63 protein-coding genes and 1 tRNA gene (2 of these 64 only partly in view) are annotated in these 56,772 nt (G+C 33.4%); 30 read left to right on the plus strand and 34 right to left on the minus strand.

Annotated elements, in window-relative coordinates:
* From ABJD27_RS20785 to fbp, 5 genes are all read right to left on the minus strand, one after another.
* On the minus strand, positions 1-943 hold the 5' portion of the coding sequence (locus ABJD27_RS20785; RefSeq protein WP_348164027.1) for an ATP-binding protein. It extends 635 nt beyond the left edge of the window; the window shows 943 of its 1,578 coding nt (coding positions 1-943); the start codon lies at positions 941-943; the stop codon falls past the left edge of the window.
* Positions 936-1,430 carry a Rab family GTPase gene (locus ABJD27_RS20790; RefSeq protein WP_348164030.1) on the minus strand — a complete coding sequence of 165 codons (495 nt, stop codon included), beginning with the start codon at positions 1,428-1,430 and terminating at the stop codon, positions 936-938. The genes ABJD27_RS20785 and ABJD27_RS20790 overlap by 8 nt, the downstream gene beginning before the upstream one ends.
* Positions 1,417-2,214: a cell envelope biogenesis protein OmpA gene (locus tag ABJD27_RS20795; protein ID WP_348164033.1), complete on the minus strand. Its 798-nt coding sequence runs from the start codon at positions 2,212-2,214 to the stop codon at positions 1,417-1,419. The genes ABJD27_RS20790 and ABJD27_RS20795 overlap by 14 nt, the downstream gene beginning before the upstream one ends.
* Before the next feature lie 21 nt (positions 2,215-2,235).
* The gene (locus ABJD27_RS20800) at positions 2,236-2,586 is read right to left on the minus strand and encodes a fructose 1,6-bisphosphatase (protein ID WP_348164036.1); all 351 of its coding nucleotides are present in this window, start codon (positions 2,584-2,586) and stop codon (positions 2,236-2,238) included.
* An 80-nt stretch (positions 2,587-2,666) separates the two neighbouring features.
* Entirely contained in the window at positions 2,667-3,671 is a 1,005-nt protein-coding gene (gene fbp, locus ABJD27_RS20805) for a class 1 fructose-bisphosphatase (protein ID WP_348164039.1), read from the minus strand.
* 119 nt (positions 3,672-3,790) lie between these two features.
* Between fbp and ABJD27_RS20810 the strand changes: the two genes are divergently transcribed.
* Genes ABJD27_RS20810 through ABJD27_RS20820 form a run of 3 tightly spaced genes read left to right on the plus strand, consistent with a single transcriptional unit; the run spans position 3,791 to position 7,408 of the window.
* Positions 3,791-4,273, plus strand: a complete 483-nt coding sequence (locus ABJD27_RS20810) for a GNAT family N-acetyltransferase (protein WP_348164042.1) — start codon at positions 3,791-3,793, stop codon at positions 4,271-4,273.
* A 16-nt stretch (positions 4,274-4,289) separates the two neighbouring features.
* Entirely contained in the window at positions 4,290-5,540 is a 1,251-nt protein-coding gene (locus tag ABJD27_RS20815; protein WP_348164045.1) for an aspartate kinase, read from the plus strand.
* Positions 5,541-5,593: 53 nt separating this feature from the next.
* On the plus strand, positions 5,594-7,408 hold the full coding sequence (locus ABJD27_RS20820; protein WP_348164047.1) for a GNAT family N-acyltransferase: 1,815 nt from the start codon (positions 5,594-5,596) through the stop codon (positions 7,406-7,408).
* Between the two features lie 72 nt (positions 7,409-7,480).
* On the opposite strand, the gene ABJD27_RS20825 is transcribed toward ABJD27_RS20820, so the two are convergent.
* Complete coding sequence (locus tag ABJD27_RS20825) at positions 7,481-8,950, minus strand: M28 family peptidase (protein WP_348164050.1); 1,470 nt, start codon at positions 8,948-8,950, stop codon at positions 7,481-7,483.
* 145 nt (positions 8,951-9,095) lie between these two features.
* On the opposite strand from ABJD27_RS20825, the gene ABJD27_RS20830 reads away from it, so the two are divergent.
* A complete protein-coding gene (locus ABJD27_RS20830; protein WP_348164053.1) occupies positions 9,096-9,848 on the plus strand; it encodes a DUF5995 family protein in 753 nt (250 codons plus the stop codon).
* A 4-nt stretch (positions 9,849-9,852) separates the two neighbouring features.
* Here ABJD27_RS20830 and ABJD27_RS20835 read toward each other — a convergent pair whose 3' ends face one another.
* From ABJD27_RS20835 to ABJD27_RS20885, 11 genes are all read right to left on the minus strand, one after another.
* A complete protein-coding gene (locus ABJD27_RS20835; RefSeq protein WP_348164056.1) occupies positions 9,853-10,275 on the minus strand; it encodes an arsenate reductase ArsC in 423 nt (140 codons plus the stop codon).
* Positions 10,276-10,310: 35 nt separating this feature from the next.
* Positions 10,311-10,814 carry an N-acetyltransferase family protein gene (locus ABJD27_RS20840; RefSeq protein WP_348164059.1) on the minus strand — a complete coding sequence of 168 codons (504 nt, stop codon included), beginning with the start codon at positions 10,812-10,814 and terminating at the stop codon, positions 10,311-10,313.
* 9 nt (positions 10,815-10,823) lie between these two features.
* Positions 10,824-11,315, minus strand: a complete 492-nt coding sequence (locus tag ABJD27_RS20845; protein WP_348164062.1) for a DUF6428 family protein — start codon at positions 11,313-11,315, stop codon at positions 10,824-10,826.
* A 65-nt stretch (positions 11,316-11,380) separates the two neighbouring features.
* The gene (locus tag ABJD27_RS20850) at positions 11,381-12,832 is read right to left on the minus strand and encodes an aminotransferase class V-fold PLP-dependent enzyme (RefSeq protein ID WP_348164064.1); all 1,452 of its coding nucleotides are present in this window, start codon (positions 12,830-12,832) and stop codon (positions 11,381-11,383) included.
* A 3-nt stretch (positions 12,833-12,835) separates the two neighbouring features.
* Positions 12,836-13,159, minus strand: coding sequence for a metalloregulator ArsR/SmtB family transcription factor (locus ABJD27_RS20855; protein ID WP_348164066.1), 324 nt, complete (start codon positions 13,157-13,159; stop codon positions 12,836-12,838).
* Between the two features lie 113 nt (positions 13,160-13,272).
* On the minus strand, positions 13,273-13,695 hold the full coding sequence (locus ABJD27_RS20860) for a TM2 domain-containing protein (protein WP_348164069.1): 423 nt from the start codon (positions 13,693-13,695) through the stop codon (positions 13,273-13,275).
* A gap of 131 nt (positions 13,696-13,826) precedes the next feature.
* On the minus strand, positions 13,827-14,210 hold the full coding sequence (locus ABJD27_RS20865) for a VOC family protein (RefSeq protein ID WP_348164072.1): 384 nt from the start codon (positions 14,208-14,210) through the stop codon (positions 13,827-13,829).
* Positions 14,211-14,240: 30 nt separating this feature from the next.
* Positions 14,241-14,735: a DUF4199 domain-containing protein gene (locus ABJD27_RS20870; protein WP_348164075.1), complete on the minus strand. Its 495-nt coding sequence runs from the start codon at positions 14,733-14,735 to the stop codon at positions 14,241-14,243.
* A gap of 98 nt (positions 14,736-14,833) precedes the next feature.
* Positions 14,834-15,247 (minus strand): response regulator transcription factor, encoded by a 414-nt coding sequence (locus tag ABJD27_RS20875; protein ID WP_348164078.1) that lies wholly within the window; start codon positions 15,245-15,247, stop codon positions 14,834-14,836.
* Between the two features lie 14 nt (positions 15,248-15,261).
* Entirely contained in the window at positions 15,262-16,200 is a 939-nt protein-coding gene (locus ABJD27_RS20880) for a 2-hydroxyacid dehydrogenase (protein WP_348164081.1), read from the minus strand.
* An 85-nt stretch (positions 16,201-16,285) separates the two neighbouring features.
* Positions 16,286-18,034, minus strand: coding sequence for an FG-GAP-like repeat-containing protein (locus ABJD27_RS20885; protein WP_348164084.1), 1,749 nt, complete (start codon positions 18,032-18,034; stop codon positions 16,286-16,288).
* 236 nt (positions 18,035-18,270) lie between these two features.
* Here ABJD27_RS20885 and ABJD27_RS20890 point away from each other — a divergent pair, with 236 nt between their 5' ends.
* The 4 genes from ABJD27_RS20890 to ABJD27_RS20905 all read left to right on the plus strand — a co-directional run bounded on the left by ABJD27_RS20890 (position 18,271) and on the right by ABJD27_RS20905 (position 21,947).
* Positions 18,271-19,068 (plus strand): LytTR family DNA-binding domain-containing protein, encoded by a 798-nt coding sequence (locus ABJD27_RS20890; RefSeq protein WP_348164087.1) that lies wholly within the window; start codon positions 18,271-18,273, stop codon positions 19,066-19,068.
* Positions 19,065-20,153: a histidine kinase gene (locus tag ABJD27_RS20895; protein ID WP_348164090.1), complete on the plus strand. Its 1,089-nt coding sequence runs from the start codon at positions 19,065-19,067 to the stop codon at positions 20,151-20,153. The genes ABJD27_RS20890 and ABJD27_RS20895 overlap by 4 nt, the downstream gene beginning before the upstream one ends.
* 185 nt (positions 20,154-20,338) lie before the next feature.
* The gene (locus ABJD27_RS20900; RefSeq protein ID WP_348164093.1) at positions 20,339-20,917 is read left to right on the plus strand and encodes a hypothetical protein; all 579 of its coding nucleotides are present in this window, start codon (positions 20,339-20,341) and stop codon (positions 20,915-20,917) included.
* A 19-nt stretch (positions 20,918-20,936) separates the two neighbouring features.
* A complete protein-coding gene (locus ABJD27_RS20905; protein WP_348164096.1) occupies positions 20,937-21,947 on the plus strand; it encodes a LuxR C-terminal-related transcriptional regulator in 1,011 nt (336 codons plus the stop codon).
* Positions 21,948-21,959: 12 nt separating this feature from the next.
* Here ABJD27_RS20905 and ABJD27_RS20910 read toward each other — a convergent pair whose 3' ends face one another.
* The gene (locus tag ABJD27_RS20910) at positions 21,960-22,346 is read right to left on the minus strand and encodes a cupin domain-containing protein (RefSeq protein ID WP_348164099.1); all 387 of its coding nucleotides are present in this window, start codon (positions 22,344-22,346) and stop codon (positions 21,960-21,962) included.
* Between the two features lie 127 nt (positions 22,347-22,473).
* On the opposite strand from ABJD27_RS20910, the gene ABJD27_RS20915 reads away from it, so the two are divergent.
* Positions 22,474-23,856, plus strand: a complete 1,383-nt coding sequence (locus tag ABJD27_RS20915; protein WP_348164101.1) for a TlpA disulfide reductase family protein — start codon at positions 22,474-22,476, stop codon at positions 23,854-23,856.
* Positions 23,857-23,866: 10 nt separating this feature from the next.
* Here the strand turns inward: ABJD27_RS20915 and ABJD27_RS20920 are convergent, their stop codons facing one another.
* The 6 genes from ABJD27_RS20920 to serS form a co-directional block, all read right to left on the minus strand.
* Complete coding sequence (locus ABJD27_RS20920) at positions 23,867-24,289, minus strand: thioesterase family protein (protein WP_348164104.1); 423 nt, start codon at positions 24,287-24,289, stop codon at positions 23,867-23,869.
* Entirely contained in the window at positions 24,289-25,638 is a 1,350-nt protein-coding gene (mgtE, locus tag ABJD27_RS20925) for a magnesium transporter (protein ID WP_348164107.1), read from the minus strand. Before mgtE ends, ABJD27_RS20920 begins: the two co-directional genes overlap by 1 nt.
* Before the next feature lie 52 nt (positions 25,639-25,690).
* On the minus strand, positions 25,691-26,572 hold the full coding sequence (gene rsmA, locus ABJD27_RS20930) for a 16S rRNA (adenine(1518)-N(6)/adenine(1519)-N(6))-dimethyltransferase RsmA (protein ID WP_348164110.1): 882 nt from the start codon (positions 26,570-26,572) through the stop codon (positions 25,691-25,693).
* Positions 26,572-26,880 (minus strand): DUF4286 family protein, encoded by a 309-nt coding sequence (locus tag ABJD27_RS20935; protein WP_348164113.1) that lies wholly within the window; start codon positions 26,878-26,880, stop codon positions 26,572-26,574. The genes rsmA and ABJD27_RS20935 overlap by 1 nt, the downstream gene beginning before the upstream one ends.
* A gap of 24 nt (positions 26,881-26,904) precedes the next feature.
* On the minus strand, positions 26,905-28,677 hold the full coding sequence (locus tag ABJD27_RS20940) for a hypothetical protein (protein ID WP_348164116.1): 1,773 nt from the start codon (positions 28,675-28,677) through the stop codon (positions 26,905-26,907).
* Between the two features lie 106 nt (positions 28,678-28,783).
* Complete coding sequence (gene serS, locus ABJD27_RS20945; protein ID WP_348164119.1) at positions 28,784-30,058, minus strand: serine--tRNA ligase; 1,275 nt, start codon at positions 30,056-30,058, stop codon at positions 28,784-28,786.
* A gap of 215 nt (positions 30,059-30,273) precedes the next feature.
* Between serS and traF the strand changes: the two genes are divergently transcribed.
* A complete protein-coding gene (traF, locus tag ABJD27_RS20950; protein ID WP_348164122.1) occupies positions 30,274-30,888 on the plus strand; it encodes a conjugal transfer protein TraF in 615 nt (204 codons plus the stop codon).
* Between the two features lie 7 nt (positions 30,889-30,895).
* Here traF and ABJD27_RS20955 read toward each other — a convergent pair whose 3' ends face one another.
* The 5 genes from ABJD27_RS20955 to ABJD27_RS20975 form a co-directional block, all read right to left on the minus strand.
* The gene (locus ABJD27_RS20955) at positions 30,896-32,347 is read right to left on the minus strand and encodes an HTTM domain-containing protein (protein ID WP_348164125.1); all 1,452 of its coding nucleotides are present in this window, start codon (positions 32,345-32,347) and stop codon (positions 30,896-30,898) included.
* Positions 32,348-32,360: 13 nt separating this feature from the next.
* On the minus strand, positions 32,361-33,296 hold the full coding sequence (locus tag ABJD27_RS20960; protein WP_348164128.1) for a bifunctional riboflavin kinase/FAD synthetase: 936 nt from the start codon (positions 33,294-33,296) through the stop codon (positions 32,361-32,363).
* Between the two features lie 2 nt (positions 33,297-33,298).
* Entirely contained in the window at positions 33,299-33,928 is a 630-nt protein-coding gene (gene pth, locus ABJD27_RS20965) for an aminoacyl-tRNA hydrolase (protein WP_348164131.1), read from the minus strand.
* A gap of 284 nt (positions 33,929-34,212) precedes the next feature.
* A complete protein-coding gene (locus tag ABJD27_RS20970) occupies positions 34,213-34,830 on the minus strand; it encodes a 50S ribosomal protein L25/general stress protein Ctc (protein ID WP_348164134.1) in 618 nt (205 codons plus the stop codon).
* 25 nt (positions 34,831-34,855) lie between these two features.
* Positions 34,856-35,797, minus strand: a complete 942-nt coding sequence (locus tag ABJD27_RS20975) for a ribose-phosphate pyrophosphokinase (protein WP_348164137.1) — start codon at positions 35,795-35,797, stop codon at positions 34,856-34,858.
* A gap of 309 nt (positions 35,798-36,106) precedes the next feature.
* On the opposite strand from ABJD27_RS20975, the gene ABJD27_RS20980 reads away from it, so the two are divergent.
* The 5 genes from ABJD27_RS20980 to ABJD27_RS21000 all read left to right on the plus strand — a co-directional run bounded on the left by ABJD27_RS20980 (position 36,107) and on the right by ABJD27_RS21000 (position 38,327).
* A complete protein-coding gene (locus ABJD27_RS20980; RefSeq protein WP_348164140.1) occupies positions 36,107-36,304 on the plus strand; it encodes a GIY-YIG nuclease family protein in 198 nt (65 codons plus the stop codon).
* Positions 36,304-36,384: transfer RNA gene (locus ABJD27_RS20985), tRNA-Leu, on the plus strand. The genes ABJD27_RS20980 and ABJD27_RS20985 overlap by 1 nt, the downstream gene beginning before the upstream one ends.
* 207 nt (positions 36,385-36,591) lie before the next feature.
* Positions 36,592-37,182, plus strand: coding sequence for a hypothetical protein (locus ABJD27_RS20990; RefSeq protein ID WP_348164143.1), 591 nt, complete (start codon positions 36,592-36,594; stop codon positions 37,180-37,182).
* A 204-nt stretch (positions 37,183-37,386) separates the two neighbouring features.
* Positions 37,387-37,599 (plus strand): hypothetical protein, encoded by a 213-nt coding sequence (locus ABJD27_RS20995; protein ID WP_348164146.1) that lies wholly within the window; start codon positions 37,387-37,389, stop codon positions 37,597-37,599.
* Between the two features lie 584 nt (positions 37,600-38,183).
* A complete protein-coding gene (locus ABJD27_RS21000; RefSeq protein WP_348164149.1) occupies positions 38,184-38,327 on the plus strand; it encodes a hypothetical protein in 144 nt (47 codons plus the stop codon).
* A gap of 698 nt (positions 38,328-39,025) precedes the next feature.
* On the opposite strand, the gene ABJD27_RS21005 is transcribed toward ABJD27_RS21000, so the two are convergent.
* Positions 39,026-39,214: a hypothetical protein gene (locus ABJD27_RS21005; protein ID WP_348164152.1), complete on the minus strand. Its 189-nt coding sequence runs from the start codon at positions 39,212-39,214 to the stop codon at positions 39,026-39,028.
* 104 nt (positions 39,215-39,318) lie between these two features.
* Between ABJD27_RS21005 and ABJD27_RS21010 the strand changes: the two genes are divergently transcribed.
* The 4 genes from ABJD27_RS21010 (at position 39,319) to ABJD27_RS21025 (ending at position 42,085) form a co-directional block, all read left to right on the plus strand.
* Positions 39,319-39,477, plus strand: a complete 159-nt coding sequence (locus ABJD27_RS21010; protein WP_348164155.1) for a hypothetical protein — start codon at positions 39,319-39,321, stop codon at positions 39,475-39,477.
* A gap of 1,387 nt (positions 39,478-40,864) precedes the next feature.
* A complete protein-coding gene (locus tag ABJD27_RS21015) occupies positions 40,865-41,065 on the plus strand; it encodes a hypothetical protein (RefSeq protein WP_348164158.1) in 201 nt (66 codons plus the stop codon).
* A 59-nt stretch (positions 41,066-41,124) separates the two neighbouring features.
* Entirely contained in the window at positions 41,125-41,319 is a 195-nt protein-coding gene (locus tag ABJD27_RS21020) for a hypothetical protein (RefSeq protein WP_348164161.1), read from the plus strand.
* A gap of 298 nt (positions 41,320-41,617) precedes the next feature.
* Positions 41,618-42,085, plus strand: a complete 468-nt coding sequence (locus ABJD27_RS21025; RefSeq protein WP_348164164.1) for a hypothetical protein — start codon at positions 41,618-41,620, stop codon at positions 42,083-42,085.
* A gap of 72 nt (positions 42,086-42,157) precedes the next feature.
* Here ABJD27_RS21025 and ABJD27_RS21030 read toward each other — a convergent pair whose 3' ends face one another.
* Positions 42,158-42,349, minus strand: coding sequence for a SymE family type I addiction module toxin (locus tag ABJD27_RS21030; RefSeq protein WP_348164167.1), 192 nt, complete (start codon positions 42,347-42,349; stop codon positions 42,158-42,160).
* Positions 42,350-42,446: 97 nt separating this feature from the next.
* Here ABJD27_RS21030 and ABJD27_RS21035 point away from each other — a divergent pair, with 97 nt between their 5' ends.
* The gene (locus tag ABJD27_RS21035) at positions 42,447-42,662 is read left to right on the plus strand and encodes a helix-turn-helix transcriptional regulator (protein WP_348164170.1); all 216 of its coding nucleotides are present in this window, start codon (positions 42,447-42,449) and stop codon (positions 42,660-42,662) included.
* Between the two features lie 62 nt (positions 42,663-42,724).
* Here the strand turns inward: ABJD27_RS21035 and ABJD27_RS21040 are convergent, their stop codons facing one another.
* Entirely contained in the window at positions 42,725-44,926 is a 2,202-nt protein-coding gene (locus tag ABJD27_RS21040) for a tetratricopeptide repeat protein (protein ID WP_348164173.1), read from the minus strand.
* A 397-nt stretch (positions 44,927-45,323) separates the two neighbouring features.
* Between ABJD27_RS21040 and ABJD27_RS21045 the strand changes: the two genes are divergently transcribed.
* Complete coding sequence (locus ABJD27_RS21045) at positions 45,324-45,536, plus strand: hypothetical protein (protein WP_348164176.1); 213 nt, start codon at positions 45,324-45,326, stop codon at positions 45,534-45,536.
* Positions 45,537-45,801: 265 nt separating this feature from the next.
* Positions 45,802-45,945, plus strand: coding sequence for a hypothetical protein (locus tag ABJD27_RS21050; RefSeq protein WP_348164179.1), 144 nt, complete (start codon positions 45,802-45,804; stop codon positions 45,943-45,945).
* Between the two features lie 391 nt (positions 45,946-46,336).
* On the opposite strand, the gene ABJD27_RS21055 is transcribed toward ABJD27_RS21050, so the two are convergent.
* Together ABJD27_RS21055 and ABJD27_RS21060 are read right to left on the minus strand one after the other, a co-directional pair.
* Entirely contained in the window at positions 46,337-47,797 is a 1,461-nt protein-coding gene (locus tag ABJD27_RS21055) for a hypothetical protein (protein WP_348164182.1), read from the minus strand.
* 1,041 nt (positions 47,798-48,838) lie between these two features.
* On the minus strand, positions 48,839-49,195 hold the full coding sequence (locus tag ABJD27_RS21060) for a hypothetical protein (RefSeq protein WP_348164185.1): 357 nt from the start codon (positions 49,193-49,195) through the stop codon (positions 48,839-48,841).
* Between the two features lie 219 nt (positions 49,196-49,414).
* Between ABJD27_RS21060 and ABJD27_RS21065 the strand changes: the two genes are divergently transcribed.
* The 8 genes from ABJD27_RS21065 to ABJD27_RS21100 all read left to right on the plus strand — a co-directional run.
* A complete protein-coding gene (locus ABJD27_RS21065) occupies positions 49,415-49,909 on the plus strand; it encodes a CAP domain-containing protein (protein WP_348164188.1) in 495 nt (164 codons plus the stop codon).
* Between the two features lie 131 nt (positions 49,910-50,040).
* Complete coding sequence (locus ABJD27_RS21070) at positions 50,041-50,577, plus strand: 3-hydroxyanthranilate 3,4-dioxygenase (RefSeq protein ID WP_348164195.1); 537 nt, start codon at positions 50,041-50,043, stop codon at positions 50,575-50,577.
* 3 nt (positions 50,578-50,580) lie between these two features.
* Entirely contained in the window at positions 50,581-51,168 is a 588-nt protein-coding gene (locus tag ABJD27_RS21075; protein WP_348164198.1) for a pyridoxal 5'-phosphate synthase, read from the plus strand.
* Positions 51,169-51,251: 83 nt separating this feature from the next.
* Positions 51,252-52,805, plus strand: a complete 1,554-nt coding sequence (locus ABJD27_RS21080) for an aldehyde dehydrogenase family protein (protein ID WP_348164201.1) — start codon at positions 51,252-51,254, stop codon at positions 52,803-52,805.
* Positions 52,806-53,194: 389 nt separating this feature from the next.
* Positions 53,195-54,376 carry an MFS transporter gene (locus ABJD27_RS21085; RefSeq protein ID WP_348164204.1) on the plus strand — a complete coding sequence of 394 codons (1,182 nt, stop codon included), beginning with the start codon at positions 53,195-53,197 and terminating at the stop codon, positions 54,374-54,376.
* 219 nt (positions 54,377-54,595) lie between these two features.
* Positions 54,596-55,543: an OmpA family protein gene (locus tag ABJD27_RS21090; protein WP_348164207.1), complete on the plus strand. Its 948-nt coding sequence runs from the start codon at positions 54,596-54,598 to the stop codon at positions 55,541-55,543.
* 23 nt (positions 55,544-55,566) lie between these two features.
* The gene (locus tag ABJD27_RS21095; RefSeq protein ID WP_348164210.1) at positions 55,567-56,154 is read left to right on the plus strand and encodes a hypothetical protein; all 588 of its coding nucleotides are present in this window, start codon (positions 55,567-55,569) and stop codon (positions 56,152-56,154) included.
* Between the two features lie 81 nt (positions 56,155-56,235).
* Positions 56,236-56,772 carry the 5' portion of a glycerophosphodiester phosphodiesterase family protein gene (locus ABJD27_RS21100; protein WP_348164213.1) on the plus strand. It continues 210 nt past the right edge of the window, so the window shows 537 of its 747 coding nt (coding positions 1-537); its start codon is at positions 56,236-56,238; its stop codon lies off the right edge, out of view.

Here is a 56,772-nt window from a genome sequence, read left to right on the forward strand (position 1 = left end):
CTAACTGAGTAAAACTTTCAAATATAGTACTAAGGTGTTCTTTTGGGATTCCAATTCCTGTATCAATTATTTCAAAAGTTACCGGAATACGACGCATATTACGAGAAGGTGTAGATATACGTAATCTAATAGTTCCTTGATGTGTGTATTTTAATGCATTCTCAAGTAAGTTAACTAGAATTTGATTTATTCTAAGTTGATCTCCAATTAAGAATTTAGGGATGTTTGCCCCTACTTCCGTAATAAACTCTAAACGCTTTTCTTGCGTTTGTAATTCATATGTTTTTATAAGTGACTCTGTAAATTTTTTAAAATTAAATCGTTTGTTTTTAATTTCTAATCGTCCAGCCTCAATTTTTGAAATATCTAATAAATCTTCAAGAATAGATACAAGGTTTTTTGAAGAGTCTTTAATAATACCTATTAAGTCTAGTTGTTCTCTATCTAAACTCGTATTTTCAAGTACACTTAAAAAGCCTAAAATACTATTAAGAGGTGTTCTAATTTCATGGCTCACATTTGCAAGAAATTTATTTTTAAATCCTCTTTGTACGTTTAATTCGTGATTTAGTTCTTGAGTAACATTAAAATTGATAATAGATTCATTACGAACTTGTTTTATTTGATGCACTGTTTTATAATGATCTGTAAGATCTTCTATAAACAAAACTATTTGCTGTTCTTCAGAATTGATTTGTGATCTAATATCAAAAAAACACGTTTTACCTTGTACTTCCATTTGTACGCAATAAAACTTTTGTTCTTTTCTATCATCATCAAAAAGAGAAGAAATTACATGAAAAAAAGGATGGAATTCTGTAATATCAGAATTTTTCTTTACTGAAAATAGAGAGTCATCCGTGTCTAAAACTCGGTTTGTGTTATCAACTATAAGTATCTGAGTTGTACTCTCTAAAAACTCTTGTCTAAGCTTATCAAGCATTTTCAAGTAATTGTGCTGCTACATTTTCAAACAGCAATTCAACATTCTCTCCTGTTTTGGCACTAGAAAGGTAAGAATGCTGAATATTTTGAGCTTTTAATTCTTCTAAAATCACTTTCGAATCGACCAAATCCACTTTATTCCCGATAATGTGTACAGGAACGTGCGGAAATTTCTCTTTTAGGTGTTCTAAGTTATATTTTATATCTCCATATGTAATGGGCCTAGATGCATCAAAAACATAAATAAAACTAGATGCCCCCATCAAATAGGATGGTCTATATTTTGTAAAATCATCTGTTCCTTCAACATCCCATATTACGAGGGTAATATTTTCTTTTTCCAATTGCACTTCTTTCTTCATAATATGTACCCCTATAGTAACGGTATAATTTTCTGAAAAAGTATTTTCTACAAAACGTCTAAGAAGAGAAGATTTTCCTACCCCAAAATGCCCTAGCAGCACAACTTTTTTAGATACGCTCATCTGTAAAATATGATTTTAGTTTTTTGGTAAAATTTTCTGGATTTTCTAAATCGCTCTTATTAATTACAAATTGTGCAAAATCCATAAGCACATCTTCCAATCTGTCTTTATAATCATCATCATAAATTCCTGTAATAATTACTGCAATATAATAATTTGAAAAGTTTTGAAGATGAATTGTAAATAATTCATAATCTATTCTTTCTAATTCCATTTCTCCTTGATCATACGCATCTTCAACAAAGCTTTTAATAGCAGTTAGCATCCCTGCAACCATATCTTCATCAAGGGTTTGCCTTTTAGCATAATTTGCTTTAAGTAAACCAGACCCTTTTTCTATGATCATGATTTGTTCAATCCTAGCTTTATATTGCTCATACATTAATGCTGCAGCATCAATATTTCTATCTTTTCCTGAGAACCAGTTCTTAAATGAGAATGTCTTATTAAGACGTGTATTTATATCTTCATTGAGTTTTTTTATCTCAGCTTGCACGTACTTTTTAATCATTTTACCCATAACTGGATATAATGCTTCTGCAACAGCGTCTTGAGACTTTTTAATTTCAGTCTTAAGTGTCTCTGTTATCACTGGACCCAAAGTTTTAGGCATTTTCTGCACAAAATCATCCATACGTTCATCTAGGATCGGAGTAACTCTATCTATAAGATGTTCTTGTTCCGATTCTAGTTTTTGAATTTTAAGTACTAGATCCCTATCAAACTCACGTTCATCCGTAAGTAAGATTTCTTTTAAGATCTCAAGTCTTTCCTTAGAGTTCATTACAGGGATTAACTAGAGCTGTTATGCTTTTATGCTCTCGCCTAACTTTATAAGTAAATTGCCTAATTGCGATTTATCTACTTTCTTCTCATCTAGAGACGTTGTTTTATCGTTTAACGATTCTTCTAGGTCTGATATACGAATATTAACATCTGTGCTCAGATTATCAATCGCAGTCATAAGTTCCTTTCGTGTATCGTCTATATAATCTGAAAGTTCTCGTCGTCTATTTTCAAGTTCTTTTTTGAGGGTATCAAATTCTTGGCTGTATTCAGCCATATTTTCTCCAAAGATGAGTTGTTTAATCGCATCAATTTTAGAATTTGCTTCTAACTCTTTTTTAACAACTTGCTCTTTTTTTTCTTTAGACATAATTAAGGTATGGGATTCATTGCGTTAAAGCACCTCAAATATATAAAAAATGGCGATAAGCGCCTAAATAATAGACATTATCATGATTCTTGCATAAATGCTTCTGCTTTTTCTACCATCTTTTTGCTCCCACAAAAGAAAGGAACACGTTCATGGAGTTCCTGAGGTTCAAGGTCTAAAATCGAAGTATATCCATCACTAGCCTTACCTCCAGCTTGTTCTGTAATAAATGCCATAGGGTTACATTCATACAATAGTCTAAGTTTTCCTTTTGCATTAAGAGAACTTTTTGGGTACATGTAAATCCCTCCTTTAATCATATTGCGGTGAATATCAGACACTAAAGACCCTATATATCTAGAAGTATATGGTCGACCTTCTCCTTCTTCTTGGCAATATTTAATATAATTTTTTACTCCTTGAGGAAAATGAGTGTAATTTCCTTCATTAACAGAATAGATCTTTCCTAATTCTGGAAATGTCATATTAGGATGAGACAAATAAAATGTTCCTATTGCTGGATTCAAAGTAAATCCATTAACACCATGCCCTGTAGTATAAACTAACATCGTACTGGTTCCGTATATAATATAGCCAGCGGCTACCTGATTACGACCTGGTTGCAAAAAATCATCAATAGTCACTGGAGTTCCAGAAGGAGTTATTCTTCTATAAATTGAAAATATAGTCCCTACAGAAACATTTACATCGATATTTGAAGATCCATCTAAAGGATCCATTAACACCACATATTTATTTTGATGATCGTCATTATGACCCTCTATGGTAATAAAATCGTCATTTTCTTCACTTGCTATACCACAAACAATTTCTCTATTCTTAATTGTTTTGATAAAAGTTTCATTTGCAATTACATCAAGTTTTTGCTGATCTTCTCCTTGTATATTCGTATCTCCAGCCTCTCCTAATATATCTACTAGCCCAGCTTTATTTACTTGATGATTTACAACTTTTGCAGCCAATCGAATTGAGTTAATCAAGCGAGATAACTCTCCAGAAGAGTACTTGAATTCAGATTGATTTTCAATAATAAACTCTCCTAATGTTTGATTTTTACGAGCCATGGAATATATACAGGTTATTTATTGCAAAAATATCCAAAAAAAATGCGATTACTATAACGATTTCGTATTCTTTTATCCCTATATATTTTTTACTTTAGCTAGCTTAGACTAGATATCTTATGAATAACATCATCAGAAAGGCGAATATAGAAGACATGCCTGACGTGCTTAGACTTATTACAGAGCTTGCGGTTTTTGAAAATGAACCTGATGCTGTACATATATCTGTAGAAACACTTATTAAATACGGAACCGGACCTCACCCATTATTTACTTGTTTTGTAGCAGAGGACAATAAACATATTGTAGGAATGGCTTTAGTGTATTTTAGATTTTCTACTTGGGAAGGAAAATCACTACACCTTGAAGATCTTATTATATCAAAAGAGTATAGAGGAAAAGGATATGGCAAAGCACTTTATAATAAAGTGATGCAATATGCAACTTCTCAACAGGTTAATAGAGTAGAGTGGGTTGTATTAGATTGGAATACAGATGCAATTACATTTTATGAACGAAGTGGAGCGCTACTTTTAAAAGATTGGCATCTTGTTCAAATGAATAAAAAAAGATTACAAAACTATATGCGTTCATTAACATAATTACTAAATAAAGTAAATGCAAGTATTCAAATTTGGAGGAGCTTCTGTAAAAGATGCAGATAGTGTACAAAATATAGTCACCGTTTTAAAAAAGACAGGTTATACAAACAAGCTCGTTGTAATATCTGCAATGGGTAAAACAACAAACGCTTTAGAAGAAGTAATTAACGCTTATTTTGATGATAAAGTATCTATCTCCGAAGCAATAAAAAAAAGCAACATATACCACACTCAGATTATATCAAGTCTTTTTCCAGAAGAGCATGCTGTTTTTGAAGTTATAAAAACGTTATTTGAAGATTTAGAAAATTTTCTGAAACGGAATAAATCTCCTAATTATGATTTTGTATACGACCAAGTAATCTGTTTTGGAGAGCTTATCTCTACAAAAATCATAAGCGCTTATCTTACTCAAAGCGGTATAAAAAACAATTGGCTAGATGCACGAGAGCTTATAAAAACAAACACAAACTATAGAGATGCTCAGGTACATTGGGAAACAACTCAGAAGGCAATACAAAAAAACATAAACACAGAAGAGTTATCAATCACACAAGGGTTTATAGCTTCAGATCAAAACAACTTTACAACAACATTAGGTAGAGAAGGAAGTGACTATACAGGAGCTATTTTTGCATATTGCTTAAATGCCGATAAGGTTATTATATGGAAAGACGTTCCAGGGGTTCTTAATGGAGACCCTCGCGTGTTTAAAAACACAAAACTACTACAACGTATTTCTTATAATGAAGCTATAGAAATGGCATTTTACGGAGCGTCTATTATTCATCCTAAAACATTGCAACCTTTACAGAGAAAAGAAATCCCTCTTTATGTAAAATCCTTTTTAACTCCAGAGAGTCCTGGTACCTTTATTGGAAAAGGCATTCAGCTAGATCCCATGGTCTCTTGTTTTATCTTAAAGAAAGATCAGATTCTCATATCATTATCTTCTATAGACTTTAGCTTTATTATGGAAGATAATATAAGTGATATATTTAATCTTTTACATATTTATAAAATGAAAGTAACTATGATGCAAAACTCAGCAATTAGTTTTTCTGTTTGTGTTGAAAATAAATTCAACAACTTAGAACCTTTACTCAAGAAACTACGAGCTATTTATAAAGTAAGATGGAATGAAGGAGTTACATTACTTACTGCTCGACACGCATCTTCTAATGAAATCAATGTACTTTTGCATGGTCGCACCATTCTTTTAAAACAAGAAAACAGAACTGTTACTCAGTATGTATTAAAAGAATAGTAAGTATTCCTATATTTGATTCTATCGTTTAAAAAATTTAAAGTAAAAAGTACATGAGTCTAGTTACCGCAAAAGAAGTTGCGCAAGCCATAAAAGTCGATAAATTCGGGTTTTTAGGAACGTTCTTAGGGTGGTCACTCATGAAAGTTCTTAAAATTTCTTCTGCAAACAAAATTTATGATCGCAATAAACATTTAACTGATTTAGATTTTTTAAATGCACTTCTCGATGAATTCAAAATCAAGTTTGAAATTCCTGAAGAAGATTTAAAAAGACTTCCTAAAAATGGAGCATACATTACCATTTCAAATCATCCTCTAGGAGGTATTGATGGTATCTTATTGCTTAAACTTATGCTTGAGCAACGTGAAGATTTTAAAATTATAGCAAATTTTCTGTTACATCGCATAGAACCATTAAAGCCTTATGTAATGCCTGTAAATCCTTTTGAGGATCGTAAAGATATAAAATCTAGCATTACAGGATTTAAAAACGCACTTCGACATTTACAAGATGGGCGCCCATTAGGAATTTTTCCAGCAGGAGAAGTATCAACCTATAAAGATGACAAACTCATTATTGATAAACCTTGGGAAGAAGCTGCCATAAAACTTATTAAGAAGGCAGAAGTTCCTATTGTTCCTATTTATTTTCATGCAAAAAACAGCAGGCTTTTTTATCAATTATCTCGAATAAGTGATACCCTGCGTACAGCAAAATTACCCAGTGAATTACTCACACAAAAAAATCGTGTGATCAAAGTGCGTATAGGAAATCCTATTAAAGTAACAGCCCAAAAAGAATACACAGACCTTCCCAATTTTACAGAATTCCTCAGAAAGAAAACATACATGCTTGCAAAGTCTTTTGAAACCAAAAGTCGTTTAAGCACTATTCCGCAAACTCTTAAAACACCTAAAGAACCTAAAGAAATTGCAGTCTCTATAAATAGCGACGTCATTGTAGAAGAGATAGATCTTTTACGCAATAACAGTCGTCGTTTATTACAGTCTAAAAATTATGAAGTCTTCCTAGCTCCGGCCAATGAAATGCCAAATACACTTCAAGAAGTAGGGCGCTTACGCGAAATCACTTTTAGAGCCATCGGAGAAGGAACAAATGAAGCCATAGATCTTGATAAATTTGATCGTTATTATCATCATATGTTTTTATGGGATACTGATACTCAAAAAATTGCAGGGGCATACCGTATGGGACTTGGTTCAGAAATATTTGAAAAATACGGAATTGACGGTTTTTATCTACAAGATCTTTTTCGTTTTGAGCCAGAACTACATACGATGATGAGTCAGAGTATAGAAATGGGGCGTGCATTTATCATAAAAGAATATCAACAAAAACCAATGCCCTTATTTCTGTTATGGAAGGGAATTGTACATACCACATTACGTTTTCCAGAACATAAATATCTTATTGGAGGAGTGAGTATTTCAAATCAATTTTCAAATTTCTCAAAATCTTTGATGATCGAGTTTATGAAGTCTCATTATTATGATCCTTATGTAGCTCAATATATACACCCAAAAAAGGAATTTAAAGTGCGCCTTAAAGATGCCGATAAAGAATTTGTCTTTGATGAAAGCGCGGCAGATCTTAATAAGTTTGATAGGCTTATTGATGAAGTAGAACCTGGCTCTCTAAGACTTCCTGTGCTTATTAAAAAATATATAAAACAGAATGCAAAGGTAGTTGCTTTTAATGTAGACCCTTTATTTAATAATGCGATAGATGGGCTTATGTATATACGTATTGCAGACTTACCAGAAAGTACTGTAAAACCAGTTATGGAAGAATTTCAGGCAGAACTAGAAAAGAAATACGGAAATAGAAACCTAGAAGAAGAATAGTTATATACTACCCTTTTTCATGAATACTATTATGTCATTATACGCTTTCGCGAAAGCGTATAAAACATAAAATTAATTTTTATACAACGCTTTTCCAGCCGCTTCATATTTATCTCCCGCTGTCCAAGTAGGCGTAACAGGATCATTTCCTATATTTCTTCCAGCAAGTACATAGGCACTAAAAAACTTAAATAGGTAGTCATAATCCAATGTGTTTGCTTCATCCCCCGGTCTATGATAGTATTTGGTCACATCCCCATTAAATGCCGTAAATCCTAAAGAAAATGTAGGGGCAGGAATTCCCTTTGCTGCAAAATTCACATTATCACTTCTATCAAAAAGACCTTGTTCAGGAGCAGGATCATCTATCGCCTTTAATCCAAAAGCACTTGCCGCATCCTTAATATGTTGTGATGCTGTAGTTCTTGGCAACCCGATAATAGTAGCTAGAGAAGTGTCATTATATCCTCCGTTATCACTATTAAAGCAATACACCATTTGTTTCAATGGTAATACAGGGTTTTTTACATAAAAAGAACTCCCTAGTAACCCTTTTTCCTCACCAGTAAAAAGAATAAATAGTGCCGATCGTTTGGTAGGATATTTTGCGAGGTTTTCTGCCATACTTAGTACGGTTGTTGTCCCTATAGCATTGTCACGAGCTCCATTGTAAATAGTGTCTCCCGTCGCGTCTGGCGCACCTATACCTACATGATCATAATGTGCAGAATAAATGATGTATTCATCTTTTAAGTTTGGATCAGTTCCTTCTACAACTCCTATTACATTTTGAGACGTTACCACCTCTTTTTTAGGTCCACTCATCTTAAATTGGATAGGTATTGAAGTCTTTGATTCAAGGCTCTTTGACATTTTATTATCTTGATCCAATACCCAAACATATGGCATTGTAGCTTTAGCATTTTCTTTATCAACCCCAAGAGATGATGCATTAAAATTATGCTCTATAAAACCCCACATTTGATCTTCGGCATTTAATAACTCTATAACCCCTACAGCACCGCTAGCTTTTGCTAATTGCTTTTTTTGCTCTCGCAGTCCAAAAGCTGCGCGAGTATCATTGGTTTCAGAACTACCTGCTTTTATAATAACTACTTTACCATCTACAGACTTTCCTTTGTAATCTTTCTCTAATCCATACCCTACATATACTGCTCCTTTAGAAAAATCTACAGCTTTTGTCTCTAGTAAAGCATAATTTTTTACTTCCTGGCCATTTATTGAAATATTCACATCAGAAGGAGGCGACGTTTTATAAAGGTTTATTTCTTGATAATAATTCCCAGTTTCAGGGTTTGGCTGAACTCCATAACTACGTAATGTATTTGCTAGATAAGAAGCTGCTATTTTATTTTCAGGAGTTCCTGTTTCTCTTCCTTTTAATAAATCATCTGCAAGGAAATAAATATGTCCTTCTATCTTTGATTTTGTAACTGTTTCTTGAACTAGACTTTTATCACTTTGTCCAAAAGTCATTATAGCGCTAAGAAATGCAACGAAAAGAAATACTGCTTTTTTCATGGAGTTTTATTTTATACTAAAATAGGGATTCTATATCACTCCAATTCTACATAGTAAATATTCTTATGATATTCCTTAATGAATTTGACTGTCTGCTTACTTATCTCTAACTTTAATCCCCTAACATTGAACTTATTATTATATAATGATACAAGCCACAACCATAGATGAAGTTATATTGACTCTTGAGGATATCATCGCTATAGAAATAGCAGATAATAGTAATCTTGCTTTTTTTCCGATACTTTATAAAAAAGTGACAGAACGTATCAAACTAGGAATCGCACAAAAAGAATTTGAAGACAATCCCAGAATGGAGCGTCTCGATGTCATCTTTGCAAATAGATATCTCAAAGCATATTTTCTGTATAAAGAGGACAAAAAGCCTTCCTTAAGCTGGGAGAATGCTTTTGAAGCAGCAAAGAATAAAAAACTACTTATCATCCAGCATCTTCTTTTAGGAATCAATGCTCATATTAATTTAGACCTAGGCATTGCTGTTTCAGAAACAATTGGAAAACAAGGTGATCTAGAAAGTATCCATAATGATTTTAATAAAATCAATGAGATATTAGCTAGTATGGTAGATGGCGTTCAACAAAAAATAGGACGTGTCTCTCCATTCTTTTATGTACTAGATAAAGTAGCAGATGGGAAAGAAGATCTCATTGCAACCTTTAGTATTAATATTGCTCGCGATGAGGCATGGATTTTTGCCAATGAATACCATGATACATCAGATAAAGAAGCGGTTTTTGCAAAACGAGATACTTCTATTGGAAATCTTGCTCTTAAACTTTCTACCACAAAAAGTAGAATCTTACGATGGGTCATCCGTTTTATACGCTGGTTTGAAAGTAAGAATATTGCTAAAGTCGCCGAAGTCCTCAGTAGTTAATTACTTATAGATTCGAGGACACAAAATCTTGACAATATCCTTTTATTTCATCTCTCGCTTTCGCGAAAGCTAATTCAGTATCTTCTTCACTTCCCACAAACTTTGACGGATCATAAAAATTATGATGCAATCGTGTTGCGTTAGGTGCTGCAATAAATGGACAATTTTCATACGCATGATCGCAAACAGTGATGATAAAATCCCAATTCACACCTTCATATTCATCTACATGATTTGATGTGTGTGTGGTAATATCTATCCCATCTTTTGCCATAGTAGCTACAGCTCCTGGATTTAACCCATGTGTTTCTATGCCCGCAGAATATATTGTTGCTTTATCGTTTGCTAGTAGGTTTAAATATCCATGTGCCATCTGACTACGACAACTATTTCCTGTACAAAGTACGAGTACATTTTTTTTATTCATACTAATAATCTTTGAAGACCGAGTCTCCCTTTTTTCTAATTTATTTTACTTCTTCTTTCTAATAATACATTGTCATACCAAACACCTTCACGTTGTCCTAGTTTCTCTCGTATTCCTACTTTCCCAAAACCGCATTTCTCATGCAATACAATACTTGCTATGTTTTCTGTAAAAATCCTAGCCTGTAATGTCCAAAACCCTGAAGTCTCACTTTCTGTAATAAGATGTTGTAATAATCGTTTTCCTATTCCTTTTTGTTGTGCTTTAACTGCTATGTAAATAGTTACCTCAGCAACACCTCTATATACTTCTCTAGTAGAAAAAGGACTTAATGCACACCAACCTATAATCTCATTGTCATCTTCTACAACAAAACGACAGGATGCTAAAAACTTAGCATCCCACGTTTCCCAATCTGGTACTTTTGTTTCGAATGTAGCAATCCCTGTATCCATTCCTGTTTTATAGATTTTCGCGCAAGCGGAATAATCTTCTTTTCGAAATAAACGGATCTGAATATCGGGTTGTGTTACACTCATGGCTGGGTATTAACAACAACCACTTCCTGGAGCACACCCTCCTGCTTCTGACGCTGCTCCTACGGGTTCTGCAACACCACAGGTTTCTTTTGCTTTACAATCTGTAGGTTGGCTTGCTAACTTAATTATTATGTTGCCATTACGTATTTCGTAATCGTTAACATATAGTTGCGCTGCGTGAAAGTTTGCATTACTATATTCTATACGAACGTCGGCATCTGCTACATACGGTTTCATACTCCCTACTTTTGAAAGAATACCAATCGCTTTAGAAGCACTCATGAATTCTGTTTTCCCTAGTTCATTTGGATCCTCCCATAATTGAATAATTGTTTCTTTCCAAGCATCTACACCTGCACCACAGTCTACAGAATCTATCGTTACATGTTTTACTTCTGTGATATGATAATTTGCGCCTACCAAAAGATTAGGTGCATATTCAAATAATAATGACTTTCCTTGATGTTCCTTTAATGTTTCTAAAAATTCTTGTGTTTTCATAATGTATCTATTCTATGCTTATACTATAATGTAGTCTGTAAACCACATCATAGTAATGCGTTGTTTTAAAAATTAATTTCCTCTTTTTTAATTTCAATTTCTTTTGCTATTCCTTTAATTTTTTTAAGTAATAATTCCATATGCTCCCTGTTGGTAAATGGATTCATAAAAGTCGTGCGTAAGAAGAATGCTCCTTTTAATACCGTAGAAACAATATAAAATTCTCCATCTTCTAATAGTTCTTGTCTAATTTTTCTATTTATCTGTTCGTAGGTTTGAGAGGGTAAGTTTCCTGTATATCTAAAACATACAATATTTGAGATAGGTTCTAATGCTAATTCAAAATCAGAATGTTGCTCAACATAAGTTCCAAATTCACGTCCTGCATCGTACAACACGGTCACATTATCATCAAAAAACTGTGTGCCATAGGCATTCATAATCGCAAAAAAGCGCAAACTCATCATACTTTTTGTGCATTCAAAAGTGCGCTTACCTAAATTATACCATTCTGGATCATCATTTTTATCCCAGAGATAGTGTGCTTTTTGTTCAAAAGTGGCATAGCTATCTACTTTATTTTTAAATAACACCGCTGTAGTTATAGATGATGTTCCCATCATTTTATGACCATCAATAATAACGGAATCGGCTTGATCTATTCCTTTAAGGAGGTATTTATATTTTGATGAGAATATAGCAGCTCCTCCATGAGCTCCATCTACGTGGAACCATATTTTTTTTGCTTTCGCGAAAGCGGATATCTCCTCTAAATCATCATACACTCCGGTGCTTGTCGAAGGAGCGCTCCCTACAATAGCAATTACCTGACATCCGTTTTGTAAAGCTCGGCTATAATACTCTTCTAACACATCTGTACGGATCGCGTAGTTATCAGTTACTGGAATTTTAATAATCCCATCACTCCCCAAGCCCATAATACGTGCTGCTCTATCTACGCAGTAATGTGCCTCTTCTGAAACCATAATGGCTAGTTTATTATGATGGCCATCATTCCAGATATCATCGTTTGCAATGGCTTTACGAGCAGCTAGCATTGCTGTTAAGTTTGCTAATGTCCCTCCTGAAGTCAGAAATCCATCACCTTGCACATAGCCGATAGTTTCTACAAACATATCAATGACGACTTTTTCTATGGCTGTACTCGCTTGTCCCATCTCATATACTGTCATGCCATTATTGAGCTGTGCGCTAAATAAAGTTGCCAGTGCAGAAATGGGAACTGTAGAGGCTATTTGATGTCCAATATATTTAGGGTGATGTGTATGAATAGATCGTTCTAAAAGTGTTGCAAAAAAATCTTTAGTACTGTGTTCTTCTTTTATATATTCTTGCCAGAAATCATACTCAACAGTAGGAGCAACCGAGTGAGTCACCTTAGAAGGAGTTCCTTCCTTTGTTATTTTGAGATGATTTGCAAGTAATGCAATAAGATCATCTCCTTCTTTCTTAAAAAGATCTCCACTATAAGCGTTATGTAATAATTTTGTACTCATTATCTAACAACATTTTATTCTTGTCGCTTCAAAGAAATCCTGAAAGTGTTGTTGTAATTGTTCCCATTTTCTTAGGTCAATACTATAATATTGCGCCTTTCCTTTAAACTGGCTTTTTAATAATCCCGCTTTACGAATAACTTGTAAGTGTTGAGAAGTAGTAGGTTGTGATAATCTTATTTTTTCTGCGATGTCTTGGCACAAACATCCATCACAATCTCCTATGTACTCTAAAATAGCTACTCGAGCAGGATTAGAAAGCACTTTTGCAAGATCTGCCATTTGGTTTGCTCTCATCGAGTGAATATGTCTTTTTGTAACTCCCATAATTGTCCTATTTAGAAGTCAAAGATATGAATAAAAAGTAATATAGCAATATTACGATGTTAAATTTAATATAAAAGCCTAAAGAGATTCTTTAGGCTTTTATTATTTGTATTCTAGAACCAAGGTTTTTTACCTGCTTGGTATGTGTTGTAAAATTCTTCGTCAGATTTTGTGAGATACATAATTCCTTCTATAAGACCAACAAGACCCACAACCCACCCTAAAGTACCGCAAGTGAAAATCATTAAAAGAACTGTAGCTACTAACATGATAACACCTTCTTTGGTATATCCTAAAATAAACTTATGAATTCCTAAAGATCCTACTAAGATAGCGAGTATTCCAGCAAGCATTTTCTTATTATCATCGCTATTTGTTACTTTATTCCATTCTTCTTTTGCGCTATCAGAAAAGTCTTTTGCTGCCTCTTTTACGTCGTCTGCAAATTCCCCTGCTTTCTCGCTAGCTTCACTAGCCATTTTTTTTGCTTTGTCTTGAAAATCGTCCCCTTGATCTCCGTTAGTTTCTTCGCTCATTGTTATAGTTGTTAGTTAATTAGAATCTTAAAGCTATTAAAAAAAGGGCAGACCTCGATAAAAAATGTTATTTTTTGTAATAGACACTTTGTTAAATTAAATCATAACACACTAATAAATAGCTTTTTATACTACAAAAATGCTTTGTCTACAGGTTCCCACAACTCAATTTTATTTCCTTCAGGATCTAAAATCCAACCAAATTTCCCATAGTCATACTCCTCTACCTCTCCTACTATAGTGACTCCTTCTTCTTTTAATACCTTGAGTAATTCTTTAAGATTGTCTACTCTAAAGTTAAACATAAATTGCTTTTTACTAGGGGCAAAATAAGTCGTTTTTGCACTCATAGGGCTCCATTGTGTAGAGCATTTATTTCCGTTTTCATCTTTCCACCAAAATGTCCAACCATATTGATCTGTAGGTAGCCCTAAGTGTTTTTTATACCATTCTTTTTGTGCATCAGGATCTTCACTTTTAAAGAACATCCCTCCTATTCCTGTAACTCTTTTCATACACCTTTATTTTTTAATTAAATACTTATTTTATTTTTTCTGTAAAATTAATCCCGAAATTAAGGACACTATCAGTCCTATAACAAAAACGATTGCAAACATAAAACCTCCTGAGAAAAGTCCTAATTCAAAAGTAGACATAGACTCAAATTTTTGCATTTGTTCTTCTGCTTGTGCAATAGCAATAGCATCTCCTGTCTCTTTCATTTTTAGTAAAGCTGCTTCTCCATATTCTTGATAAAAATCTGGATTTATTACAGTGACATACAAGCCGTCAATAATAGCAATTCCTACTGCAGTAAATACCGTAATAAGTATTCCTAAAAGTAATGCCTTTCCAAAAGATATCTTTCCTGAATGCTCTTGATCTCTATAATATTTTACTCCAAAAAACACAAAGGATAATGCAATAATGATTGCGGTATATCCTAATATTTCTGATGCGCCAAAAAAGAGTGATAATGCAAAACCAATAGCTCCTACGAGTGCTCCGTAAAGTCCGTATTTAATGATTACTTTTTTCATAAATAGATGATTTAATATTTTTATCAAAAGTAGCTAGATGCTCTAAAAATGAACTCATACTAAAGTACCAAATCTATCCTACTTCTGTACCAATCTCTTTAAAAAGGAAGGATATGTAACTCTTTTGCGCGTTGTATTGCTTGTGTACGTCGTTTTGAGTCTAGCTTTAAAAAAACATTAGACACATGTGTTTTTATAGTACTTTCTGAGACAAAGAGATGTGCTGCAATTTCTTTATTACTATATCCCGATGCCATCTCTAACAAGACTTCATATTCTCGTTTACTAAGCCCAATAGCATCTATTTGTTTTTGATCAATTTCCTGAGAAGAAACCTCATCATTGCGTAATCGTTTTTGAATAAACACTCCAATTACAAAAAAAAAGATCGCAATTCCTCCTATAACAAGTTCTATTTTAAGATCTCCGGTTATTAAAGCATACTTGCTTAATTGGAGAAGTGCTAATATTGCCAATGCTAGTACACCGAAAATAAGAATCGTTTTCTTCATCGATTTTAAAGTTACTAAAACTTAACGAGGATTTTATCTACGATGGTTTGTGCTAGTTTACGTTTGCTCTCGACAGTCCAACCAGCAATATGCGGTGTAAGAAGTACTTTTTCTGAGGAGATAAGATATTGTAACGGAGCTGGCATTTCTTCTTTTGATGTAAAGAGCGTTTCAAAAGATGATTTTTCATATTCTAACACATCCAGTCCTGCGCCTAAGATTTTTTGAGTTTGTAATGCCTTGACAAGCGCTGCCGTAACGACACTTTTCCCTCTTGCAGTGTTTATGATGTAGAACGCTTTCGCGAAAGCGTTAATAAACCCTTCATCTACCATCTTGTCTGTTTGTGGTGTCCAAGGAGTATGTAAACTCAATACATCTGTCTTTTCTTGTAATTCTTCTAACGAGACTTGACGGGCATTTGCATCTCCTACGTTTTCTAGAATATCATAACATAAGACATCACAGTCAAATCCTTGTAGTTTTTTTGCAAAGGCTTTTCCCATATTTCCATACCCAATAATCCCTACTGTTTTCCCTTCAAGTTCAAGACCACGATTAGATTCTCGATTCCAATGACCTGCTTTTACTTCTGTATCTGCTAGATTGAGCTTATTAAAAAGGGAAAGAATCATTCCTAATGCGTGCTCTCCTACCGCATTGCGATTACCCTCCGGAGCACTTATAAGGTGAATTCCTTTGTTTTCTGCATAAGGAATATCTATACTTTCTAATCCAGCGCCTACTCTAGCGATAAACTTTAAATGATGCGTAGCGTCTATAAATTGCTTGTCAATCTTAAATCGGCTCCTAATGACAATCCCATCATATTCTGAAATAATTTTTTCTGTGTCCTCTTTTGAGATGGTATAGTTTTCTTCATTTGTATACCCAGCAATAGCTAGTTGTTCTATAAGCAAAGGATGATTTTGATCTAGATGAAGAATGCGCATACTTGAGTGAAATTTCGTTCAAATATACGCATTGGTTTTACCAAGTAATAGAGACTACTTTCTCAATCTCTTTATTTATCTCAAATTATCGTTTTATAAATTGCCCAGAATGCATTTGTTTATTCTCTCTTATAATGGTATAAATGTAAGTTCCAGATGCTAATTCTGAAACATCAATTGGGGTTTGAAGATCATTAGACATTATTTCTTCATGAATTAATCTTCCATCAATTGTATACATTTCAACACGTAGATTCTGTAGTATATCTGGTATTTCTAATCCTATAATATGCAAGGTGTCTTCTACTGGATTAGGGTATACAAAAAGTGCTGTGCTAGTCACTTCATCTATACTAAGGGTTCCTTCTCCTTCTAAGTAATTATTAATCGTATTTATAGAGACATCTGTATAAAATTCAGAAAGTCCTGATGGCCATTCTATACTAATCTTATCTATAATCGTACTATTCCCTAATCCAAAATGAACACTATATGAGTTCTGACTACAGTATCCACTAGCGGCAGATACATGGCGAGTTTGGGTTATTTCTTGCCCATTTATAGTACTTGTTAATGATATCTCTGCACCTACAGCAGATGTGTTTGACGCTACTCCTTCTAGGTTTATTTTTGTCCAGTTATTACCTGATCCTGTATTTCTATATAATGAGTTTGTCTCGTTTTCATTTATAGTATTGGCCAGTAAAACATCTAACCAACCATTATTATCATAATCTCCAAAAGCACAACCAAACGTCCATCCTTGATGCGTTGCAAGGCTACTAGTTGTATCTAGGGTAAAATTACCAGAACCATCATTTATATATATAAAATTAGTATTCTGCCCAGCTAAGAAGGAGTTACAAACAATTAAGTCAAGATCTCCATCATTATCCAAATCTCCAAAAGAAGAACCAAAAGAGTTGGTTATTGGAGTTCCTATAATAGATGTTGTATCTTCTGTAAAAGAGCCATTATTATTAATAAAGAGTTGGTTGGACTGTCCGTTATTTCCATAGTTTGCTACAAATAAATCAAAATCACCATCATTATCTATGTCTCCCCAAGAACTCCCAGCAGATGATCTTATTTGATCTACAATAACAAGGTTAAAGATTTGTGTAAAACCATTAGCTCCATCATTCCGGTATAATGCATTTCTACTATTTCCTTCGTTAGTAACAAATAAGTCATTATCTCCATCTTGATCATAGTCTACCCAGTTTATAGATCGAGATGGACGAACTTCATCTGTAATAATGAGGTTTGTTACTTGCTCAAATGACATATCACCTTGGTTTTCGAAATACATGTTTTTTAAGTTCCCAACACTGTTGGTTACATAAAGGTCTAGATTTTGATCATTATTTATATCTATCCAATTTGCCATTTCTGAATACGTGAGAGGGATTCCCATGGCAATGTTAGGCTCATACATAAATGACCCGTCTCCATTATTACGGTAGAAATAATTCTTTTTCCCTTGTCCATTTGCTCCAAAAGTCACTACAAAAGCATCTACATCTCCATCATTATCTGCATCTGCAAAACTAGCGCCGTCGCTTCGGTCATTATCTTGTACAATGGCTTCTCCAGTAACCGTAGTAAATGTATTGTCTTGATCATTTAGAAAAAGCATATTATTCTGTCCTGAAAAGGGGCCATTTGTAATAAAAATATCGTCCCATCCATCTCCGTTCACATCAATAAAATTGGCACTTCTAGAAGCGGTAGGAACATCTGTAATTCCTGGTAAAGAAACTTCTTCAAAAGATTGTGCTTGCGCAAGCATACTCATAAAAATACATGTAATCGTCTGGTATAATCGTCTCATATCTAAAAGGTTTATAAGCTAAATAATGAGTGTAAATATTGCTTAAACAAACCTTCGCATTGAAGAAAAAGATATGAAGGCATTATTTTTTGATATGAAGTTGAATACCTATCTACAATCTGTATGCATTATTTAATAGCATACAATAGCGTCTTTATATCAAAAAATAGTTACTTCACATCAAAATCTACTATTTTAAAACATAGTATCTTTAATTGCCCACTTACTATACACGCATGCATCAAGAATCAAAACATATCGATATTTTAATTGCAGATGATGAAGCATTGGCTCGCAAACGCATTGTTAAGTTTTTGTCTGAAAGCAATATAGACTGTTCTTTTACAGAAGCTTCAAGCGGAAAAGAAGCACTTACTTATATCAATAACCAGAAAATAGATCTTGTTTTTTTAGATATAAAAATGACTGATATGAATGGTTTTGAGCTACTAAAACAACTCCCTGAAGAAAAAATTCCTATCATCATTTTTGTCACTGCATTTGATGTCTTTGCAGTACAAGCTTTTGAAGTACAGGCTATTGATTTTTTATTAAAACCTTATAAAAAAGATCGCTTTTATGAAGCGCTTGATCGTGGATTAAAACAACTTAAATTAGAGCAACATACTATCTTTCAACATAAAGTTTCAAGGTTAATTGAGTCTATGCAAGATATTGATCATCTAGAATCTAAAAATCATATAGACACCCTTGTATTAAAGTCTAAAAAGAAATATTACTTCCTACAAGTAAGTGATATTAAATATATAAAATCTGCTAGTTATTATGCAGAGATTTACACAAAAACAGATGAGCGACACGTGCATAGGATTTCTATGACAGATCTAATAGCTAAGTTAGATCCTACTATGTTTTTTAGAGTAAATAGATCGGTTATTGTACATAAATCCTTTATTCAAGAAGTTATAAGTGAAGGCATAGGAGATTATAGTGTTATCATGAATGACAAGGTCTCTTTTGTACTTTCAAAAAAATACAGATATGAATTCTTAAAACGTATGGGTATAAAATGAGTATTCAATCTCAAAATAAGATAGACAAAACGCTATTAAAATATGTCCTTCTATTCTTTGGAGTCGCTTTTTTAATTTCTGGCTTTGGTAGTTTTATAGGAAAAGGAATAGGAGTTGCATATGCTAGTTATAGTTGGGGAGGGCTCTTTATAAATCTAGTGATGCGTTATGTCTCAAAGTTTATTTTTATTCTATTAGGTATTTACATTGTTCAGTACTTATATACTAAAGGAATAAAAAATTGGATAGGACTTGCTATACATGCGTTGTTTGCAATAGGGTTGACTTTTTATTCTATCTATTCACAAATGCTCATATCTAATTGGTTTTTAGGCACAGATGATATTATCACCTGGAATTATATTTATACCAGAGCAATTCTAGGAACAGATTATAACTTCTTTTTATATTTCTCTGTAATAGCGATTGTATATGCATATAACTTCTTTAAAAAACAGAAAGATTATAAAATACAAGAGTCTATTTTAAAAGCACAATTATCAGATGTCAAAATGAGTGTGTTACAATCACAACTACAGCCTCATTTCCTGTTTAATGCTCTTAATGACATTTCCTCATTAGTAGATATACACCCAGAACATGCCCAAGATGTAATTGCCGATTTAAGTGATATGTTACGACAAACACTACATTTAAAAAACACAAAATTTATTACTATTCAACAAGAAACTGCGCTATTAAAAAAATATCTCACATTAGAAAAAATACGTTACCAAGAAAAGCTTGAATTTGACATACAATTTTCAGAAAACATCGCTACTTGTATGGTTCCACCATTACTTATACAACCTATTGTTGAGAATGCTATTAAACATGGGTATTCCTATGCACACGATTTCTTAAAAATCAATGTCGTTATAAAAAAAGAAAAAAAAATGCTTTGTATAGAGATAACAAATAACGGTGCTTCTCTAGACACCTCATCTATTACCTATGGCACAGGATTAACAAATACACTTGCGCGTCTTGAAACATTATATCAAGAAGATTTTAGTTTTGAATTTGTAAATAAAAAACCGAAAGGAATCTTCACTTCCATAAAAATTCCAATACTTGAGAAGTAAGCTATTTAAAGAATCGCACTCTTTTAATAATTCTAATTTCTAACAAAAAACGACTACAAAGATAAGAATAGCAGCATGTAAGACTTTTCTAAACCTTTTTTAGTACCTTTTTCAAACCTTAATTTTTAGGGTTCATCAATTGATGAACATAGATTTGTATCATACAAATTCTTAAAATTCTCATCATGAAAAAAGCAATCGTACAGTTATTCATTCTTCTCTTTTGTTTCACTGCTAGTCAGCAATCTTTTGCTCAAAAAAAAAATAAAAAAACTTCAGGAAAAGCAATTATAGCAGATACGTTCTATTTTGAAACACCTAATTCAAAAGAGAATATATTCACATATGAAAAAGGAACTGTTATAGACAGTATTTTGTTTACTCCTAAAGTTACGGTTACATCACTTTTTAGCTCTGAGGAAACAGATTTTTCTTTAACTCGATCTATCACACTTTCTGATAATTCAGGTTCAAAATCAATTCCTATAGAAATAAGTTCCGGTTCTCCAGAGTTTTTATTATCCATAAATTGTAACCTTAAATCTGGGACTCTTAATGTCGAAATCTATGACCCAAAAGGAGCTAAAAGAGGAAACTTCTCAGTAAAAGGAAGTGGTCATAGCAATGATAAATCTGGTTGGTCAGAAACGGTTGGAGGTGTTATCAATAAAAGATACAGAAGCCCTCTAGAAGGAACGTGGACAATTAAATTTATATCAGAAAAAGTCTCAGCAGATATTTCAATAAACACAAAGGTAAAATAACATCCAGCAATTCTTCTTTATGAAATTAGCTTTCACCTTTTTATCTTATCTATATAGCTTCTGTCTTATCTCTTTTGTAGCAATAAGTCAAAATGCGCAGGAAGTTTCTGCAATAAAAGGAAACTTTGTTTTGGACACAACCCTATGGGAGTCTAAAGCATACCTTTCTCATATTCCAACATTTAACGAGATGTACACCATCTCAAAAGATATGATCATTGCAGAAACATCTATAGATAGTAATGGGGATTTTGAGTTTTCAACAAATTATTTTCCAGAAAGAGAACAACTATATCGTATTCATTTTTCTAAAAAAGGAACTCCCGTAGCGTCCCTTATTATTGGTGGTCCAGAAGAGAATCATTTTTTTGTTATTGCAAGCAAAACCAAAGGCGTTTCTCTTCAAGGATATTCTGATCAATTCCCTTTTAGTAAGGTCGCTGTATTACATTCTCCAGCAACTGGCTGGTTAAAACAAGTAGATCTTATTGCTAGTTATGTAGATAGCACACAGCATGCAGGGTCTCAATTAAAAAGAGAATTTATTGCTACAGGTGTTCATGAAAAATTACGCAATCTAGCAGATACCCTTTCAGAGCCACTCCCCTCTTTATATGCATTATATAGAAGTAATTATAGGCAACATGCTATAGAACGTCCTGATTTTTATAAAGCATATTTGAAAAAATGGAAGAAAGAAGATTCTGCATACTTTACTATATTTCGTAAAGAACTTCCTATTCAAAAAGAAATCTCTCCTTTATGGATCTACAGTCTATTAGGAATTTTCTTTTTCTTAATGGGAATTTACGTAACCAAATGGCACTTAAAAAAGAACCATAAAGCTTCAAAAAAACTTCAAAAATTAAGCGTTCAAGAACGTAAAATATTTGATCTTATAAAATCTGGATTTTCTAATAAAGAAATATCAGAACAACATAACATAGGCGTAAGCACCGTAAAGTCTCACGTAAGTAATATCTACGGAAAATTACATATCAAATCTCGTAAAGAGGCTATGGATTATTAAACAGTAAAACCTTTATATTTTAGGGTATTCTGTTTGTGTTTTTGCATGCTGAACTTCTCCTGTATGGGCAGTATTTTGTTTTTCAAAAAGCAAGAGATGTACTTCTTCTCCTTCTTTAGTCGTAGGGCAATGTTCAACGCCTTTAGGAACGACAATAATCTCTCCTTCGTGTACAATTTCTGACCATTCTTTTTCAGGGTTTCCGCTTTCGCGAAAGCGCATTTCTAATACGCCCCTTTGTACATAAAAAAGTTCATCTTCATTCTTATGACTATGCCATACAAACTCACCAGATATTTTAGCAAGAATCACTTGCATATCATCTACAACAGCGATTTGATGAGGGTGCCACTGTTTATCAAACTTGGAGAACTTTTCTTTAACATTAATAGACTTCATAAGCAATGTATTCTTTTTTATACTAAGATATTGATATTTAAACAGAAATTCCCGTTACATAATTAAGTAATTAATATAAAATTGATACATTGAACTAGATTTCAAATCCTATAATTCTTTAAATCCTATGAAAACAAACATCTTACTACTAGCTGCATTTGCATTATGCATTACATCCTGCGATAAAAAAGAAAAAGAAGTCGAAAAAGAAATAGACTACGCCATCTTAAGTGGAACCTTACAAAACATAGGTGATGAAAAAGCTCGATTCTATAATAGCTCTGGGTCTTCGAGCACATTAGACATTGCTTCTGACGGAACATTTACGGATACTATATATTTATCTGAAGATGGTTATGCAAGTTTAAGAGCTGGTTATATGGGTTTAAATTTCTTTTTATCAAAAGGAGACCACGTGGTGTTTTCGGCAGATGTAGCGTCTCCAGATACGCCAGCGATCTTTTCTGGAGAAAGTTCTTCTATTCAGAACTATTTGGCAACAAAAGAAAAGAAACAGCAAGAACTAACAGGTGATTTTGAACTGTTTTTTGGTCAAGAACCTGAAACGTTTTTAAGCGCAATTACAACACTTGCAAAGGACCAACATACAAGTCTTGAAGCTATCCCTTCTTCAGAATCTTTTAAAAAGATAGAGAAAAAAGCAATTGCATTAAGTCAAATGGATTTAAAAGTTAATTATGCTGGATATCAAAAATACCTAGCAGAAGGAGAAGATGTTGTTCCTGAAGAATTTCTATCAGAATATACTGCTTTAAATAAGGACAGTGAAGAAGATGCAAGACAATACAAGGTTTACAGAGATTTAGTGATGTCTGATATTATGAACACCATTGAAGAAAAAAAGGATTCTGTCACACCATATCTAGAGCAAATAGTAAACGAATTAGACACTTATAAAAGCCCTACTATTAAAGATTATGGCATCGGTAATATGCTATTCTTATATAGCCCTAGTGAAGGTGATGTACATACAATGAAGGATAGATTACTTGCACTATCTTCAAAAGAAAAAACAAAAGAAAGTATCATAACTCGTTATGACAAGATAAAAACACTGACCAAAGGGCAACCTTCGCCTACATTTAATTATGAGAATTTTAAAGGTGGAGAAACCACTTTAAATGACCTGAAAGGAAAATATGTATATATAGATGTATGGGCTACTTGGTGCGGACCTTGCATTGGAGAAATTCCATATCTAAAAGAATTAGAACACAAATATGAAGGAGAAAACATAGAATTTGTGAGCATCTCTGTAGATACTAAAGATGATTATACAAAGTGGAGAAATATGGTAACCAAAAAAGAACTTGGTGGCACGCAACTTATGTCTGATAATGCATTTAGTTCTGCATTTATAGATGCATATGCGATTAACGCTATTCCTAGATTTATTATCATAGATCCAGAAGGTAATATTGTAAATGCAGATGCAACCAGACCTTCTGATTATACTATAGAATCAAAAATAGATGCTTTATTAAAGTAACAGAAAATGGTTAAAACAATATGTGTATCTCTTCGGGGATACGCATTGGTTTTGCCTCTGGCATTTTAAGTAAACACCAATTTGTCACAGCAGTAACCAATAGTTTTTGATCTTTCTTTCGAGTAATCGTTGTATGACGCTCAGAGCGTACACCAGACATTTTTTCTACAAAAGTGCACACAATTAGCTCTTCGCCTTCTAATGCTGCTGCTTTATATGAAATATGATGATCTAGTACCACCCATGCCATCTTCTTAATCCCAATACGTTCTTCTTGGGGATCTTCATCTTTAAAATAAGTTGCTGTAGCTTGATTCCAGTGTTTTGAAGCGGCAGTTTGTACCCAATCTAGATATACAACGTTGTTTACATGTCCCATAACATCTATAGCAGATGAAGGAACAATAAGTGTATATTCAAATGAATTAGACATTAAATACCTAGAATTAATTTTGCTATCCAGAGATAGATCAAAATTCCAAAAATATCATTGCTAGTTGTAATAAAAGGCCCTGTAGCAATCGCTGGATCAATCCCTCTTTTGTCCAAAAATAAAGGGATAAAAGTTCCTATAATTCCTGCAACTATAATTACTACAAAAAGAGAGATAGAAATAGACAATGCATAATCAATAGCATCTTTCCAACCCCAAACAAAAAAGAAAAGCACAATAGATAACGCTAAGCCATTAAGCATAGCCAAAAGCATTTCTTTAAGTAATCTATTTGCAATGCTTCCTTTTACATCATCGTTTGCAAGTCCTTGTACAATAATAGCACTAGACTGTACTCCTACGTTTCCTGCCATGGCAGCAATAAGCGGTGTAAATAATAACAATATATAATGTTCTTCAAGCACTTTTTCAAAGCCTCCCATAATGGCAGCAGCACCTACACCTCCTAATAACCCTAAAAACAGCCAAGGCAATCTTGCTCTAGTAAGTTCTATAATGCTATCATCTGCCTCTACCTCTTGTATAATACCCGCTGCAAGTTGATAATCTTCCTTCGCTTCATCACGTATAAAATCTACAATATCATCTATGGTGATACGCCCCAAAAGCTTATGTTCATCATCTACAACAGGAATAGCTTCCAAATCATATTTTTGCATCAAATTTGCCACATCTTCCCCTTCATCATTTACATGAACGGAATCTACTTTTGGAATATAAATTTCTGAAATTTTTGTTTTTGTATCAGAAGTCAATAAGTCTTTAAGAGAGAGGCGGCCTATAAGTACATCCTCCTTGGTGACCACATAAATAGAATGTACACGTGTTACCTCTTCGGCTTGACGGCGCATTTCTCTTACACAACCAGCAACAGTCCAAGTTTCTTTTACTCTAATAAGCTCTTTTGCCATAAGACCTCCTGCAGAATCTTCATCATATTGAAGCATCTCACGGATATCGGCTTTATGCTCTTCATCCTCGATTTGCTCAATAACAGCTTCTTGAATTTCTTCATCCAGCTCTGCAATGGCATCTACCGCATCATCGGTATCCATCTCCTCAATCTCTTCTGCAATTTCCTTAGGAGTAAGACTATCTAGTAATCGCTCTCTTACATCCTCATCGAGTTCCATGAGTGCTTCAGAAGTTGTCTCACTATCTAGTAAGCGCAAAAGATATACCGCTTCATCCCAGTTTACCTCATCGAGAATCTCTGCAACATCGGCATGGTGCATATCTTCAAAAAGAGCTAGCAAAGTGGTATCATTACCATCTTTGATATGATTTTTAAGATCTTCTAATAGTATGTCTGAGATTTCAAATGCCATACTTTTCCTTGGTACTATTTCTGATTTAAGAAGCCACAAATATAAGGAAACACTATTCTATATCCGATGCAATATCACTTGTTAGTGTTATGAAATCATGAACAGATAGTTGTTCAGGGCGTTTATTAAGAATTTCGCTTTCGCGAAAGCGATCACTTAACCCCATCCCTTTTAAACTATTACGCAATGTTTTACGACGTTGTTGAAACGCCATTTTTACCACTTTAAATAACTGTTTCTCATCACAACCTATCTCTTGAAAGTTTTCTTTACGACGTAATCTAAGAACCCCACTATCTACCTTAGGTGGAGGGATAAAAACAGTTGGAGGTACTGTAAACAGGTATTCGGCTTCATAAAATGCTTGTACGAGCACCGACATAATACCATAGGTTTTACTCCCGTGTAAAGCACAGATACGTTGTGCCACTTCTTTTTGAAACATCCCTGTAAATTCAGGGATACGTTCTTTATTTTCTATGGTTTTAAATACAATCTGCGTAGAGATATTATAAGGGAAGTTTCCTGTAATTGCAAAAGGAGTTTCAGAAAAAAGATCATCTAAAGGGTACTTTAAAAAATCGGCTTCTAGTACTTGAAACTTATCAGGACTACTTATTTTTTGCTCTAACTTAAAAGAACTATTTAAATATGCAATAGATTCTCTATCGAGATCCATAGCAATAAGATCAATAGGTTTCTCTAGAATATACTTAGTTAACACGCCTGTTCCTGGTCCTATTTCTAGGACTTTAGAATAGCCTTCTAGTGTAAGAGTATCTCCTATTTGTTTTGCCACATCTTCATCTCCCAAAAAATGTTGTCCTAGGTGTTTTTTTGCTGTAACTCCTTGATCACCATGATTAGATTTTGAGTGTGGTTTATCGAATTTCCTCTTTGTTTTCGACTTTGAATTTGAATTTTTTCTACCCATCAATGCTGGCTTATTACTTCCAGTTCTGTTCTAAAAGCTACAAATTTTCCTGCAAATCGATTGCTCTCTCCTCGTAATCGTTCGGCATCTTCATCATAATAAGATTGCAGGTGTTCTTTACTAGGGCAGCCATACTGTACCGAATACGTAACCCCTCCCATATCTTCTTCTATAAGAACTTTGGTCATCAAGGCTTTTACAAATTTACCCGTTGCAATCATATCTGGAATATGCTCTTGTTGCATCCAAGCAAGCCATTCTTGTTCTATAGAGGTTTCTATATTTATAGTGACATTGTATATAATCATAGGTAAATTAAAGAAATTGTATACTTAATTAATTGCATCTCCTCGAAGTGCTCTAAATCGTTTTTGAGCTTCGACATAGAAAATGCTATCTGCAAAATCAAAGATAATACGTTCGTAGTTATTCTTAGCTTTTTCTGGTTGTTGTAAAGGGCCTTCGTAGAGTTTTGCTAATCGATAATAGGCATCATCTGCGAGAATACCGTCTTTATAAAAGTCTATAATGGTGATGTAATTTTTTTCTGCTTTCGCGAAAGCGGACTTCTCCTCATACAATAGTGATTGTGCAAGTAAGGCTTCATCTTCTATGCTCTCGCCTTTATGTTGCTCTAGAATCTCATCATACAATTTTATAGCTTGTTCTGATTTGTTTTGATAACTCAGTAGATCTGCTTTTGCATATTTTTTGAGAGCCGTTTGTAATGTATCTTCCTGAGAATTATCTCGTATCATCAGTAATAACTCTAAAGCATCATTTGCTATAAGTTGTGTCGCACTAGATTTTAAAACATTGAGCTGCGCTTCTGCCCAAGAAAAATCTGTTTTATAATAACTTGTTCTTGCTACTTTAAAACGAGCTTCTTGTGAGATCACACTGTTTTTAATTTTATTCTGAATCTGAGAATAGTAAATAAGTGCTTGATTAAACTTTTCTTCTAGCACAAGAATATCTGCAAGCTCCATTTTAATCCTTGCATCATTAAAGCGGTTTAATGGCTTCTTTACACTTTGTTTTAAAAAGGTTGCTGCCTCTCCAGCCGTTCCAACATCAAAAGCTAAAAAATGCGCATAATCTATCTGAATGGCTACTGTTAGGCTATTAATTCCATATTGTTCAAGCAATGCTTCATAGCGTTTTCTGATAGTTTCTTCCTCTGTGGTAGTTGTTGCCTTTTTAATAGCTATTTGCAATAGTTGCTTTTCTGCCTCTAGTTTTGTTTCATCATCTACAACAACTTCCTTAATATATTCTAGAATTTCCTCTGCTTCGTCTAGTGCATTTGCTTCTATTGTAATTTCAGCAAGATCTATAACGCCATTAATATTACCATCGGTACGTTTATAGATTGCCTTTTCTTGAATAAAGGCTTTTTTATATTGTTTTTGTTGGATAAAGAGCCAGCTTAGCAATTCATTATAAATAATGTTTTGCTCACTTTGAAGGCGTTTGAGAAGTAGTTTTCTAAAAATAACATTAGCGTCATTTGTAGGGTCATCTGTTACGAAGAGTGCAAAATTACGTTGAGCAGAAGCGACATATGCTTGGTTCTGATTTGCCAAATTAAGATAGCTATTAAACATCTTTTCTATCTCGCCTAATTCTCCATAAATACGTGCAAGTTGTCTATTAAAATTGCTGTTGGGATTTGCTATCATTCCAAACTCATAAGCCATCACTGCTTCTTCCAAAAGGTTATGGTCTTGAAGTGCTTTACCTACGCGATACGGACTTGTCATACGATCTTTTACAAGTTGTATGGCTTCTGCGTACTTTGTAGTTGCTAATGAGTCTTGTTCCTGTAATTGATGGTTATACCCTAACTCAACAAGTAACAATCCTTTGTGTCTTGATTGCTCTATTCTTCCTTCTATAAGTTCTTTGACAAGGTCATATTTTTCTAATTGCTGGTATGTTTTTACAAGACCAACAAGTAATACACTGTTATTAGGTTGTGCTTTTAGTGCTTTTTGATATGAAATAGCTGCCTTCTCAAGTTGCCCTTGGTCAAAATAATTACGAGCAAGTTGTTCGGTTTGCGCTTTCGCGAAAGCGCATATACCAAAAACAAGTATCAGCATACATATAAATCTCTTCTTCATGCTCTAAAGATACAGAAAAGCCCCCAACCCTAAATCCCTTCCCCCAAAGGGAGAAGGGACTTTTAACATTATTTTGTAAAAATTTTTAATTTATCATTTCAAATCCGCAATAAGGCACAAGTGCTTTAGGGATTTTAATACCTTCTGGAGTTTGGCAATTTTCAAGAATACCAGCAAGTACACGTGGTAATGCTAGTGCGCTTCCATTAAGAGTATGTGCCAGCATTTTTTTACCCTCTTTATCCTTAATACGAAGCTTTAAACGATTCGCTTGAAAAGTTTGAAAGTTTGATACAGAACTAATCTCTAACCATCGATCTTGTGCTGTAGAAAACACTTCAAAATCATAAGTAAGATGTGCTGTAAATCCTAAATCACCTCCACATAATCTCAATACACGGTAGGGTAACTCAAGTTCGTCTAGTATTGTTTTTATGTGATCTACCATACCATCTAAGGCTGCTGCTGAGTTATCTGGATGCTCAATACGTACAATCTCTACTTTATCAAATTGGTGTAATCTATTTAATCCGCGTACATGTGCTCCATAAGATCCTGCTTCACGACGGAAACAAGGCGTATATCCTGTACACATAATAGGCAAATCACTTGCACTGATCATATCCCCTCTAAACATATTTGTTACAGGAACTTCTGCCGTAGGAATAAGGTATAGATCATCTGCAGTCGCATGATACATTTGTCCTTCTTTATCTGGCAACTGTCCTGTTCCATATCCAGAAGCTTCATTTACAAGATGTGGCACTTGATATTCTGTATATCCGGCTCCTGTATTTTTATCTAAAAAATAGCTGATCAACGCACGTTGTAATCGAGCTCCTTTTCCTTTATAAACAGGAAAACCAGCTCCTGTAATTTTAGTACCTAGTTCAAAATCTATAATATCATATTTCTTTGCAAGCTCCCAATGCGGCTGTGCTCCTTCATGTAATGTTGGAACATCGCCTTTACGGAATATTTCTTCATTATCTTCATCTGAGTTTCCTTCTGGAACACTCTCATGAGGAATATTAGGAATTGTATACAATAACTGTTTTAGCTCTTCGCTAACAGTATTTAACTGTTCTTGCAATACTTTAGACTGATCTTTTAATCCTGCTGTTTTCTCCTTAAGCAAGTTTGCTTTTTGAGCTTCTCCATTCTTAAAAAGGATTCCTATCTCCTTAGAAAATTTATTACTATCTGCTAGTATTTCATCTAGTTTTGATTGTGTTGAACGACGTGTATCATCTGTAGCAAGTACTTGATCTAGTAATGCAGTGGCTACATCTAAATTTCTTTTTTGGAGTGCTTTTGCAAAAGCCTCTTTGTGTTCTCTTATTTGAGCTACTTCTAGCATGATAGGTATATTTTAAGATGGCAAATTTAAGGAATAACTGAGAACTAAGGGGGTCTTTTTTGTAAATGAACATTCTAATTTATTTTACATAAATTATTTTATGTCATTTTAATCTATTTATACCTCTAACAGTAATTCATGAATATAAAAAAGAGGCCATTACCACATAATCAAAAGTTTTACATACATTTAGAGAGTACTCTAACCTATTTGTAATGAAAGCTGTATTATTCTTTTTTCTCTTTATAAGCGTGTCTGTATTCTCACAATCCAAACCGATTACATTCAAAGCGTCTGAAGAAAATAATAAATTAGTGTTTATATGTACCAATAATAGCAAAACGAGTTATGATGTTACATTAACACTCACTAAAAAGAAAGGACTCGCTGGATACACAAGACCTATCACAAAAAAAGTAGCACCAGAAACCAATTTAGTTTTTGCTTCATTATCTATTAAAGGTTCTTATTCTTATAGCTACTCTACATCTTATAAAAAATCAAAAAAGACAAAAAAAGAATTGCAAGATATTGCACAGAAAAAAAAAGAAGCTGTTCTTAAAGATCTTGCCAAAATAAACACGGGTATTGTTGTTTTTGATAAATCTGACTGCCCTAGATGTCAGCGATCTACTGCCTATTTACTAGACAATAATATTAAGTTTAAGCTCTTAGACGTTTCTAGTAATAATGAAAATAATCGTTTGATGTGGTCACTTTTACGTGCAGAAGGAGTTACAAAAGAGATTTTAACTCCTGTTTTCTTAGTAGATGGAAAACTTTCCTATAGCCATGAAGATTTAAATGGATTTTTAAAGAGCTTAAAATAAAAAACAACTATTCTTTATCTAGATAATCTTCACTATCTAATACCCACTCTGTATGCCCCCATGGATTCCAAGAAACTGTAGTTAAGTCTACTTTCGGATCTATAAGTCTACGTAGTTTTCTTCCATTTACTTTAACACGACAACTTGCAAATACAGCAACGTCTTGTCCTTTTTCTGCGTACTCTTTTTTAAGGCGTTGCGCAAATTGCCATATAACATCTGGTTTTGTACGTATGGTACGAAGCTGCCTTTTAGATAAATACTCATGAAGCTTTACGGTTGTTTTTTTCTGAGTGGCTTTATCTAACACTGTAAAGTACGTAGCGCCTCCCTTGGTACGGAGCATCATACGCCAACTTAACCTATGCCCTTCTTCTGTCCATAATACATCATCTTGAATAAATCGGTGTCTTGAAGGCAATGCTATTTGAAGTATAAGATAAGCGCCTATAACTATAATTCCTACAGTACGTAGTTTAGGCAACCGCATCTCTTGTTTTCCGTCGTAATATGGTTTCAGCGTTTTTCCTCTTAAGACTATATAACTAACTGCCTTTAATGGGTAAAAAAATAATTTTGATTTTTGCGAAATACATAAGAAAATACGTCGAGTCTTCTCCTGTTTTTTCCCTTTTAAAAAAATACGATGTATAACTTCTGAAGGGAAGAAAAACAGTGTAAATGCCAGTGACATATACGGGAAGATTCCTATTTGAAATACAATAGAATTAAAAAGATGAAAAAATATAGAAATTCCAAATGCCCATTTGCGTGTTTTTTTCCAAAGCAATGCTGGAATGACAAGTCCGTCAAAAAGAATTCCAACATAAGCCACTACCCAAGGAACCCATGGCAATTGTAAAAGATCGCCTATAAGCCAGTACTCTTTCCGTCCTTGCATTAATAACCTAGTTGCTGTACCATCAAGCCAGTCTGGATATATCTTTGCTATAGATGCATAGGTATATACAATCCATAATTGAGCTATAATAAGAATAGGCACCCATCTTGGCATACTTTGATCTCTGATCGCAGGATTCTTTTTTGCATCAAAAGAAAAGGACGTATGCGCTGGTAGCAAAGCCATAATCCATAACAATAACATCAATAAATAATAGTGATTATTATAGGCTGTTTTTTGCATAAAGTACACGGCACTCCACATTATAGCATATCCTATAATGGCAAATCTGTATTTATAGCCTACCATTACCATATACCCAAAGATGCCCATGATCACAAAATAAACATACATCTGTAGTCCTGTACCAGGAAAGGTTTGTAAGAAATCAAATCCAATAAAATTAAATGTAAAATCGGGATCTACAAAAATGCGTCGCACCCATCCAGTTGCAATAGCTCCCCAAGCTTCTAACATAATTAACAACCCAAAAAAAGCTCTAAATAATACCAAAGCACTATTATCTACACGCGAGAAAAGGACGTTATTTAATTTCATGTGTTCTTATATTTTAATCAGGGATAGATTGTATATAGTTTCTAGAAAAAACCTCATCTTCTTGCATTGCCTCTATAAGCACCTCGACAGAATCAAAATTCTTTTCTTCACGAATGGGGCATAAGACTTCTATAGACAAGTACTTTCCATATAAGTCTGCGTCAAAATCAAGAAAATAAGTTTCTATCGTTTGATCCAGACCTCCTACTGTTGGATTTGTCCCAATATTCATCATTCCATACACTAAACGTCCATCAATTACCGATTGTACTACATAGACTCCCTGTCCAGGAATAAGCTTATAGTCTTCAGAAATCTTAAGATTTGCTGTAGGATATCCTAATGTTTTTCCTAATTTTTTACCGTGTATTACATCTCCTTGAAGCATAATAGGGTATCCTAGATATCTATTTGCTTTCTGAATATCCCCTTCTTTTAGTGCCTTTCTAATTTTTGTAGAGCTTATGGCAACATCTTCTAATTCTTGTTTTGAAATCTCTTCGACTTCAAAACCAAACTGTATTCCAAAACGTTTTAAATCTTCAATATCTGCGTTGCGATTACGACCAAAACGATGATCATATCCTATAATTACTTTTTTGGCTTGTAATGCATTTACTAATATTTCTTCTACAAAATCTTCTGCATGCATACGAGAAAAATCTACTGTAAAAGGATGTACAACCAAGTGATCTAATCCTAAAGTGTCAAGTAATGCGCCTCGCTCATCTATCGTATTTATAAGCTTAATATCTGCATCTTTTTGCAACACCATACGAGGGTGTGGGAAAAAAGTAAGAACTGCCGATTCCCAATCGTTTGCTTGAGCACTTTCTATAAGTCTAGAAATTATCTTTTTGTGTCCAACATGGACACCATCAAAAGTTCCTATAGTGACTACCGTCTCTTTTTTACTTGTAAATGTATGTGCGCTAGAATGTGTCTTCAACCTTATTTCCCGTTATATGCATTCATCGTATTTGATATTCCTGCTGCTGCAAAAGATGCAATCACATCGCATCCTTTTTCTAATCGTTCTGTAAGTGACGCTTCTTCCTCACTACTCCATTCTCCAAGTACATAATCTACTTGACGTCCTTTTGAAAACTGATCGCTTATTCCAAATCGGAAACGATTATATTTTGTCGTATTGAGTTGCGCTTGGATATCCTTAAGCCCGTTATGGCCTCCATCACTTCCTTTGGTTTTTACACGAATGGTTCCAAATTCAAGATTCAAATCATCGGTGATAACCAGTAGGTTTTCTATAGGGATTTTCTCTTGCTGTAACCAGTATCGCACTGCTTTTCCGCTGAGATTCATATACGTATTTGGCTTTAGAAGAATCACGGTTTTCCCTTTGACTTTCGTCTTTGCGATATCGCCTAATTTTTCTGTTTCAAATGTGGTATTGTTTGCTTTCGCGAAAGCGTCCACCACCTTAAAACCAATATTATGTCGTGTATTTGTGTATTTGGGACCTATATTACCCAAACCTACAATGAGAAATTTTTTCATAGGATCTTCAACAGATGTCTCCTTCTCTTTTTTCTTAAAAATGCGATTAAAAAAAGAAAACATAGCTCTCTGTTAGTTTAAAACATAAAAGTACTAAATGCATCACGCCTTGGCAAATATCATAGTAACTAAAGCATTTCTGCCTGCTTCTTTTAAAGAATTGTTATGTAGTTAACGCACGTTTTTAAAAAATCTTTCTCTCTTTCTGAAAATCATAAGACTCATCTTGTTCTAAATTAGGGCTTCTTTCTAGGTTTCATACCAAAATGAAAGATTCCCAATTTTGAAGGAATAAAAAAAGCATCTTGAAAATTCAAGATGCTTTTTTATATGATATGAATTGCTACTTATTCTGCAGCAGCTTCTGCTGGTGCTTCAGCAGTTTCTCCTTCTTCTTCTTCATCTTCTTCTTCATCTACAGCATTACGAGATGTTCTTACTTGACACACTACAGTGTTGTCAGGATGCATAAATTTGTATGCTTCGTTCTCAAGAGCAGTCACATATAATTTGCTACCTATCTTAAGCTCAGTAATATCTGCCTCTACAAAATCAGGAAGATTATCTGGCAACGCTTTGATTCTTAATTTACGGTTGTTCTTACGAAGAACACCTCCATTAAGTACACCTTTTGAACTTCCTATAAAATGTACAGGAATGATCATCGTTACTTCTTTATCATCAAATATTTGATAAAAATCAACGTGTAAGATACGATCTGTTACTGGGTGAAATTGGATATCTTGAAGGATAGCACGGTATGTTGCTCCATCAAGACTAATTTCTACCGTATGCGCATCTGGTGTGTATACCAAGTTTTTAAACGCTAATTCTGGTGCGTTGAAATGCATTGGTTGATCCCCTCCGTAGATTACGCAAGGTACCTGTCCAGCATTACGTAAGGCCTTACTAGCTTTCTTGCCTACGCTTTCTCTTTTAGATCCTTTGATCGAAATTGACTTCATTTTAAATATATTAAGTATTAATTAATTACATAACAAACTTAGACGCAATACTTGTGTTACTATGAACACGGTGCATTACATCTGCAAATAGTGGTGCACAGGTCAATACTTTTACTTTATCGCTCTTGTGCTCTCTAGGAATTGAATCTGTCACGATTAATTCTTTAAGTTGACTATTTTCTAATTTTTCATACGCATTTCCGCTTAAAATAGCGTGTGTACATATTGCTCGTACACTTAATGCTCCTTTCTCCATCATCAGGTCTGCTGCCTTTGTTAAGGTACCCGCAGTATCTACCATATCATCTACAAGAACTACATGCTGTCCTTCTACATTTCCTATAAGCTCCATATGAGAGATTACATTTGCTTTTGCACGTTGCTTATAACAAATAACAACATCACTCTCCATTGCTTTACTATATGCATATGCTCTCTTACTACCTCCCATATCTGGAGAAGCAATTGTAAGGTTGTTTAATCCTAATTCTTGTAAATAAGGTAAGAATATCGTCGAAGCAAATAAATGGTCTACAGGTTTTTCAAAAAATCCTTGGATCTGATCTGCGTGTAAGTCCATTGTGATAATACGAGTGGCTCCTGCAGTCTCAAGCAAATTTGCTTTTAGCTTTGCAGCAATAGGTACTCTAGGTTTATCTTTACGATCTTGACGTGCCCATCCAAAATAAGGGATCACTGCTGTAATATGTCTAGCAGATGCTCGCTTTGCAGCATCTAGCATTAATAACATTTCCATCAGGTTATCACTATTAGGCATGGTACTTCCTATTATAAAAACTCTTGATCCACGTACAGATTCTTCAAACGAAGGTTGGAATTCTCCATCACTGTATGTAGATGTAATAACATTTCCTATCGGTTGCCCGAATTCTTTTGCTATTGCTTCTGCAAGAACTTTGCTTTTTTGACAAGCAAATATTTTAGGTTGTGGTACTGTAGCTGCCATTTTTGGTAACGGTTAAACAGATTGATTAATGGTTCCTTTCTCAAAAAGGAGGTGCAAAAATAGTAATAAAAATAAGTCTAGCCTTAGAAAAATCGGGGTTTTATGTTGTTTGCATAAAATTATTCTTTAATTTTGCCATCCATTATAGCCGAAATGCCTGCCTACCGAGGTTAGGTAGGGCGGAATTGGTAGACCTGTCTGCCGACAGGCAGGCGCGCTGCGACTCATCATCGTAGTAATTGAAATATTGAAAAAATGATATATGTTTATGCACTATCTAGTATATACTACAACTACATTTATGTAGGAATGACAAATAATCTAGAAGAACGTTTCCATAGACACAATACAGGAAGAGAACGAACTACCAAACCGTATCTTCCTTATAAAATAATTTATCAAGAAGCATGTCTTGATAGACCCAGTGCTCGGAAACGAGAAAAATACTGGAAATCTGGAGTTGGAAAAGAACAACTCAGAAGCATCAGAGATTCTCTGATCACTTAGCCGAAATGGCGGAATTGGTAGACGCGCGCGACTCAAACTCGCGTTCCTTTGGAGTGTGGGTTCGATTCCCACTTTCGGTACTAAAAAACCTGATCTTATCCAGATCAGGTTTTTTTTGTGGTTTTATTTTAATTTAAAATAAGATTATGGAGACGTTGTATCGCTTGCAAAAACCAGTATGAAATTTAAAAAAGTATATGATTAGAAAAAATGATTTACTAAATTAGGTGTCTAACTGTGTAATCAATCATACACAATCACATTAGTCACAAGTTATTTTGGAACGTATGAACATAACAATAAAGTGTACCATAACCCTAGTGTTCTTTTTATTGATTTGTTCTTTTGTTAAGGGACAAAAAACAGACATACAATGGTACAGTGAGACTGAGAATAATGGGATAACAATACAGAACAGCTTCCCGAAAGGCGGACCATATACGGGGCCTACAAAAAAACATTTTAATTATAGTTACTTGGTATTCTTTACTCGTGTAATTAATGAAACTGAAAATCAGTTTGAACTGAGCGTTCATTTTTCTGCTGATTCAATTGGAATTCCTGATTCTCCCAACACCTTCGTAAAATTATTTCTGCCTCCTGACACCATGACTCTTGAGAAGCAAGATTTATTTAGCTATGGAGTAACAGAATTGGAGTCTTTTGAGAAACCAACTAAGTTTCAAAAGACCATAAATTCTAAAGAGGATTGTCTTTTTTATGTTGTAGCGATCTTTTACCAAACAAGAGCTGACATACAAAATCAACAAAGAGGAGGCAATCGAGCAGAGCTTATTTTAAAAGGACAAGACCTTTTTTATAAAATGTCTCCACAGATTGATTCTCTGCATTGCGGACAAATTATGTTTAAAAAATGAATTATGATATAGGCATATATAGCAAAGTTGCCCCACCAACAATAAAGAAAAATCATTTTATATCTAGATTGATCGTTTTACAAAAGCGTTTATCTGAAGAATAAAGCATTTAATCGAGAAACTATCTGTGATATCCTTGTTTTTTTCTTGTTGTTTATGAACCCTATCTTTATTAAAAATTGATGTACCCTAATACATACGATCATGAAAGACAAAAGGAAATCGCCCAATCAGAATAGATTTGAAAGTAGTCGAAGGAATTATGATGAGAAAGAGATATTAATGGAAACGCTTTACAACATACGTTTAACACGAGATGCTACCTTAAAAATGGCAAAGACCATCAACCTCATGGGTCTTGTTCTTATCATTGGCGTAGCTATGTATCTTATCAAAACAGTACTTACTTTTTTTTAGTGTTTTTTTAAAAGAAGAATATTGCCTATTTCATTTTTTGCTTGTTTCTTTTTATAAGATGAATATAAAGGTGTGTACGGTAAAACCGTAATTAACTGATTATCAGTTATTTTCATTACCTTAATTGTATTATTAATCTTATAAATACAAATAATCATGAAAAAAAAGAATCTAAAATCGTTGTCTTTACACAAGAATACTATTTCAAAACTTAGCGCTACAAGAGTACTAGGTGGTGGCCCCGAATTTGCTGAGGAAGGCTCTAATGTTCAAGGATGCCAAGGTCTAGCAACGAGAACCGCATGCTCAACGGCTTGTTAATACTCATAAATAGTGCATTGCTATTAAAAACTCCTGAACAATCAGGAGTTTTTAATGTAATACATACAGTTGTCTTTTCTTAGCAACGAGCGTAATGATGAGCCTAGGCTTTTCTTGCTTGACTTTTATTTCTTTCCTTTTTTCATAACCTAGTTCTTATAAATTATTTTATAGCTACTACATCCATTTTTGCACTTTTACAGGGGTAACATATCTCCTTTTTCTCCTCTTACTACTATATAAACTATGTAAACTTTATTATTATGTTAGAATTAATTAAAAGATTAGAAAATGCTAAGGTTTTAAAAAAATCAGAGTTAAAAACTATTCAAGGAAGAAGAGGCTGCAGTTGTTCTGGTAATCCAAACGGCAATGGTAATCAAAATCCTCCTTGTCATGAATGTTAAACTTTAGTTTAAACTGCTGATAGGGTTTTATAAAGCCCATCAGTAGTATTTTTTATTATTTCTACAGTTACTTTTTAGTTTGTTTATATTTGATTAAAACATAATCTCTATGGAAGTAACAATTGGTCCTTGGCAAATACTAATACTTATCGTTTTATTTCTATTTGTTGTTAGTTTCATTGGATTAATAATTTATTTGATTCGAAGAAATAGAAAGCGCTAACTACTGATTTACTGATTACTATTTATTTTGCTATCTTGTTTTATCATTAATTTTAAAACTTTTATTATGTTAGAACAATTTGAAAAATTCGAAATCGAGAAGCCAAAAGTCATTTATGGAGGACTTACTACTGTAGAATATATTATTATCCTCGCTTGATAGATTTTATGCGAACTCCGGTTCGCTTTTCTTTTCTTTTTTTTTACTATATCTACTGTATTTCTTGATTTGTAACTTTTTAGGTTTCACACTCATTAGTGTTATACATTTACACTAAAAATTTGTTTAAATATGTTGTGGTCCGTTGCTGCCATTTTTTTTGGTATTATTTTTCTAAAGTTTTCTGGATTTTTTACTGAGAATCAATCTAGAGTTGGTTCTAAAATTCTACATTACATTTATATTTTAATTATAATTATAGGATTTGTTAGAGTTCTCTGGTCTGTCTATAAAATGCTATAACTACTGTTTTTTATTAAGTGTTCTTATCGCACCAAAACTTGTGCGGTTTATCTTTCGACTCTCCACAATTAGGGCAATACTTAAACTCAGACACAGCTTGTATAAAATCTTCACCAATTACCCATTTTAAATCTTCCTCCATGTTGTACCCATCTTCGGGAACACCTCTAGAGTGTAAATCCCATAATTTATCTTCTAGCATCGATACCTACTGTTTATTTAGAATTACGGATAATTCGTAACTATTTGATTATCAATTATTTTTATTAACTTAGATGTATTATTAATTTTAAAAATTTTATTGCTATGTTAAAGAACATTTCAGGTTTAGGAAAAGAATTAAACAAACATCAACAAGAGCAAATAACAGGAGGTTGCGTAATCGAAGGAGGACCTTGCATCACTTATTGTGGAAGTATTAAAGTTATTCACCGTTGTAATAATCCTCCTAACTGCTTTGGATAAACTTCTTAAATAATAATTGAAACTGGGGTTATATATAATAGCTCCAGTTTTTCTTTTAACTACAGTTAAATTAGAATTACGTCAAAACCGTAACACGCTGATTATTAGATGTTTTTGATTACCTTAGATATATTATTAATCTTAAAAATTTTATAATTATGTTAAAAAACATTTCAAACTTAGGTACTATCTTAAATAAATCAGAATTAAAAACTATTAATGGTATGGCATCTTCATGTTATAATTCCTGTCAAAATATTGGTGGTAATCGATGTGAACAAACAACTCCTGGGTGTTTTAAATTTATTGATTATGGTAGATGTGGTTATGGAGGGCATTGTATCTTTTATTAAAAATAGAATGAGAGCGAACTTCGGTTCGCTTTTATTTTCTCCTGACTCTTCATTCTACAGTTTTATTTTGTAACGTTTCTATATTAATTGCATCATATAGAAAATGATACTTATGATTTTATTTATCGAAGTATTGTGCTTTATAACCAGTAGCTACTTCTTTATTTCATGTATTATCGGAAAGGATACTTTCCTTAGTAAACTATTTAATGATAAAGACTCAAAACGTTTGTATAATTTCTCTTTTAGTATGTTCTTGTTAATCCTAGGACTGATAATGATCGTTTTCAATTAACTACTATTATTTAATTGTTCTTATCTTTGAGTATGGAACAAAATTTTAATACTATTAATCTTGAATACGTTAAAACTAAAAAGGCTTCATTGCTTATTAAAATTGTTGCTGTTTTTCTCATGTTAATTTTTATTTCAATTCCCATGTATGAGATTTTAATTCAGTTTGCCCCAGTAGATACAAATGATTGGGGTTGTATTGCACCTTCCTTCTAACCATTTTATACTTCAGATTTAATTATTATTAAAATTTATTTATAGTTCTGCATATGCATAGGTTTTTAAAGTTTTCGATACTATTTTCTATTGTATTTTTAATTTATAGTTGTTCTTCAGATGATGATAGACCTTCTTGTCTTGAAATTGATTTATCAAGTGATTTTGATCCAGTTATAAGATCTTGTGAGGAAATTCAAGATTTAACAACAATTGATTGCAAATGTGATTAACGTCTACGTATTTAAATAAAAACCTCCATGATCATTTCTATATTTTTGAATTAGTTTCTTGAAAACGCTCAACTCTTACCGTCTACCAAACTCATACTCCTTCTTTTAAACACTAAGAACCCTAATCTTTTCAAAATCAGGGTTTTTATGATTTAATCCTCCTCACTATAACTACGGTTATGAATTAATTTCTAACGAATGTAGTCAAGTTGCTTACACTTATACATTTACTATTGTGCATTCATTTTCTTTATGCGTTTTTAGAGAATATTAATCATTAATTTTTTTCTTATGTTAAAATCAATTTCAAAATTAGGTACTGTATTAAACAAAACTCAACAGCGATCTATTGCTGGAGGAGGATGCGGACCACATAATAGAGTTGCTTGTGGCGGTGGTTGTGTAAGCTGTTCAAAAAACTCTGATTGCCCTTCTGGTGTTTGTGCGACAAATCGCCCACAATGTTCTCCGGGAGCAAGGACTTGTCTTTAAAAAATACAAGCGGGCTTCGGCTCGCTTTTTAGAAATTATTCATCTTTAAATTATTCATTATGTTAAAATCAATTTCAGGTTTAGGAAACGTTTTAGACAACGAAGACCTAAAACAAATTAATGGGAGTGGTAAAGCGATAGATAAGTGCTGTAAACCACCCGTAAATGGGAGAAGTAAATCAACAGCAAGATCTGCTTGTGCTTGCTTTCCAGATTGTGCGTATTCTTCATGTGGATGCCCTTGTGAAGACTAGATAATTTTTGCTATTCTAAGCTATCAATTACAGTTGTTTTATATACTCTAAATAATCCCATAAGTGACATGGCGTGCATTTGTATCGTTTTGTATTTTACTTAAAAGCTGGGTTTATTTTCCCCCAGTATATATACTTCTTACGACGATGCCCGAGAAATCACTCATTTCATAATTTTCTTTTTGATAATTTAATATAATTTTTGTGTTGTAGCGTTAATTGCCCGTTAAATCAGGATGTTACGAACTTTGGTTTCACTTCTATTTCCTTTATTTGATCCTAACTAAAACATTTCAATATGAAGAAAATAGCATTCTTTTTAATAGTAATTACCATGATATCCTGTGACAGTGATGATGATTCTGCTCCTACAGATCCACTTGTTGGAGTTTGGGATCTCAATAGGTCATTTGTGAATGATGAAGAACAAATTGTAAGTGACTGTGAACGGCTAAGCCTGATCCAAGTATTTGAAAATGGATTCTATGACAGGGATGATTATAATTATGATGACATAACCGATAGTTGTAGTTCATTTCATAGTGATGATGCTGTACAGGTAACGCCTAATAGTGTCACTCGTGTGCTTACGGATTATCCAAATGCCGCTTGGGAAAATCAGGGGGATGGCAATTACAAGTTTACGCTTGAAGAGTCGGGTCCTGTAAAAGATGTTACATTAGACACAAGTAATACATTCTCTTTCACTGAAGTCATTGGAGATTCTATATATAAAAGAGTGTACATTAAAGTGCCGTCCATTTAATGGACATTTCAAATTTCAAATTTAAGTATTATAAAAACTCCTGTTTGTCCAGGAGTTTTTATATGGTGTAAGCTATCGTGATCTCTCCTCAGCTAGGGTAATCGTGAGTTTATTTTTTTGTTGCTTGACTTTTATTTCTTTGCCTTCTTCAAATCCCAATGCTTGTAACCATTTCCCTTCGAGTCTAATCTCAGGAACAGTGGTATGATCCCACCTACGGGTTCTAAATTTTTGATAGATTTTAAGTTTTCTGATTTTGCTCAACTGTCAACTATTTATATGACAAATGTATTAATAAAAAATAAATTGTCAAACTTTTGTATGACAAAAATGTCATATAATTAATTGACATTTGTTTATCGTGGATAAAGAACTACTTAAAAAAAAACTCGGTCAACGCATTGTTGAATTACGAAGTCAAAAAGGCTGGAGTCAATCAGATTTGGCTAGAGCATCTAGTAAAGACAGACAAGCCATTGAGAAGCTAGAGAATGGTAAAGTCAACCCTACGATATACTCTCTTTTAGAAATTGCGAAGGCTTTGGAAATTCCTTTGAAGAAGATGGTTGATTTTTAGATATGGTTTGGGAAGCGTATCTAAAAATCTATTGCTCACTAATACTCAATTAAATTTTAAGATTATCCCATTTCCTTTTTTAGCGAAATTAGATTGTTTTTTATGATTTTGGTAGTAGGGTGGTGATCTCCATGTTTTTCAAAAAATATTTGATACGCTTTTTCCAATAATTGCTTTGCACCCTCATAATCCCTTAGAGCTTGAAGTACTAATGCCAAATTTGAATAACGAATTGCTGTCGTAGGATGATCTTCACCAAAGTTCTTTTCATCTGAAATTTTGGCTTTTTCCAATAATTGCTTTGCTCCCTCATAATCCCCTAGGGCTTTAAGTACTAATGCCAAATTTGAATAACGAATTGCTGTCGTAGGATGATTTTCACCAAAGTTCTTTTCAGCTGAAATTTTGGCTTTTTCCAATAATTCCTTCGCTCCCTCATAATCCCCTAGGTCTTTAAGTACTAATGCCAAATTTGAATAACTAATTGCTGTCGTAGGATGATCTTCACCAAAGTTCTTTTCAGCTGAAATTTTGACTTTTTCCAATAATTCCTTTGCTCCCTCATAATCCCCTAGGTCTTTAAGTACTAATGCCAAATTATTTTGAATTTTGGAAATATCTATGATCATATTGTCTCCCAATTGGCTTAAAAACTCTTTTCCGTATGGAATCCATTTAAATTTTGAGACAGGATTGTCTCTATTCTCAAGACTAACTGTTAAAACTGATTTCAATGAGTCTATAATTGGCTTTAGGAATTCAGTATCATACGTAAACCTAGACTTCACTACATCCTGAATAATTTGATGTAACTTATATGCATCTTCAGATTGGTTATACAAAATCCATCCTTTTTTAAATAATTCTGCACGTCCTCTAGGCAATGTATCAGATAAAAAATGGAGTACTTCTTCAAGGTCTTCATTTTTTAAATATTCAGAAGGTAGTAAGGTTATATATTTCAATAAAGTGATCCCGTTCTCCGTTAGTTCACTCATATCAAAAATAGATGTCAAATACGATAAAATTTTACCTACTTTTTTATTACTATGCCTAATGATAATATCTGTCTCCATGTTGCTTAAGATTGCTTCATTCAATGTAGTTGGAGATGTACGAAGTTCTTGTGCCGTTTTGGCAAGTATTTCTATAGTAAGCGTATGATATTCAACATTTTTTACTAATTCTCTGATATATTTATTTTTAAGTTTTTCAAGAGTGTAGTGCTTTTTAAAAAGCTTTATTGCCTCTGGTTCACTCAAAAAACCGATTTCCATATTATCAAAAAAATCAATTTTCTCTCTTGATGTAATTACTAAATGCCAATTGGGCTGACTCGGTAAATGAGAAGCATAGGTGGCAAGATCTTCTGTAGCATTATCTATGATTAATAAGTTTTTTCCAGGTAGGCTATTTAGACTTGCCTTTACTGAGTTATACGTTTCTTTGGGAGTTGTACCTAATTCAATTCTTAAAGATTCTAGAAGTCCTGGAGCAGAAACGACATCATTAAACAGCCCATTTTGAGTAGCACTTATCCAAGCAATATGGGTATACTCATTATAAAATTCTGTCAAGTATACGGTAGCAAGGGTTGTTTTTCCTATGCCTCCCATTCCATTTACCAGAACTACTTGCTTATTTTCAAACAAACTTTTCTTTATGTTTTTCAACTCTGAATTTCTTCCGATAATTTTTCCTTTTTCTAACTTAGGCAGTAGTGTTGTAAGCTCTTTAGGAATTTGGGAGGATGAGTTTCTATCTAATAGACCAATAATTTTTTGAGTATCACCCTTTACAGAGGCTGTTAAACTACTTAAACTCTTTAATTTTTCAGTATTCGTAAATATTTGTCCTTGGTAATTTTCACGAATAAAAAAAGTCTTAAGTTTTTGATCTTGATTTGCATTGAATAAAAACAACTTATAGAATTTATCAAGATCCTCTTTGGTAGGCACAATAATGTTTGCATTTTCTTCAAACGCCACATCTATAGCGTCCTTTGGGCCTTCCTCAAATAATATATAGAGACTTAATGCTTCAAAAAGCATTTGACTTTTGTAAAAAGGAAATTTGTCCGTTTTTGTTTGTGTAGGCTGTTCTTTTTCGAACTCTTGTATCGTTTTTAAGATGACTTGATACAGCCTTGTTGGATACGACGCTTTAGGCCAAAAAAAAGTTACAACTTTATCTTTCCATGTGTCGTTTACAATTTGCCCAGCAATGCTGTTAGCTACAAATATTAGGATAGTTTCTAATGCCATACATTCTTTAATGCATCAAGATTTTTGTATTTCTTATACTCAACAAGAATATTAGTAAAAACCTTGCTCTTTATACCTTACATAAAATTACTAAAATCCAATTGACTACCAGCCTTTTAAACATAAAAAGAAAAGTACAGATTATAATCATTCCTATAGTACGGCTTCCCGTAATCCCATATCCGTTTTCGCGAAAGCGTACCATAAAAAACCTCCGCCATAACTGTGAGGATTTCCTTTAAGTTACTTTACAACATACTAAGAATCCCATGCAGCACTGTTATTAAGTATATCGCTACGGTTTTATGCTTAATACCTACGTTTTTACATTTACTATTGTGTCTACTTCTTAGTAGAGCTAACTTCAAGTAATATTCTAATCTTAAAAACGCATAGTATGAAAAAAAAGAGTATTAAAAGCTTAAAGCTTAACAAGGAGGTTATTTCTAGGTTTAGTAGTATGACTGTACAAGGAGGAAAGAAATTTGATGAGAGAACCACTCCAGGAAATGGATGTGATACCGCTCAATCTTTTTGCGAAGGTTTTGCCACTTGTGACGTAGACTGTGAAGTTACAACGGCATCCGAGCAAACGGTTTGCTGTAATTAAAATTGATAAAGCGATCTTCGGGTCGCTTTATATATTCTCAATATGTTTTGTAACCTGCCTATACAAGATGCTTTCTTATATCTAATTCTGGCACATATTTTATCTTCTATTTCATTATAAACTACGCTATTATTTTTTACCTCCTATATAATTAGGGATAGATATCTATTATTTCATTTTGAGGTACGGCAAAACCGTAATCTATTGATTATCAATTATTTTTAATTACATTTAACTATATTAATTCATCTTTAAAATATAGTTTATGAAAAAAGATCTTACAACTTTAGCGCTTAATCAATGTGTAATCTCTAAGCTAAATGCTGCAGTTATCATAGGAGGAAGAAATAATAATAGTCCTATAGAAGATGCTTCTGATAGTCCTACGTATTGTCAGACTTGCTCTTAAGCCAACCATTTTTTAAAGCGAGTCGTAACTCGCTTTTTTACTTTTTAGTTAAGAAATACTATTCATCATAACTTTATATACATCTGTTGTTACTTACTATCAGATTAATACATCAAACGTCTGTGTCTTTTTATGTCTTTTCTGGTTATTTAGAATCTATTTTTAAGATATAAGACGAAGGACTATTTTTATATGATAGTATATATTACGCTTTCGCGAAAGCGTATACCACAACAAATACCAGGTATATATACATCTGGAATTATTTAGATATAGTGTTTTATTATTTCTCTTTATTGAGACCTCATAACATAAACATACAAACCTTCATACTTATGCAATTAGGGTTACTAAAACATAAAGGTTTATATCTCTACTTTATTCTGAGGGTCTAGATAGTGGTATTTGAAGAAATGCCAAAATCTCCATAATTACAATCATGACTTAATGAGACTCGTTTATCAAAAGTAACCTCCCTTCCATCTGTTGTAACAATGTTTCCTGTAATATCATAATAAATGGCATTAGACGGAAATTTGATTTCGTCAGGAAATAAGGAAACGATGGTCTGTCTGTCTCCCATAATTTGATACGTTGTTCCAGAGCTTGATACTTCATTATTAAAAGTAATGGTATAAGACATAGATGCAATATCAGTCTTCTCAATATCATTACTCACAATCATAGTAATAGATCGTTTCTCTTGTTCTTTATTTTCTTGAAGGCTTGGCTGCAATCTCACAAAATTATAATCTATAGCAATGGTTGTTTCTTCCTCCTTTTTTTGTTCCTCTTTTTTTGAGGTTTTAAAAGAAGTCAAATTCTCTAATACCGAAATGGTTTTCCTCATGTTCCTAATGCATCGTTTTAAAAATACCAATGCTTCTGGTAATGTTGTACAAACACATAATATATCTCTTTCTATAATCCCTTTTGAAACCTCTGTTACGTGATTAAGTATCGTATTAATAAGTACTGGTTTTTGAGGTTTAAAAGAAAAAGGCTCTACAGCAAATGCTTTTGTAATTATTTCATTTGTCATTGCGTCTATCATGGTCTCACTAATCTCTGAAGATTCTTTGATCAATACATTAACATCTTTTTGATATTGTGTTATGGCTGTATCAAAATTTGTTTCTATTTCTTGATCTCGAAGTAACAGGATCTCTTTGAGTTCTGTATGCGCATCATGGTATAGTTGTACTTTGTTTTGCAACAATTGATGCTCTGTAGATACCAATTGCTGTCTCTGTTCTTTTATCGTAGGAACAGGAAATGATGGTGGTATTATTTTTACAGGTAATTCATTTGTGATTATGACAGTAGCATGCGCTCTGCCTGTAAATTCTTTTTGTAGATCTGTTGTAAAAACAATAGTGTTCGGGTAATGAGTTTGACGTTTACTAAAGTCAATAAATGCCTTTAAAAAATCATTTGCTACCAGAAGTTCTATTAGTGTTTTTTTTACGCTATCAGATTTTTTTTCTATAACCTGATAGATAAGATTCTCCCACACAAAAAGTTCTTGAGCTTCTGTTAATACAGTAGCTCTATGAATATTCCTTCTTATGTTAGAGAAGGATAAGTCATTTTTATGCTTTGCAAGCCACGTTGCAAAATCATATAGTGATGGTAATGCGCTACGCACCTCTGTACTGCTCTCAAATACATTATAGGTACGCGCTGCTTTTGTAATAGCAGCAGCTCTTTTTTTACGATCAACTATTTGTGCGATTTTAACAAAGTGACTTGTTGTATTGTCGGGGGAATATATCAGATTCTGATTATTTTTATTATTTATTAATGCTGGGTTTCTTAAGGCTATATCTGCCTCTGAAGAAGTCTTCTCCATGTGTAACTCTTTTTAAAAATTAATACTTCAAAAATGTTCCCGAAGGAACCATACTACGCTTCTCTGAAGTGGTGCGCGAAAAGTCATCTAGATATTCTATAACATAGAATACTCCATTATCAAATCATAACTATAATGCATAGTTATGACTTACAACGAATTTAAAATAGCAGTCCCCCAACAGCGATTCTAATCATTGATTTTAATGTTCTTATACAAAGAACAAGTACAAAACTTTCCTAAAGTGTGGTGTGGAAAAAAAGATATTCTCTTAATACACTAGAATATCAAAAAGTGTTATTCCTAAAACACGCCTAGCGTGTAGAAATATGAAAGAAATTTGATTGCTTTTTCAATACTTTAAAAATTTAAAAATTAAACTCTGTTTTATTATTAAACAAAACGCTTCTTTAAAGTGGTGCTTAAAAGCGAGCCGATACACATTTAGCATATCACTTGTTTTTGATTTAGGGTGTACTACTTATAACGTATAAGCATCAAGTTTTAGTATGTATAGTTACTATTACTTATAAAATACAGATCAAACATAAAAAATGTATTCTTGTTTTTTATCAAGACTGCCGTTAAACGTATCACAAAAATATACTCTATGGGTATATTAATCTCAGTTTTACATCTAGAGATTATAGTTCTCAATGCTTTATAAAAGCATTTTTAATTTTCTTTTTAGGGAAAGAAAAAATGATACTATTATTTCTAAAAATAAAACAGACACTTCATGTACTTAAAATATATCATCATATATAACAACGTGTCATATATCCCTATCTATTTTACTGAAAGATGAATATAGCAATTTTGATACCATTCTTAAGATATCTTTAAAAAAACTTCAAAACCTATATATAAATTGGATTTCCTCACAAAAAAGCGTCAAGAAGGCAGTCATTTATATAAATGACAGTTTCTAATTTAGGTGTATTTATACACTCATGGAACCTAGATTAGGGCTGTATAATTTTTCCATCATATATTTCTTTGCTCCTTAAAAGTAAGAAATCATCTTTATATAACTATAATTTACTTGACAGTACGCCTTACTAACGCATAATACTCCCCTCCATCTATAGGCAAATATCCTTGATCATACACAAAATAATATATCGTACCTACTTTTGTCGTATAGATACTCGTGAAGTAATTAAAATCAAACCCTGCAGATGTAAGCTTTCCTTTGGTTGTTTTTGTTTTCTCTTCAGGATTTAGAGATTCAAGGATACGATAGTTTTTACGCAATCTATTATTTATAGTACGTACTAAGTTTTTAGAATCCTTATTAAACTTATTGTTATAACTATTACGGCAGGCATCATTACAAAACTTCTTATCTGCACGACCTATAATGCGGTTACCACATTCTGGACAGTTTTTTTGCATATATAATAGTATTAAGTCTACAAAATAAGCGCTTTAAACTAAAATCAAGAAAATAATAAGGTGTTTTTAGAATATTTTGATTTTTCATGTAAGAATTCCAATAGTTTCAGGAATTAATTTGTAGGAATTTGTGTATTTCATCGATTAAATGTGCGATTATAGCGTTTAAGTGCTTTTTTATGATATCTTAGTAGTCCCAAATCATAATAACCCCAAATCATGAAGTTAATTACAAATACCCTATTTGTCATGGGATTGGTATGCCTACTCGTATCATGCAGTACCGATGAAACTAGCGACAATACTACAACTGCAAATTTTGAAAGCGAACTAAGTATCGAAAACAATGATGCTATGTCTAGTGAGATATTATCTATTATAAATACATATAGAGCTACCTTAGATCTCCCACCGTTTTCTTCACACATATTAGCAAAAGAAGAAGCATTAGATCATACTGGATATATGATAATTAACAACAAAGTAAGTCATGATAACTTCTTTGAACGTTCAGATTATCTTAAAGCAAATGGTGCAAGCCTAGTAAGCGAAAATGTCGCTTTTGGATACAGAACAGCTCAAGCTGTTGTAGATGGCTGGTTAAATAGCCCAAGTCACAAAGAAGCAATAGAAGGCAACTATACACACTCAGGAATTAGCGTTGCACAAACAGAAAGTGGTGTTAACTTTTTTACCCACATTTTTGTAAAATAAGATCCCCAAACCATAATTGGTTAACAGCTCCATCGGTATCTACTGATGGGGTTGTTTTTTTTATACACGAATTACAAATAGATGAAGACAGATAGTAGGTAATATTGTATTTTTATACAAATACTTATATCATGGCTATTGCAAAACCCTTTAACCTAAATGCGTGGATAGAAGAAAACAGAGATCTTCTTAAACCCCCCGTAGGGAATAAAAACTTATATAAAGATGCTGGAGACTATATTGTAATGGTCGTAGGAGGTCCAAATGCTCGTAAAGACTATCATTACAATGAAACAGAAGAACTGTTTTATCAACTCGAAGGACACATTGAAGTACACATTCAAGAAGATGGGGAGAAAAAAACAATGAAGCTAGGCCCTGGAGATATGTATTTACATCCAGCTGGCGTACCTCATTCTCCTGTACGATATGAAAACTCTATAGGTCTTGTTATAGAACGCAAACGAATTAACCTAGAAGGCAAAGATGGTTTACTTTGGTTTTGTGATAATTGCAATACCAAACTATACGAAGTTCGCTTTCTTTTAGAAGATGTAGAAAAAGATTTCTTAGGTCATTTTATAGATTTTTATGGGGATGAAGCAAAACGCACATGTTCCAACTGTGGGGAAATCATGCCTACAGATAAGCGTTTTGTTCCAGAATAACCTATGGAGCAACAAGAGTACCCAGATCCTTTTAACACCTTTGCCATATGGCTACACCAGCATGTAGTTACGACAAAGAGTAAACACCCTTCTGCATGTGTTCTTTCTACAATAGGACTTGATGGATTTCCCAACACCCGATACCTTGCCCTTAAAGAATTAAATCATCCATATCTCATTGTAACTGGATCTCTTAACTCTAGAAAAGGAAAAGAGATAGAAGCAAACCCTAAAGTATCTCTTACCTTTTGGTGGGAAGAGAGTTTACGTCAAGTACGGATTCAAGGAGAAGCACAACATATAGATGATAAAACAGCAGATATTTATTTCTCTGAAAGAAGCAAAGAAGCTCAAACGGTAAGTACATTAAGTAATCAAGGAAATGTAATCCAAAACATTTCAGAATTGAAAGTCCGCTTTCGCGAAAGCATACAAAACAATACTCCCATAAAACGACCTAAACACTGGAGCGGATGGAAAATCCTCCCAAAACGCATAGAATTTTTAGAGTTTAAAACATCAAGATTACATCACCGAACGCTATATACACATTCTCAAAAAGGGTGGAAAATAACACAATTACAACCTTAATTAAATTAATCATTATTCTTTTTAACACCTCTTGATTATACCTATCTTCGCAAACGATTTCTTTTAATATAAAAACACACAAAATGAGTACAGTCGCTACAGATTTTGGAATGGATAAAGCGCTGCAACAATTAGGTCTTGCAGCTATAAATGATGGAACCTCTACAGGAAACACTTGGTTTTCTAATGGAGGTATCATAGAGTCACACTCGCCCGTTGATGGTCAATTGATCGGAAAAGTAACAACAACAACTCGTGCAGATTACGACAAAGTAATGGATACAGCAACTGCTGCATTTAAAACTTGGAGAACAAAACCAGCTCCCTTACGTGGAGAAATTGTACGTCAGTTTGGACAAAAATTACGTGAACTTAAAGAGCCTCTAGGTAAACTTGTTTCTTATGAAATGGGAAAATCATATCAAGAAGGTCTTGGAGAAGTACAGGAAATGATCGATATCTGTGATTTTGCTGTAGGTCTTTCTCGTCAGTTACACGGTCTTACTATGCACTCAGAACGTCCTGGACACCGTATGTATGAACAATATCATCCATTAGGAGTTGTGGGTATCATATCTGCATTTAACTTTCCAGTAGCTGTTTGGGCTTGGAATACAGCACTTGCATGGATTTGTGGAGATGTCTGTGTGTGGAAACCTTCTGAAAAAACGCCATTATGTGGAGTTGCTTGTCAGAATATCATAGCAGAAGTTCTAAAAGCAAATGATCTTCCTGAAGGAATTTCTTGTCTTATCAATGGAGATTATCAAGTAGGTGAATTTATGACTACAGATACACGCATTCCATTAATATCTGCTACAGGAAGTACACGTATGGGTAAAATTGTATCTCGTACAGTTGGAGAACGTCTTGGAACCTCGTTATTAGAATTAGGAGGAAATAATGCTATTATCGTAACACCAGATGCAGACATTAAAATGACTGTAATCGGAGGGGTATTTGGAGCTGTAGGAACTTGTGGACAACGTTGTACATCTACAAGACGAATCATTATTCATGACAGTATTTATGATAAAGTAAAAGATGCTATTGTAGCTGCTTATGGACAATTACGTATAGGAAACCCTCTTGATGAGAATAACCATGTAGGTCCATTAATTGACGCCGATGCTGTTGCAAACTATAATAACGCATTAGAGCAAGTTGTAGCACAAGGAGGTAAAATCATTGTAGAAGGAGGCGTATTTTCTGGAGAAGGATATGAAAGTGGATGTTATGTAAAACCAGCTATTGCTGAAGCAGATAACAGTTTCCCTATTGTTCAACATGAAACATTTGCTCCTGTATTATATCTTATAAAATACTCAGGAAGTGTACAAGATGCTCTTGACGCTCAAAACGGTGTTGCACAAGGGTTATCTAGTGCTATTATGACAAATAACCTTCGTGAGGCAGAACATTTCTTAAGTGTTGCTGGATCTGATTGTGGAATTGCAAATGTAAATATAGGTACATCTGGTGCTGAAATAGGCGGTGCTTTTGGAGGTGAGAAAGACACTGGTGGAGGACGTGAGTCTGGATCTGATGCATGGAAAGTATATATGCGTCGTCAAACAAATACAATTAACTATACAACTGAGCTACCACTAGCACAAGGAATCAAATTTGATTTATAGAAACATATAAATAACATAGTATACATAAAAACCCCATAATTATATGGGGTTTTTAATTGCGTAGTTTTGTAGTTTAAAATCAAACTTCTTTTCTGACTGTACTTACTTTAATAGCATAAGTAGGTGTAAATTTTAGTAGTCTTTGTTAAGATTTCCAGTCATTAAACATTGAGCATGTACGATATTCAAAATGCTGCTAGTAAAAAATCAAAGCTTAATTCTCATTAAGTAGGATTAATACGTTTGCTTATAAAACAACAGTAACCCCATAATTCCTACCCTCTTTTTCAATTTATTTTAAAAAAAATAAATTAAGGCTCTAAAAATGACAGTTTCCCTCTCTTTAAAAGACCTATATTTAAAACATATAGTATACAAGTTTCTTTTTAATGAATGACACACATACACCTAAGTGGATCTTACCCATCATTGTGATTTCGCAATTTTGTGGGACATCACTTTGGTTTTCTGGCAATGCTATACTTACCGACCTTATTCCTTATTTTTCTTTAAGTAATGATGCATTAGCACATATTACTTCGGCAGTACAATTTGGATTTATAATAGGAACCTTAGTCTTTGCTGTTCTTAGTATCGCCGATAGATTTTCTCCTTCAAAGATATTTATGATCAGTGCTTTTATTGCAGCTATATGTAATTTAGGTGTCATTTGGGAACAAAATACATTAATAAGTATTCTTATTTTTCGATTTCTAACGGGTTTTTTTCTAGCAGGTATTTATCCTATTGGAATGAAAATCGCAGCCGATTATTATGATAAAGGTTTGGGTAAATCTCTTGGATTTTTGGTTGGAGCCCTTGTATTAGGAACTGCTTTTCCTCATTTATTAAGAGGATTTACTAATGAATTTCCTTGGAAAACGATTCTTTTCATCACTTCTATTATTGCTAGCATAGGAGGACTATCTCTCTATATTTTTGTTCCAAATGGCCCCTATAGAAAGAAAAATAGCATATTAGATTTTTCTGTTATAATCAAAATTTTCAAAAACAAAATTTTCAAAAAAGCAGCTTTTGGGTACTTCGGTCATATGTGGGAATTATATGCTTTTTGGGCCTTTGTTCCTGTCATCATATCTATCTATAACACATTACATCCTTTAAGTACATTAAATAATGCCATTTCATCATTTATTGTGATAGGTATAGGGGCTATCGCTTGTATAATAAGCGGTTATATTTCTCTTCATAAGGGAGCAAAAAAAACGGCTACAATTGCACTTTCTATATCAGGCATTTTCTGCTTGATTTCTCCTTTATTATTTATAATACCATCTCCATTAGTATTTATATCCTTACTATCCTTATGGGGTATGGCTGTTATTGCAGATTCACCTTTATTTTCTACCCTAGTTGCTCAAAGTGCAAACCCTATACATAAAGGAACGGCACTTACAATAGTAAACTGTATTGGGTTTGCTATTACAATAGTAAGCATTCAATTATTACTTCTTTTACAAACCTATATAAACCCTATATATCTATTCTTGATATTAGGGATAGGCCCTTTATTTGGTTTGATCTCTATTTTTAAAAAGGAAACAACTTAACCATTCTTATAAAATAAATGCTACTTGAAAACTCTAACATATTAAGAGAAGTTATGTAACACACAAAGCAATTCTTCTTATAAAAACGTATCTATATATTATAATTACTAAGATATCTATTAAAGAGCACTTGTTAGACTTTCTAAAAACAAACCCTTTTATATCGTTTCTTTTTCTTTTTCTTAACTTTAAAGTTCTATTAACCAAAAACTAACCAAAATGAGTAAGAAAACGAGATACCTCCTTGGTATTTTGCTTACGATTGTTATTGGCATGATTTTAATGTGGCTTTTCTGTTGTAAAGAAAGTGCAGATAAAGAAAACACTATAAAAGATCAAGACAATCAAGAAGAAGTAAATACACCTCCACCTCCTGTAGTTATAAATACTACGACAAACATGGGCTTTACTTTTAAAGATTCCATAGATGGCAACTTTGCTTATAAAAGCGATGATAACTTTAATTTTAATATTTCTGATTTTAATATTCTAACACCTGTTTCTGAAAAAATAAATATAGGAATAGGGAAATTACAAACCCATCTTGATGGTAATACTGGAAAATCTATAGATGTTACCGGACTCTATACTTCTAGTGAAAACAACACCTCTGCATTTCCAAATCTAGGAGTTGCTAGAGCAAATGCTGTTAAAAACTATCTTAGATCAAAAGGAATTTCTCCTATGCAAATAAACATATTTGGAAGAGAAGATAATATGCTTATTTCTAATGATTCTATATTTAGTGATTCTATGCGTTTTTTAATAAGCGAAAGCATTAATAAAAATGACGAATCAGAAGCGCTTGCAGCTCTTAAAAAACGTATAAACGACGACCCTCTTATTCTTCACTTTGGTAATGCACAAGCTTCTATTAACCCTACTGTAGCACAACGCCAGAAAATTGCAAATATCAATCGTTATCTGGATAAAGTAGAAGGTGCTTCTATAAATATAGAAGGACATACTGATAATACAGGTAGTCGCGTTACAAACATTCGTCTTGGTCAAAATCGAGCAAACTCTGTAAAGCGTGATTTTATAAATAATGGCATTTCAGAAGCAAGAATTATTACCTCATCAAAAGGCCCTGACGAGCCTATAGCATCAAATGCTACCGAAGAAGGCCGTGCAAAAAACAGACGTTCTATCGTCACAATAAACTAACTAATCATCAAAAAATAAATAAAATGGATTTATCAATTATACCTTGCTGGCTCATACCTCTTATCGTGGGAATTATATGTGCAATTTTAGGATACCTTTTGGGACGTCTTTTTGGAAAAAATGACGATCACGAAAATGATCTTGATTTATGGAAACGCAAAAACGCATCATTACAAGCAGATTTAGATGCTTGTCGTTCAAGACTTCAAACAACTCCTTCAGATCCCGTTGCTGCAAGCAGTAGTGCAAGTATCGCATCTTCTTTTGCCACTAAAACTATAGATACGACTCCATCTACAGTTACAGTTGCCGCCTTTGACGCAGCAGCAGCAAAAGCTGCTTTTGGAAAATCAATTAAAGAAAATGACTTAACCATCGTAGAAGGGATCGGCCCAAAAATCAAGGAACTCTTCCATAATTTTGACATAAAAACATGGGCATCTCTAGCAGACACCTCCATAGAAAAATGTCAAGAAGTTCTTCATAGTGGAGGTAAACGATTTGAAATACATCGTCCTAATTCTTGGCCAATGCAAGCCGGACTCGCCTCAGAAGGAAAATGGACAGAACTTAAAAAATGGCAAGATGAACATGATTACGGAAAATCATAATTCTAATAATCAATAGTATTATAAAGTCGCCCCTTTAATAGAGGCGGCTTTTTATTTATCTCCCCTATGTATTTATAATGTATGAAAAAAACTCCTGAATGGCTTACTTCTAGACCTATTGCACATCGTGGATTACATGATGGTAATGATAAAATTCCTGAAAATTCATTGTCCGCTTTCGCGAAAGCTGTAAAAGAAAAATACCCTATAGAACTTGATGTACAAATCATACGAGATGGGACCATTATTGTTTTTCACGACAGTGATCTAAAACGCATTTGTGGAATACATAAAAAAACAAAAACACTTACTAAAGAAACTCTAAAAGATCATTCCCTTTTTAATACAAATCAAACTATTCCTACATTACAAGATGTGTTTGATCTTGTAAAAGGACAGGTGCCTATACTCATCGAACTTAAAACAAATTTGCTCGCAAAGCATTTAGAAAAGAACGTATTAAAACTTCTAAAAAATTATGAAGGAGCCATTGCTTTGCAATCTTTTAACAGGTCATCTGTACGATGGTTGAGCAAACAAGCAACAATGTATTGCGTAGGGCAACTCTCTGAACCGTCCTTAGTCATAAAACCATTAAACCATCTTTTTAATTATTTA

The sequence above is a fragment of the Dokdonia sp. genome, assembly GCF_039945015.1.
GTDB lineage: Bacteria > Bacteroidota > Bacteroidia > Flavobacteriales > Flavobacteriaceae > Dokdonia.

Excerpts from the sequence above, each read along its gene's own strand:
- ABJD27_RS20855 (WP_348164066.1), bottom strand. The coding sequence starts at position 13,159 with ATGGGAGTTACAAAAAGACATATTCACTCGATGAGAGCAAACCAAATG.
- ABJD27_RS20790 (WP_348164030.1), bottom strand. The coding sequence starts at position 1,430 with ATGAGCGTATCTAAAAAAGTTGTGCTGCTAGGGCATTTTGGGGTAGGA.
- ABJD27_RS21065 (WP_348164188.1), top strand. The coding sequence starts at position 49,415 with ATGAAGTTAATTACAAATACCCTATTTGTCATGGGATTGGTATGCCTA.
- rsmA (WP_348164110.1), bottom strand. The coding sequence starts at position 26,572 with ATGGGTAGAAAAAATTCAAATTCAAAGTCGAAAACAAAGAGGAAATTC.
- ABJD27_RS20830 (WP_348164053.1), top strand. The coding sequence starts at position 9,096 with ATGATACAAGCCACAACCATAGATGAAGTTATATTGACTCTTGAGGAT.
- ABJD27_RS20880 (WP_348164081.1), bottom strand. The coding sequence starts at position 16,200 with ATGCGCATTCTTCATCTAGATCAAAATCATCCTTTGCTTATAGAACAA.
- ABJD27_RS20815 (WP_348164045.1), top strand. The coding sequence starts at position 4,290 with ATGCAAGTATTCAAATTTGGAGGAGCTTCTGTAAAAGATGCAGATAGT.
- ABJD27_RS20910 (WP_348164099.1), bottom strand. The coding sequence starts at position 22,346 with ATGAAGTCTATTAATGTTAAAGAAAAGTTCTCCAAGTTTGATAAACAG.
- ABJD27_RS20800 (WP_348164036.1), bottom strand. The coding sequence starts at position 2,586 with ATGTCTAAAGAAAAAAAAGAGCAAGTTGTTAAAAAAGAGTTAGAAGCA.
- ABJD27_RS20870 (WP_348164075.1), bottom strand. The coding sequence starts at position 14,735 with ATGAAAAAAGTAATCATTAAATACGGACTTTACGGAGCACTCGTAGGA.
- ABJD27_RS20865 (WP_348164072.1), bottom strand. The coding sequence starts at position 14,210 with ATGAAAAGAGTTACAGGAATAGGAGGGATGTTCTTTAAAAGTGAAGAT.
- ABJD27_RS21050 (WP_348164179.1), top strand. The coding sequence starts at position 45,802 with ATGAAAAAAGATCTTACAACTTTAGCGCTTAATCAATGTGTAATCTCT.
- ABJD27_RS20895 (WP_348164090.1), top strand. The coding sequence starts at position 19,065 with ATGAGTATTCAATCTCAAAATAAGATAGACAAAACGCTATTAAAATAT.
- ABJD27_RS20955 (WP_348164125.1), bottom strand. The coding sequence starts at position 32,347 with ATGAAATTAAATAACGTCCTTTTCTCGCGTGTAGATAATAGTGCTTTG.
- ABJD27_RS20980 (WP_348164140.1), top strand. The coding sequence starts at position 36,107 with ATGACAAATAATCTAGAAGAACGTTTCCATAGACACAATACAGGAAGA.
- ABJD27_RS21060 (WP_348164185.1), bottom strand. The coding sequence starts at position 49,195 with ATGCAAAAAAACTGTCCAGAATGTGGTAACCGCATTATAGGTCGTGCA.
- ABJD27_RS20850 (WP_348164064.1), bottom strand. The coding sequence starts at position 12,832 with ATGAGTACAAAATTATTACATAACGCTTATAGTGGAGATCTTTTTAAG.
- ABJD27_RS20915 (WP_348164101.1), top strand. The coding sequence starts at position 22,474 with ATGAAAACAAACATCTTACTACTAGCTGCATTTGCATTATGCATTACA.
- ABJD27_RS20860 (WP_348164069.1), bottom strand. The coding sequence starts at position 13,695 with ATGAGCGAAGAAACTAACGGAGATCAAGGGGACGATTTTCAAGACAAA.
- pth (WP_348164131.1), bottom strand. The coding sequence starts at position 33,928 with ATGTTTTCTTTTTTTAATCGCATTTTTAAGAAAAAAGAGAAGGAGACA.
- ABJD27_RS20845 (WP_348164062.1), bottom strand. The coding sequence starts at position 11,315 with ATGAAAACACAAGAATTTTTAGAAACATTAAAGGAACATCAAGGAAAG.
- ABJD27_RS20840 (WP_348164059.1), bottom strand. The coding sequence starts at position 10,814 with ATGAGTGTAACACAACCCGATATTCAGATCCGTTTATTTCGAAAAGAA.
- mgtE (WP_348164107.1), bottom strand. The coding sequence starts at position 25,638 with ATGGCATTTGAAATCTCAGACATACTATTAGAAGATCTTAAAAATCAT.
- ABJD27_RS20900 (WP_348164093.1), top strand. The coding sequence starts at position 20,339 with ATGAAAAAAGCAATCGTACAGTTATTCATTCTTCTCTTTTGTTTCACT.
- ABJD27_RS21080 (WP_348164201.1), top strand. The coding sequence starts at position 51,252 with ATGAGTACAGTCGCTACAGATTTTGGAATGGATAAAGCGCTGCAACAA.
- ABJD27_RS20995 (WP_348164146.1), top strand. The coding sequence starts at position 37,387 with ATGAAAGACAAAAGGAAATCGCCCAATCAGAATAGATTTGAAAGTAGT.
- ABJD27_RS20920 (WP_348164104.1), bottom strand. The coding sequence starts at position 24,289 with ATGTCTAATTCATTTGAATATACACTTATTGTTCCTTCATCTGCTATA.
- fbp (WP_348164039.1), bottom strand. The coding sequence starts at position 3,671 with ATGGCTCGTAAAAATCAAACATTAGGAGAGTTTATTATTGAAAATCAA.
- ABJD27_RS21090 (WP_348164207.1), top strand. The coding sequence starts at position 54,596 with ATGAGTAAGAAAACGAGATACCTCCTTGGTATTTTGCTTACGATTGTT.
- ABJD27_RS20905 (WP_348164096.1), top strand. The coding sequence starts at position 20,937 with ATGAAATTAGCTTTCACCTTTTTATCTTATCTATATAGCTTCTGTCTT.
- ABJD27_RS20885 (WP_348164084.1), bottom strand. The coding sequence starts at position 18,034 with ATGAGACGATTATACCAGACGATTACATGTATTTTTATGAGTATGCTT.
- ABJD27_RS20935 (WP_348164113.1), bottom strand. The coding sequence starts at position 26,880 with ATGATTATATACAATGTCACTATAAATATAGAAACCTCTATAGAACAA.
- ABJD27_RS21040 (WP_348164173.1), bottom strand. The coding sequence starts at position 44,926 with ATGGCATTAGAAACTATCCTAATATTTGTAGCTAACAGCATTGCTGGG.
- ABJD27_RS21085 (WP_348164204.1), top strand. The coding sequence starts at position 53,195 with ATGAATGACACACATACACCTAAGTGGATCTTACCCATCATTGTGATT.
- ABJD27_RS21015 (WP_348164158.1), top strand. The coding sequence starts at position 40,865 with ATGTTAAAATCAATTTCAAAATTAGGTACTGTATTAAACAAAACTCAA.
- ABJD27_RS21045 (WP_348164176.1), top strand. The coding sequence starts at position 45,324 with ATGAAAAAAAAGAGTATTAAAAGCTTAAAGCTTAACAAGGAGGTTATT.
- ABJD27_RS21010 (WP_348164155.1), top strand. The coding sequence starts at position 39,319 with ATGTTAAAGAACATTTCAGGTTTAGGAAAAGAATTAAACAAACATCAA.
- ABJD27_RS20795 (WP_348164033.1), bottom strand. The coding sequence starts at position 2,214 with ATGAACTCTAAGGAAAGACTTGAGATCTTAAAAGAAATCTTACTTACG.
- ABJD27_RS20990 (WP_348164143.1), top strand. The coding sequence starts at position 36,592 with ATGAACATAACAATAAAGTGTACCATAACCCTAGTGTTCTTTTTATTG.
- ABJD27_RS20970 (WP_348164134.1), bottom strand. The coding sequence starts at position 34,830 with ATGAAGTCAATTTCGATCAAAGGATCTAAAAGAGAAAGCGTAGGCAAG.
- ABJD27_RS20940 (WP_348164116.1), bottom strand. The coding sequence starts at position 28,677 with ATGCTGATACTTGTTTTTGGTATATGCGCTTTCGCGAAAGCGCAAACC.
- serS (WP_348164119.1), bottom strand. The coding sequence starts at position 30,058 with ATGCTAGAAGTAGCTCAAATAAGAGAACACAAAGAGGCTTTTGCAAAA.
- ABJD27_RS20825 (WP_348164050.1), bottom strand. The coding sequence starts at position 8,950 with ATGAAAAAAGCAGTATTTCTTTTCGTTGCATTTCTTAGCGCTATAATG.
- ABJD27_RS21055 (WP_348164182.1), bottom strand. The coding sequence starts at position 47,797 with ATGGAGAAGACTTCTTCAGAGGCAGATATAGCCTTAAGAAACCCAGCA.
- traF (WP_348164122.1), top strand. The coding sequence starts at position 30,274 with ATGAAAGCTGTATTATTCTTTTTTCTCTTTATAAGCGTGTCTGTATTC.
- ABJD27_RS20835 (WP_348164056.1), bottom strand. The coding sequence starts at position 10,275 with ATGAATAAAAAAAATGTACTCGTACTTTGTACAGGAAATAGTTGTCGT.
- ABJD27_RS21000 (WP_348164149.1), top strand. The coding sequence starts at position 38,184 with ATGTTAGAATTAATTAAAAGATTAGAAAATGCTAAGGTTTTAAAAAAA.
- ABJD27_RS21095 (WP_348164210.1), top strand. The coding sequence starts at position 55,567 with ATGGATTTATCAATTATACCTTGCTGGCTCATACCTCTTATCGTGGGA.
- ABJD27_RS20810 (WP_348164042.1), top strand. The coding sequence starts at position 3,791 with ATGAATAACATCATCAGAAAGGCGAATATAGAAGACATGCCTGACGTG.
- ABJD27_RS20975 (WP_348164137.1), bottom strand. The coding sequence starts at position 35,797 with ATGGCAGCTACAGTACCACAACCTAAAATATTTGCTTGTCAAAAAAGC.
- ABJD27_RS20820 (WP_348164047.1), top strand. The coding sequence starts at position 5,594 with ATGAGTCTAGTTACCGCAAAAGAAGTTGCGCAAGCCATAAAAGTCGAT.
- ABJD27_RS21005 (WP_348164152.1), bottom strand. The coding sequence starts at position 39,214 with ATGCTAGAAGATAAATTATGGGATTTACACTCTAGAGGTGTTCCCGAA.
- ABJD27_RS20875 (WP_348164078.1), bottom strand. The coding sequence starts at position 15,247 with ATGAAGAAAACGATTCTTATTTTCGGTGTACTAGCATTGGCAATATTA.
- ABJD27_RS21075 (WP_348164198.1), top strand. The coding sequence starts at position 50,581 with ATGGAGCAACAAGAGTACCCAGATCCTTTTAACACCTTTGCCATATGG.
- ABJD27_RS20890 (WP_348164087.1), top strand. The coding sequence starts at position 18,271 with ATGCATCAAGAATCAAAACATATCGATATTTTAATTGCAGATGATGAA.
- ABJD27_RS21020 (WP_348164161.1), top strand. The coding sequence starts at position 41,125 with ATGTTAAAATCAATTTCAGGTTTAGGAAACGTTTTAGACAACGAAGAC.
- ABJD27_RS21070 (WP_348164195.1), top strand. The coding sequence starts at position 50,041 with ATGGCTATTGCAAAACCCTTTAACCTAAATGCGTGGATAGAAGAAAAC.
- ABJD27_RS21025 (WP_348164164.1), top strand. The coding sequence starts at position 41,618 with ATGAAGAAAATAGCATTCTTTTTAATAGTAATTACCATGATATCCTGT.